This window comes from Streptococcus sp. CSL10205-OR2, assembly GCF_025660655.1.
In the GTDB taxonomy this organism is placed as follows: Bacteria; Bacillota; Bacilli; order Lactobacillales; family Streptococcaceae; genus Streptococcus.
The window spans coordinates 1-57,671 of the sequence record NZ_JAOTIN010000009.1 but is presented as its reverse complement, the minus strand read 5'-3'; the positions used below and the strand labels follow the sequence as shown (position 1 = coordinate 57,671).

The window sequence follows — 57,671 nt, the reverse complement described above, 5'->3', positions numbered from 1 at the left end:
AGGAGTTTTAGGAATTTATCGGGATGATAATGTGGTTGTACCTGAAAAATATATTTATGATACGGTTGTCTATGATAGTCCGAAGGAGAGACAGACTCTAATGGATAGCGACATTGATGAGGTATTAGTTTTTGGGAAAATCCCTCGTAGGTCAATTCAGATTCCTCTATTTACTGGAGGAACAACAAGTCCTGACTTTATGTATGTCATCAATTCATCAGATGGTAAAGCTGAAATAAATTTCATTGTTGAAACCAAGGATATGAAAGATGAAAAATCCTTGAGAAAAGCTGAAGACTTACGTATTATTTCTGCTCAAAAATTCTTTGAGGCTATGAAAGAAGAAGGGGTCAATGTTGTATTTAAAAAACAACTCAAAAATGATGAAATTGTAGCGATGATTAAGGGGATTTCCAAAAGTTAAGTAAATATACCAATTTGGCAAATAGAGCTAGAAAGGAGAAGGTATGTGGAAAGATAGCGAATCGCACATCGATTATATAGATTTTGAATATATAGCAAAATTAGTAAACGACATAATTTTAGATGACAGCTTACTACCCGCAAGTATTGGAGTATATGGAGATTGGGGTAGCGGAAAATCCAGCATTATGTCAATAAGCCAAAAAAAGTTGAAAGATAAAGATGATAAAATTTTAATTGTAAATTTCAATGCATGGTTGTTTGAGGGATATGACGAAATTAAAACAACAATTATTAACTATTTACTAGATTCAATTGAAGAAAAAAGAACAATAGAAGGGAAGGCCAAAGAAACTTTTAACGGGTTAAGAAAAAGTTTGTTAAACATGAACTTAATACCAATTATCTCTAAAGGATTTTTTAGTGCATTAACCGCCCACAGCACTAATCCCTCTTCAACTACACCCGAATTAATTTTTGGGCAGTCAGAAAATATTAAGGAATTTATAGATACTGTTAAAGACAATTATCTTGAAGCAACATCAGATGAAAAGATCAGAAATGAAATCTCAAACTTTAGAGAAAAGTTTGGGGAATTGATTAAAGAAACAAATATTTCAAGAGTAGTAATCTATATAGATGAAATTGATAGATGTTCTACAGAGACGATTTTAGAAATATTTGAAGCTATGAGACTATTTATGTTTTCTGGAAAAGTAGCCTTTATTTATGGAGCAGATGAAAGGCAAATCGCTTATGCCATAAAACAAAAATACTCAGAAGATATATTGGATGGTGGTTCAAAGATAGATATTGGTAAAGAATATTTAGAAAAAATTGTTCAATATCCAGTACGTATACCTAGAATGAATGTTGCTGAAACAGAGCTTTATATAACACTTTTATTAAGTGAAGATGGGGTAGATGATGACAAATTTTTATCATTAAAAAGTGAATTAATCAATCAATATAGAGAAAATTTATCTAGTGTATCTTTACCAGACAAAATTAAAGACAATGGAATTATAGTAAGAAATTTTACTTTAGCGAAAAGGATAGCAGAGCTTTTAAATTTTGGATTAAATGGTAATCCAAGGCAATTTAAGAGATTCTTAAATGAATTTGAGCTAAGAAAAAGAACAGCTGAGTTAAAAGAAATTGAGATCAACGATCAAGTTTTAGTGAAGGTTATGGTTCTTCAATATGTTAAACCATCAATATTTACAGACTTTATGAAATTACAACAAGAAAATAAACTAAATGATGTTTTGAGTTACTATCAAGAGAATGAGGATGAAAGAGAAACTGATGATCAAAAAGCTGAACCTAAAGAAAGTAATCAAATAAAAAAACAAAAGAGTGATAAAAAATGGAAAGATGAATGGTTTGAGCAGTGGGTTAAAACAGAGCCTGATATTATAAATCACGATCTTAAACCCTACTTTTACTTATCACGTAACAAAGGGTTGGAGTCAGTTTCATTTGGTAAAGTATTCTCTAACGAAGCAGTGCAAATTATAAAGGCTTATTTATCAGGAAGCAGTATTGCTATATTCAATACTGAGGGAAATATTAAAAATATTTCTTCTGTTGAGCTTAATCTTATAGTTGAAAGGTTTTTTGAAGAATTTATTAAACAGCCTGCGGATAAGAGATTCAGTGTATTTAAGGGGTTGATTGATTTAAGTACTAAAAGAAATGAGTGTGCTGATTTTGCAGTACAAAAAATATCGGGTCTACCATCAAACTATATAACTCCTCCGATGAAAAAATACGCTGAGAACTTAACCGGATTAACAATACCAGCTAGTGAGAATATGCGTAAAGTTATACAAAAATGGGACGAAAAAAATAATGGAGGGATATAATGGGTACATCAGGTTCTTTTAAAGGTAAAAAAGGAGATGCATTATTACCCAATGATTTTTTATCAGAAGATAATAATAACGAGGAAAAAGATTTAGATAGGCCAAATTGGACGACAGCTAAAACATCCATGAGTAAATACCTATCTTCTGGTGGAAACATTGGAAGTTCGAAAAAAGTTGTTAGTAATTATATTGGAGCCACTGGTGGAACCAAAGCTTTCTCATCTAGGCAAGGTATAAGTTCCTCAGGAAGTAATTTTTTTCATTTATTGAGTAGTATAACAAAAGATGGATTTACTACTACAATTGCCTCATTGGGAGATCAATTCAAGAACAAGACCACAGTAGAATCCATATCACTTTTGGTAAATTATATAGTAGAAAATTCTATATCAAAAGATGATATAGCGATAAGGAGTGCTACAGCAAATACTCTAGAAGAAATGAGTGTATTGTTAAGTGATAAAAATTCTTTAACTGAAATTGAAGCAAAATACTTACTTCAGTATTTTATCAGGGAATTAATTTGGCAAGTAATGTTAGTTGATTATGGACATTCATTTGAAAAAAAAGGAAGCAACATTGAAGAAGCTATAAAGGTAGAAAAAGAGATTAAAGAATATATCCAAGCCTGTGTTGAGGTAGGATTCAACTCATATCAATACGACTATTTTACAGAAGATTCATTTAATAAGATTTTAAATTCTTGTCTAGAGATTATGGAGGAATAAAATGAAAATATATTGCACGAATGAATCAATTGATAATATTCCTGAAGGCTATGATGAAAAACTAGATATAACAAATAAGAAAGATATTGGTTTTAACTTTTGGGATAATTACATAAAATTAGAAAAAGAGTTTTCAAAGTTAGCAATTGATTTACTATATCTGTCCATTTTTGTATTTGTTTGTGACCGAACAGTAAAAAGAAACATTCAAAATGATGGTTGGACTAGGACTATTAGTTTAAATATTCCAGTATCTGATGTCGATTTTTGGAATTCTCAAAAAAACCTGGTAACTAATATGTTAAATTTTCTAAGTGGAGATAATTGGGATTTTGAATTCAGAACTAAAACGGTATTCCAAGAAGAACTATACTATTCATCTAAAAAATATAAAGAGCTTGATAAAAGGTACTACGACAAAATATGTATGTTCTCAGGTGGCTTGGACTCTTTTATAGGGGCAATAGATTTGCTTGAAGAAATAACTTCTCCAATATTGTTAGTGAGTCATTATGGCGGAGGAAAAGGCACAAAAAGTTATCAAAATAGTATTTTTGGTGCTGTTAAGAATCAATATAAGTTAGATGAAAAAGATCATATTCAGTCTTATGTTGTTGCAAAAAACGGAAAAGAAGATACGACGCGAACAAGGTCTTTTATGTTTTTCTCTCATGCTATTGCATATGCTTCAGCCTCCGAGAAAAAAACACAGTTGTTCATTCCAGAAAATGGTTATATTTCGCTAAATGTACCTTTATCAGGTGCGAGATTTGGTAGTAGTAGCACTAGAACAACACATCCATACTATATGAGCAAACTACAAGATCTTATAAACAATATGAATTTAGACATTGAAATCATCAATCCTTATCAATTTAAAACTAAAGGTGAAATGATGAAGGATTGTAAAAATAGTAATTTCTTAAAAGAGCATTATGTTAATACTATGTCTTGTTCACACCCAGATAATGGTAGATTTAAAAAAGAAAAAACATCAAAACATTGTGGTGATTGTATTCCTTGTATAGTTCGGAAAGCAGCTATATTATCAGCTTACGGAAAAGATGAAACAGAGTATAGACACAATGGCTTAAACGAATCTGAAGCTGGAATTTTAAACAAAAATGCTTTTTTACAAATGCTTGAAAAGCATAATCCCAACAGAGCAATTTTTGATATACAAAAATCTGGTCCATTAATAAACAATTTGTTTGAGTTTGCTGACATTTATAATAGGAGTATAGAAGAATTATATGAAATATTTAAAGAGGTTCACGTGAATGAAATTAATTGATTTTCATTGTCATCCAGATTTATACAATAACAATTTTAAAATTCTAGAAAGTGATAATAAAATAGTATTTATGACAAATTTACCAGTTTTGTTTGAAAAATATTATCCAAAATATAAAGATTCTGAAAATACTTTTTTAGCGTTAGGTTACCATCCAGAATTGATTGAAGAGTACCCTAACTGCTTTGACCATTTTAAACGTAATTTGCGTAAAACAAGATTCGTGGGAGAAGTTGGGTTAGATAATTCTGAAAGCAATAAAATTTCTTTTGAAAAACAACTGAAAATATTCAGGAAAATAATGGATGAATGCAACCAAACTGAGGGTAAAATTATATCAATTCATTCAAGAAAGTCTGAACGTTATATATTTGAAGAATTAGTTAACAATAATAATATATATATTTTACATTGGTATACTGGAGATCTTAAAAGGTTACTAAATGCTATGAAAAAAAATGAAAACATCTATATATCTGTCAATTTAGACATGGTAACAACAAAAAAAGGGGTTAGCTTAATTGATAGCATTCCTTTAGACAAAATCGTTTTAGAAACAGATGCTCCTTTTACAAAAGAGAGTAAAAAAAGATATGATTATGAAATCTTAGAAGACACTAGTATTCAAATAGCAAAAATAAAACAATGTAAGTTAGATGATGTTATTATCCAAATTCAAACTAATTCAAAAAAAATATTGAGATAGGAAGTGATTGTCTCTCTATTTTCTTATCCATAACATAGAACAGCAAAGCCAAGACTTGATGAGCATGCTTGGACAACTAAAAGGCACAACACCAGAAGCACAGACAGAGTTGGAAAACTTTTTAAAAGACTTTAAGCTTTAACAACTAACGGTTAGACTTTTTGTCTAACCGTTTTTTCAGTCTTAAAATCTTGACAAAACATCGTCTGGCGATTATACTAATAATGTAAAGCGAACTATACATTTGGTATTGATAGAAAGAAAAAAAGATGAAAACGAGAATTCAGGAACTGAGAAAGGCGCAAAAGCTCAGTCAAGCAGAACTAGCGGAGTCTTTAGATGTCACGCGCCAGACGATCATCTCTCTTGAAAGGGGGAGGTATACGGCGTCGTTAGAATTGGCCTTTAAGATTGCCAAATTTTTTAATCGTTCCATTGAGGATATTTTTTTATTTGAGGAAGACGAGGATTAGTAATGTTTTTAATCAGTTATTTTCTTTTTCAAAAGAAAACACGGAAAAAAGTGAAACGGGTAATGTTTTGGCAGGCTTTGATAGGAATTTTACTGGGAATTGTCTTACTTTTATTTCCAATCAACCAGCATCTATCAAATTTTTATCATAATTTTTGGTTTGGTTTTTCACTAGCTATTATCGTTGTCAGTCTCTATCAATGGTATTTGATTACCAATAAGAAAAGATTTGATGCTTTTTATGTCAAGTTTGCTGATGAACGTCAATCCTATCTTCAAAATTTGGCAGCTCAAATCACTTATGTCATTGAAACGCTCTTACTTATCGTTTTAGTTTTTTTACAGTCTTTTTTTCATCTTGCCATTTCACTTCAGTTACTACTCTTGGTTATCATTGCTATACATGTCTACGGATTTTTACTCATCAAATTATTATTAGAAAAATTACTTTAAGGGGTTATTATTAGAAAATGAATAAATTAAAATCAATTGCTTTTGGCATTCTTGTTTTGTTGCTTTGGACAGGGGTTCTTATTTTAGGACAGATACCGATTGGCTTTTTTGTCAGTATGAATCAACTAGTGAATAGTGATTTTGATCTTTTTCAAATTATCGTGACTGTTTTGATACAGTTAGCCACTATTTTTGCTTTTCTTTATTTTGCCATTAAAAAGCAGTTTATCTCGCTTAAGGAAAAACTATCACCCATCATAACTCTCCTTGTTGTTGCTATTGGTTATCCAGTGATATTGCTTGGTAGTATACTAGGTAGTCTTTTCATATCTGCTGATGGGCAGGCAACAACTGATAATCAGCAAATCATCCTTGATTTAATCAGTCGTGTCCCTATGGTTATCATGTTTGTCATGATTGTCCTTGCAGCACCTGTCATGGAAGAACTCTTGTTTAGAAAGTTCTTACCGCACTATCTTTTTAAAAATCGACCAACTCTTGGCTTAATCGTTGGTGGTATTTTGTTTGCACTATTTCATATGCCGACAAATCTTGGTAGTTTTATTATTTATGGACTGATGAGTACTGCTCTAACTTTTGTAGTTTATAAGACAAAGAGAATTGAATACAGCATCTTGCTTCATTTTGTCAATAATCTGATTGCTTTTTTCTTAATTATGACGCAAATGGGTTAATCATTCTACGACAACAATAAAAAACATTTGAGATTGTCTCAAATGTTTTTTGTTTTCTTAGTAACCTTTAATCGTATTGACCGTAGAGCGATCAAGGCGTTTGATGATTGCTTGGAGGTAGGCTTGTGCTTCTAGGAAGTCATCCATCGCATAGAGTGTTTGGTGTGAGTGGATATAGCGAGCACAAACGCCAATGGTTGTAGACGGAATCCCACCATTTTTAAGGTGAGCTGCTCCGGCATCTGTCCCTCCTTTTCCTGTGTAATACTGATATTTAATACCAGCAGACTCAGCCGTGTCAAGGAGGAAATCACGCATGTCTTTGAGCATGATGTGTCCTGGATCGTAGAAGCGAATGAGAGTACCGTCACCGACTTTGCCTTGGTCACCATAAACATCACCTGCAGGTGAGCAGTCAACTGCAAAGAACAGTTCTGGGTCAAACTTAGTCGCTGAGACATGGGCACCGCGAAGACCGACTTCTTCTTGAACGTTAGCACCAGCAATCAAGGTATTTGACAGTTTGGTATCTTTTAGGTTTTCAAGGAGTTCAGTCACCATTAAGACACCGTAACGGTTGTCCCAAGCCTTACTGATGATGTTTTTTTGGTTGGCAGTAAGGATTGTTTCAGACGCTGGGACAATAATGTCACCAGGTGTGATGCCAAAGGTTTCTGCTTCTTTTTTATCCGTGAAGCCACCATCAAAGATAATGTCTGATACTTGAGGGAGGCTAGGTGTACTGCCTGTTCCTCTTAGGAGGTGTGGAGGCACTGAGCCAGAAATTAAAGGAATGGCTTGTCCACTTCTTGTGTAGAGGGTGAAGCGTTGTGAGCTAATCACAAGGGGATTCCAACCACCGATTGGAACGACACGTATGGTACCATCTGATTTAATCTCACTTACCATAAAACCAACTTCATCCATGTGAGCAGCCACCATTATGCGTGGCGCATCAGTTGCTTGACTGTTTTTGATACCAAAAATACCACCCAGACCATCTGTTTCTACGCTATCAACAAATGGTGTCATTTTTTGGCGTAAAAAGTCGCGAACAGTGTGTTCGTAGCCTGCAATACCGTCTAATTCTGTGACTTCTTTAATTTTATTAAATAATGCTGTCATATATACCTCATTTCTATAGTTTCTATTATAACAAAAATTAAAAGCATTTTAAGCTTAAAAAATAAGAGAATTATGTTAGAATATAAGGTATGAATAAAAAGAAATTTTGGTTATCCACAGGCTTATTATTGGGGACACCAGCATTTTTAGGTATTGCCGCTTTTTTAGGCCATAAAAAACAAGTTAAGAATCAAAAAACGGAATCTGAGATTTTGGATGAAGTGCGCTCTTTTTTTGCTTCTTTTGGCGTGATTAAGGTGGTTTATATCAGTTCATTTAACCCTGCTAAAAAAGAAGCACAAGGGGGAGTTGTCTTTGATGATGAGATCACTTTTTTCTTTCATTATCTAGATGGCGATATTAATTATAAGGAGAGTGAACAATGATTATTCCAAAATCTTTAGAAGAAATAGCAGAACTAGTAGAAGGTCCAGACAAATTGGTCCTCTTTTTCACAGCCGGTTGGTGTGGTGATTGCCGTTTTATCCATCCTCAAATGCCAGAAATTGAAGCAGAGAATGACTCGTTTGTTTTTGTAGAGGTTGATCGTGACAAATACATGCCATTAGCTCAAAAATGGGATATTTTTGGTATTCCAAGTTTTGTCGTCACTCAAAATGGTAAAGAGTTGGGACGACTTGTTAATAAAGATCGTAAAACCAAAGATGAAATCAATCAATTTTTAGCAAGTTTAGGCTAAGGGGGAACTATGATTTTCACTTATAATAAAGAGCATGTTGGCGATGTCTTGATGGTTATTGTGGCTAATGATGAAGGCAAACGTGTAGCTGTTGAGAGAAAAGGGCGTGTAGCGCGTGTCTTTTTACAAGATACTAAGGAAACAGTAGCATGGAATATTTTTGATGCCTCAGAAGTGACAGCGATTGAAGGTAGTGGCCACATCACACTTTCTGATGATCAAGTTGCTGCGTTTAATCAAGAAATAGCAAAAGCTGGTTTTTCTGAATCTTTAGAAAATCCTCAAGAACCAAGTTTTGTTGTTGGTGAAATTGTAGCTATGGCAGCTCATCCTGATAGTGACCACCTCAATATCTGCCAAGTGAAAGTTGCTGCAGATAAAGAGATTCAAATTGTTGCTGGTGCACCAAATGCTCGCGTTGGTCTTAAAACAATTGTTGCCCTACCAGGTGCAATGATGCCAAATGGCAGTCTTATCTTCTCAGGAAAACTAAGAGGTGAAGATAGCTTTGGGATGATGTGCTCACCACGAGAATTAGCCCTTCCTAATGCGCCACAAAAAAGAGGCATTATCGAGTTAGATGATAGTGCCATCGTTGGTGAAGCTTTTGATGTTAAAAAACACTGGCAGTAAAAAAGTATAAAAAGATAAGTAGAGAAGACAAAAAGTCTTCTCTTTTCTTTTTCAAAGAATGGTAGGAACTAAAATGTCTCTTATTTTTCTCGTTCTATTTCGAATAAAGAGATAGGAGGACGATAAATGTACAATAAAGCAATTATGATTGGTAGGCTAACAGCCACACCTGAACTGGTTACCACACCCAATGAAAAAAGTGTCACAAGAGCGACTTTGGCTGTTGGCAGGCGCTTCAAAGGAAAAGATGGTGAAAGAGAGACTGATTTTATTTCAGTGGTTGTCTGGGGGAAACTAGCAGAAGTTCTTGTTAGCTACGGTACTAAAGGCAGTCTTATCGCTGTTGATGGTGAGTGGCGAACAAGAAAGTATGATAAAGACAAGGTAACACACTATGTTAGTGAACTCTTATGTTCTTCTTTCCAATTATTAGAAAGTAAAACCCAACGTGCCATGCGTGAAAACAATATTTCTAGTGACATTGCTGACCTGGTCTTGGATGAAGAAGAACTCCCTTTTTAAAATCACAAAAAAAGTAATCGTTGCGATTGCTTTTTTCTTGACTATTTTTGACCAAGTGATACAATAAGAGATGGAATTAGCACTCGATAGATAAGAGTGCTAACAAAATATTTGCGGAGGCATTATATGTTAAAACCATTAGGCGATCGTGTGGTCGTAAAAGTAATTGAAGAAAAAGAAAAAACAGTTGGTGGCTTTGTCATCGCAGGCGCTAGTCAAGAAAAAACAAAGACAGCAGAAGTTGTAGCTGTTGGTGATGGCGTGAGAACACTAAACGGTGAACTTGTTGCCCCTAGTGTTCAAGTTGGTCAAACCATCTTAATGGATAGTTTTTCTGGAACAGACGTTAAATATGACGAACAAGACTATATGATTATTCGTGAATCAGATATTTTAGCAATTGTAGAATAAGGAGAAATTCATGGCAAAGGATATTAAATTTTCAGCAGATGCGCGTGCTAGCATGGTTCGTGGGGTTGATATTTTAGCAGATACCGTTAAAGTAACGCTTGGTCCTAAAGGACGCAATGTTGTTCTTGAAAAAGCGTTTGGTTCACCACTCATTACAAATGATGGTGTCACTATCGCTAAAGAAATTGAGTTAGACGATCATTTTGAAAACATGGGAGCAAAACTTGTTTCAGAAGTTGCTTCTAAGACTAATGATATTGCAGGAGATGGGACAACAACAGCGACTGTTTTAACCCAAGCGATTGTCCGTGAAGGGTTAAAAAACGTGACAGCAGGTGCTAACCCAATCGGCATTCGTCGTGGGATTGAATCAGCTGTTGCCGTTGCAGTAGAAGAACTACAAGCCATCTCTCAAGAAGTGAAAAATAAAGAAGCTATCGCTCAAGTCGCTGCAGTGTCATCTCGTAGCGAAAAAGTTGGTGAATACATCAGTGAAGCGATGGAACGTGTTGGTAAAGATGGTGTCATCACTATTGAAGAATCAAAAGGAATGGCCACAGAACTTGAAGTGGTTGAAGGAATGCAGTTTGACCGCGGTTATCTCTCACAATACATGGTGACTGACAACGAAAAAATGGTAGCAGACCTTGACAACCCATTCATTTTAATCACCGATAAGAAAATTTCAAACATTCAAGATATCTTACCTCTTCTTGAAGAAATCCTAAAAACAAGTCGTCCACTTCTTATCATTGCTGATGATGTTGACGGTGAAGCTCTTCCAACCCTTGTTTTAAACAAGATTCGTGGAACCTTTAACGTGGTAGCTGTTAAGGCACCTGGTTTTGGTGATAGAAGAAAAGCCATGCTTGAAGACATCGCGATTTTAACAGGTGGTACTGTCATCACTGAAGATCTTGGTCTTGAATTAAAAGATGCGACGATGGAAGCTCTTGGTCAAGCAAGTAAAGTCTCTATTGATAAAGACAGCACCGTCATTGTTGAAGGGGCTGGTGACTCAAGCGCTATCAGTAACCGTGTTAACATGATTAAATCTCAATTAGAAACAACAACGTCAGAGTTTGATCGTGAAAAATTACAAGAACGTCTAGCCAAGTTAGCTGGTGGTGTCGCTGTTGTTAAAGTCGGTGCCGCTACAGAAACTGAACTTAAAGAAATGAAGTTACGTATCGAAGATGCTCTCAATGCGACACGCGCCGCTGTTGAAGAAGGTATTGTCGCTGGTGGTGGTACCGCTCTTGTTAACATTATCGAAAAAGTCGCTGCTATCGAACTCACTGGTGATGAAAACACTGGACGCAACATTGTTCTTCGCGCGCTTGAAGAACCAGTTCGTCAAATTGCCTACAATGCTGGCTATGAAGGCTCAGTGGTGATTGATAAATTGAAAAACAGTCCTGTAGGTGTAGGCTTTAATGCTGCTAATGGTGAATGGGTTAACATGATTGAAGCAGGGATTATTGACCCTGTGAAAGTAACACGTTCAGCCCTTCAAAACGCTGCTAGTGTGGCAAGTCTTATCCTAACAACAGAAGCAGTTGTCGCTAACCAACCAGAACCAGCAAGCCCAGCCCCAGCAATGGATCCCTCAATGATGGGTGGCATGATGTAAAAATAAAAAAGAAACCCTTGTCTATCAAGGGTTTTTGCTTGTTTTAAAATCTTTTTTCAGAGAAAAGGGGCAAAAAGGGGGTTGTTTTTTCGAATAAACTAATGAAAGACACTAGATTTAAGTTGCCAAACTCAATTTTTGGGTAAAAAAGAAGAGTTTTCTTACTAATATCATCACTTGGATTTTTCTTATAGCTTAAATTTGTTATAATGGGGATAAGTATGATAACATTAACAGTGTTATACTAAACAAAGGAGACGCAAATGGAAACTCTTAAAACGTTTCTCAAAAAGAAAAAGGTTAAAATTAGTTTACTCATCGTAGGTATCCTCATCTTTATACTAGGAGTAGCTGGATTTTCTTATTATTCCAAAGATGCCAGTATTGATAGATACATTGCTGCTAGGGGTAAAGATGGTGATGTGTTTGAAAACATCAAACCTTATATCGTTTGGGCAGATGATAATACCATCATCTCAATGAATGATGCCAAATACACAACATTTACCAAGTTAGAAAACCAAGAAGAAAAAGAAGCTTTAAAAAAAGAATTACAAGAAGCAGACGCATCGGCCAATCTCTATGTCAAAAGTGTTGGTAGTAAGTTTGGTATTTTTCCCGATTATAAGATAGCTGTCAAGCCTATGTCTCTGACCATTAAAACTAACGTTAATAAGATGGATATTTTACTAAATGATAAAAAAGTTGTTCAAAGTAACAGTGACGACTATAGTGTGACGCTAGATAAATTGCCGGTGGCAGATTACAAAGCGTCTATCAGCGGGTTTTATAAAGGGAAAAAAGTTGATATTAGTAAGAGCTATGATGGTGTTGAAAACACGATTGATTTGAGTGTGCGCTTTAAAACCTTCAAGGTAAAAAGCAACATTACAGCAGGTGAACTCTACTTCAGTGATAGACGAATTGGCAGTCTCAAAGAAGGTGAGTTCGATGTTTCAGAATACCCTACATCTGATTCTGTAGACGTTTATGTCAAAAAGCAATTTCCAGATGGGGACTTGATATCAAATAAAGTTGCTATGAGTGATATTGCTGATAATGCTGTTGTCGAATTAAATAGCGACAAGGCTCTTGATGTTGAAAAAGCCGGTCAGGTTTTAGTGGAATCCTTTAATAAATTGCTCGTTTACTACAGTAGTGGTCAAGATGCCGCTGATATTGCCACCGTTTTTGAAAATGGTGCTAATAATGATTACTATAAATTGTTGAAAGACAGCATCAAAGCTAAAACGCAAACAGACCCAAGAAGAGCTTCAAGTTTGTCAATCCCAGAAATTGTGATAAATAGTGTCACTCAAGTTGGCGTTGATAGTTATGCTCTTAACTATTCAACCACCTATGATTATTATTATGATGTCTCTACAGACCCACAAAATGGCACAACAGGACATCTCTATCAAAGCTTAACAGGTGAAGCCATTATCAAGGTAACCAAAGATGGCATGCTTTTTGCCAAAGGCGGTCATATTCCTCTAGCCTTAGTAAGTGAGAATAACCAAGTGAAAAGACCAGGTGTTTTTCCTAAACAACTCATCGGAACATGGCAAGTCAAGGATAAAGATTATACTGCAACGCTAACCTTTGCAGAAGACGGAACTGTTTCAAAGAAAACCGTCTTTAATGATAAAGATAAAAAAGATGAAGTTGGAACAGCCAAGGTAGAAGAATTGATTGAGACGGGTGAAAACACCTACCGCTTTAAGTATGCTTCTGGTACTGATGTTAACACCTTCACGATTTTACCAGGTTTAGGAGGCGTTAATATCGTCTATGATTATGGTATTATCATCAAGGAAAATGAAATTAATCTCGTTATTTGGTCAGGTTCAAAAGACCAAGCCATTGATTATTCGCAAGGTTATATTAGTCCTAAGATGAGTAAGATTAACTAAGTTATTAGACGAAACCAAAAGGACTTGCCTAGGCAAGTCCTTTTTGAAAGGTTTCTGAGTCACTTTTGATACTAATTGTCTTAAGGGTTAAAGGATGTCTAAAATCCAGTTGATAAGCATGAAGCATTAAGCGAGAATATGGCTGATTTGGACGATACAAGGGATCACCAACGATTGGATAGTGATGATGGGCGAGGTGAACTCTAATTTGATGGGTTCTTCCCGTTTCCAATTGACATCTAACAAGTGTTGTTTTGGGAAAATATTGAAGAGGTTCAACCGTTGTTAGAGCTGTTCGTCCATTTCGTTCATCAACCACTCGTTTTCGTCTATCGTGTCTGTGGCGCCCTATCTTATCCTTAAATGTCATTGTCGTTTGTGGAAAATGATTGCAAACAAGTGCCAGATAGTCTCGTTTTATCTTTTTTTGTTCTAATAAACGATTTAAAATTGGTAGGATAAAAGGATTTTTAGCAAACATGACAAGCCCACTCGTTTCCATATCAAGACGATGAACAACATAACACGTTTGTCCAACAAAGGCAGAAACATGATTGAGAAGGGCTATTTCAGTAGGTTCATTACCATGAGTTTTCATTCCTTCAGGTTTATTAACGATAATAAGATGCTCGTCTTCATAAAGACAATCAACAAGCTCTTTTTGCCCGAAGGGAATCGTTTTTTCAGGATAATCCTCTTCATCAAACCATAAAAGAACGTGATCTTCTTTTTCAACCCATTCTTGCCAATGAACAGATTTACCATTGACGAAAACATGTTTTTTCATTCGTAAAAAATGACGAATTTTCCTAGGAATTAAGCATTTTTCTTCTAACAGTTCTTTGACCGTCACTTTACCATAGTGGTTTTTAAATGATATTTTCATAGTCATAGTTTTATTATACCATCTTCTAAATATTTTTCATAAGTAAGCTTAGTTGAAAAATGATTCTTATCATCAAAAAAGAGTAGAAACAATTTTATTATGACGATTTTCCTAGAAATTGCTATAATGTGGGTATGACTATTTTAGATGTATTAAAGAAAAAGTTTTTTCCAGACGATGAACAAGTATTAACGGATGAAGAAACAACAGAAGAAAAAATAATTGACGAAGACGAGGAGCTCCCAACAAACGAGTCTTTTGAAAGGAGAAGCTCTTATCAACGTAGCAATCCCGTCTCACATAAAGAGTCGAAGCCAAAAGGATTTTTCCACCGCTTTCAGTTGTCGCCTAATAATCCGATTAGAAAGTTTTGGCGTCGCTATAACCTGACAAAAATAATGATTATCATTTTTTCAACTCTGATTTTACTGATTAGTGGCTACTTGTTTTACCTTGCTAAAACAGCCAATGTTTCTGACCTTCAAAGTGCTCTTAGAGCAACAACCGTTATCTATGACCGTGAAGGAGAATATGCAGGGACTCTATCGGGGCAAAAAGGGAGTTATGTTGAACTTGATGCCATTAGTGATGATTTAGAGATGGCTGTCATTGCTACTGAGGATAGAAGTTTTTATGAAAATAATGGTATTAATTTCCAAAGAACACTTCTTGCTGTTTTAACACTAGGTCGTTCAGGAGGTGGTTCAACCATCACTCAGCAACTGGCAAAAAATGCTTATCTCACACAAGACCAAACCATTAAACGTAAGGCGCGTGAATTTTTCTTAGCACTTGAATTGACAAAAAAATACAGTAAAGATGATATTTTAACCATGTATCTTAACAATTCTTATTTTGGAAATGGTGTTTGGGGTGTTGAGGATGCCAGCCAGAAATATTTTGGTGTCTCAGCCAGTCAGTTGAGTCTTGATGAAGCAGCAACTCTTGCTGGTATGTTAAAAGGACCAGAAATCTACAATCCTTATTATTCGATTGAAAATGCGACTAATCGTCGTAACACAGTCCTTCAAGCGATGGTTGATGCAGGAAAAATAGAACAAAGTGTTGCTGATGAGTATATGGCTGTTAACATAGAAGAGCGTCTCAGCGATACCTATGCTGGTAAAGTTGATGATTATAAATATCCGTCTTACTTTGATGCAGTTATTAATGAAGCCATTGAAGAATACGGTTTAAGTGAGAAAGATATCGTTAATAATGGCTATAAAATTTATACCGCCTTGGATCAAAATTATCAAATTGGGATGCAAGAAACTTTTAACAATGATGATTTGTTTCCGATTTCTTACGTCGATGGCACAAGTGTTCAAGGAGCTAGTGTTGCTCTTGATCCTAAAGATGGTGGTGTGCGTGGACTTGTTGGTCGTGTTAATAGCTCAGAAGAAACAATTTTTAGAAGTTTTAATTATGCCACACAAGCACAAAGAAGCCCAGCTTCAACTATTAAACCTTTAGTGGTTTATTCACCTGCTATTGCTTCTGGTTGGCAACCTGAAAGGGAATTACCTAATATGGTGCAAGATTTTGATGGCTATACCCCTCATAATTATGGAGGTTTTGAATCAGAGTCTGTGCCAATGTATCAAGCTTTAGCTAATTCCTATAATATTCCTGCTGTTTATACAGTTAAAGAATTAGGTATTAATAAGGCCTTCTCTTACGGTGAAAAATTTGGCTTGAATTTATCAAAAACCAAGAAAGAATTAGGGGTTGCACTTGGGTCAGGTGTATCAACAAACCCATTAGAAATGGCTCAAGCTTATGCTGCTTTTGCCAATAACGGTGTCATGCCAAAAGCTCATCTCATCACGAGAATCGAAACAGCTAGTGGTACCGTTTTAAAAGAGTTTAAACCAACTTCAACCAAGGTATTAAGTCAATCAGAAGCCAAAAAAATGACCAGTATGATGCTTGGAACCTTTTCAAATGGTACGGGTGTTAATGCTAATGTCTATGGCTATACGTTAGCCGGAAAAACAGGAACAACAGAAGCAGATTTTAATCCTGATTTAGCAACAGATCAATGGGTTATTGGGTATACACCAGACGTTGTCATCAGTCAATGGATTGGTTTTGATAAACCTGATGAAAATCATTATCTGACTGATTCAAGTGCAGGAACCGCCTCGACTATTTTTAGTGTGCAGGCCAGCTATATCTTGCCTTATACTGAAGGAACAGCCTTTAGTGAAAATAGTACCTATGAGGAAAATGGTATTTCTGCTGTAACCAATACAGAAATTGAAGAACAGTCTCAAGGTATCATTGATAGCTTGCAAGAATCAGTTCAAGAAGCTGCTAAAAATATCAGAAGTGCTGTTGATGAGTCAGGTATTATTGAGCGTGTTCAAGACACATGGCAAGATATCGTAGATTACTTCAGATAACTTGCGCGAATGATGAAATAATGATAAAATGAAATCTACGGAGGCGTTATGACTCAAAAAAAAGCAAGTCTAGCTTGTGTTGACTGTGGTTCAAGGAATTATTCGATAACAATAAGTTCTACACCAAAAACAACAAGACTAGAGGTTAATAAATTTTGTAAACATTGTGGCCGTTACACACTACATAAAGAAACCAGATAAGGAGACTCTCGTGACGTTTATTAAAGGTATTTTCACATTACTAAAAGAAACAACATGGCCAAATAGAAAAAAACGTTGGCATGATTTTATTTCTATTTTAGAATACACAGCCTTTTTTGCACTAATCATATTTATTTTTGACCATCTACTTTCTTTAGGGATATTAGATTTATTAAGTCGATTTTAGATTTGCAACCCTCTAGGCTTTTGTGATATAATAAAAAACAACAAACAAAAAGCCGATTTCGGCTTTTTTATTATGAAAGGAAACACTATGTTAGATAGTTTTGACAAAGGATGGTTTGTATTACAAACTTATTCAGGATATGAAAATAAAGTAAAAGAGAATTTATTACAACGAGCACAAACATACAACATGCTTGAAAATATTTTACGTGTTGAAATTCCAACACAGACTGTTAATGTTGAAAAAAATGGTCAAACCAAAGAAATTGAAGAAAACCGTTTTCCAGGTTATGTTTTAGTGGAAATGGTTATGACGGATGAGGCTTGGTTTGTTGTTCGTAACACACCAAATGTTACAGGGTTTGTTGGTTCACATGGTAACCGTTCAAAACCAACACCACTTCTTGAAGAAGAAATTAGAGCCATCTTGATTTCGATGGGACAATCTGTTGATGTCATTGATACCAATATCAAAGAAGGCGATATGGTTCAAATTATTGACGGTGCCTTTATGGGTCAAGAAGGTCGTGTGGTTGAAATTGAAAATAACAAAGTTAAAATCATGCTCAATATGTTTGGGACTGAGACAGCAGCAGAATTAGAATTGTATCAAATTGCTGAACTCTAATGACGGATAAGGTATTGAATTGAAATAACATAACATAAAAAAGGATGACCTAGGTCATCCTTTTAGACTTCTATTTTAATCACTCTTAGGAGATTATTAGCGTTGAGGTGTCATCGCATTTAAGACATTGTATTTCTTTTGGAGATAATAACGGGCACCAAAAGCAATAGCTGCAACGATTAAAAGTCCCATAAAAGGTAGAGGAATGTTAATACTTGTTGGTAAAAAGCTTGATGAAGCTGAAACTAAGAGCCAAAGTGCCATAGCTAGTGTTAAAATACCAATTGTTTTTAAAAAGCTAGGTCGTTGTGATTTGGGTTTTCCTGTATGACGATAAATATTATGGTAGACGGCATACATGGCACCACCACCACCAAATCCAAGGAGGATGAGTGATAAAATACCAGTTGTTGCAGCTGCAGGGTTAACAAGATTCATAACAGCATTAACAAAGGCAACGATAGCAATAAATAAAAGGGAGGTATCTAGCCACATTAACCAAGGATTGGTATTTTTTGCGGCGGTTTCTTTTTCTTTTTGTAATGCCTCATCACTAAACTGGCTAGCCCAAGTTGTTGGGGCTCCTAGAAATGTTCTGGCAGGAACCCCTTTTTTTTGTTGTTCTAATATTTGAGGAATGATGTCTTCTAGAATTGTTTTGATTTCCTCATCATTTTTACCATCTTTAATCAATTGATTGGTTGCGATATGGATAAATTCTTGATTTTTTTTAGTAAGGTCATTAAGCATTTGCATGTGTTTTTCTCCTGTATCTGTCTATTAGAACCATTTTTTCCTGAAAAAGTAAATAACAACGGAAGCACTACCAATCGCTGCTAATAAAACAATTAACCAAAAAGCTTGTGGCATGTCATTTAAAGGTAGGTTATTATCTTTAAAGTTCATCCCGTAGGCCGAAAAGACCACTGTTGGAATATCCAGTGCCATTGTCATCAAGGCAAGAGTTTTCATAATTGTATTTTGGTTGTTGGAAATAATTGAAGCTGTGGTTTCTGTCATGGCATTAAGGACATTTTCATAAATCCCTGCCATCTCAATCGCCTGTTGTGTTTCAATTAAGGTATCTTCTAACAGATCTTCGTCTTCAACATATTTTTTCAAACTACTATTATGACTAGCTAATTTTTTGACAATTCGTTCATTAAATTTTAAAGACGCTTTCAGATAGACAATGGATTTTTCAAGTTCCATCATGTCAATCAATTGTTCATTTCTTGTGGCACGTTCTAATCTAGCTTCGATACGGTCTGTTTGACGGTCAATTGTTCTTAAGGCTGATAGATAAAGTTCAGCATTGCGATATAAAATCTGGAAAACAAAACGTGTTTTCATAAAGGTATTGAAGTTTTTGACACGTTTATTAAAAAAATTATCAAAGAGTGTTAATTCTTCTAAACAAGTTGTGATAACAGCCGTTTTAGTAATAATAATACCCAAAGGAATAGTGACATAGTAGGTTTTGTTATTACGTTCTTCATAGGTTGGGACGTCGACCAAAATAAGGGTGTAGTCGTCTTCAACTGACACACGAGAAGTTTCTTCCGCATCAAGAGGTGCGCGTAAATCGGCAATATCGATGTTGAAGGTTTCGGCTAAACTGATAGATTCTTCCTGGGAGGGGTTTACCAAATTAATCCAAGCACCTGGCTCAAATGTTTGAATTTCTTCAAAATGTGTTGCTCGTGAAAGAAACATTTGTTTCATCAGTAGCCCTCCTTAATGTTTTCGTGTATTGTACTATTATACTACAAATTATCAATTTTGTGGGTAACTGATTAATAGAAATTTTGTTATAATAAAGACAATGCGATTTAAACGCATTGTGAGATGAAAGAGAGTCAAATCATGCAAAATAAATTAATTATTCGAGGGGCACGAGCCCATAACTTAAAGAATATCGATGTTGAAATCCCAAGAGACAAATTTGTCGTGGTGACTGGTCTTTCGGGTTCTGGTAAATCTAGTCTAGCTTTTGATACCATCTATGCTGAAGGGCAAAGACGTTACGTGGAGAGTTTGTCTGCCTATGCTAGACAATTCCTTGGTAATATGGATAAACCTGATGTTGACTCTATTGATGGCCTTAGTCCAGCTATTTCGATTGACCAAAAAACAACCAGTAAAAATCCAAGATCGACAGTTGGAACAGTCACAGAAATCAATGATTATTTAAGGCTTCTCTATGCAAGAGTTGGAACACCTTATTGTAAAAATGGGCATGGGCCTATTAAGGCATCTTCTGTTGAAGAAATTGTTGATAAGGTCTTATCCTTACCTGAAAAGACGCGCATGCAAATTCTTGCTCCCGTGATTAGAGGAAAAAAAGGACAACACAAGACAGTCTTTAACCAGATTCAAAGAAACGGTTATGTGAGAGTAAGGGTTAATGGCGAAATTCATGATATTGATGATGTCCCCGAGTTATCTAAAAATAAAAAACATACTATTGAAGTGGTTGTCGATCGCTTAGTTAACAAAGAAGGGATCAGAAGTCGTTTATTTGATTCGGTTGAATCAACGCTTCATTTTTCTGATGGTTATGTGGTTATTGATACGATGGATGGAAATGAGTTGCTCTTTTCAGAGCACTATGCCTGTGCCATTTGTGGTTTTACAGTACCAGAATTAGAGCCACGTCTCTTTTCATTTAATGCCCCATTTGGGTCTTGTTCAACATGTGATGGTTTGGGACACAAACTAATCGTTGATATGGATTTGGTAGTTCCAGATCCCCAAAAAAGTTTGAGAGAAGGGGCGATTGCTCCTTGGAACCCGATTTCATCAAACTATTATCCGCAAATGCTTGAACAAGCAATGACTCAGTTTGGTATCGATATGGATACACCATTTGAAGCTTTGTCAGAAGAGGACAAAGATATCATTTTAAATGGGTCAAATGGTCGTGAGTTTCATTTTCACTATGAAAATGAATTTGGTGGCGTCCGTGATATTACTATTGCTTTTGAAGGTATTTTAACCAATATTAACCGACGCTATCATGAAACCAATAGTGATTACACGAGAAATCAGATGCGTTCTTATATGAATGAACTGCCTTGTTCTGTTTGTCATGGCTATCGCTTAAATGACCAAGCCTTGTCAGTGAGAGTTGGGGGAGAAAGTGGTTATCATATTGGTGAGTTATCCGACTTATCAATTGAAAATCATTTGGCCGTTCTACCAACCCTACAGTTAGAAACTAATGAGGCGATGATTGCAAAGCCCATTCTCAAAGAAATCACTGATAGACTGACCTTTTTAAATAATGTTGGACTTAATTACTTGACCTTGTCGCGTTCTGCCGGCACCTTATCGGGTGGTGAAAGTCAAAGGATTCGACTGGCCACTCAAATTGGCTCTAACCTAAGTGGTGTCTTGTATGTGCTTGATGAGCCTTCTATTGGTCTTCACCAAAGAGATAACGATCGTTTGATTGATAGCCTCAAAAAAATGCGGGATTTGGGTAACACTTTAATCGTGGTTGAACATGATGAAGACACGATGAAACAAGCCGATTGGCTGATTGATGTCGGACCAGGTGCTGGCGCATTTGGTGGTGAAATTGTTGCCTCAGGAACACCCAAACAAGTCGCCAAAAAGAGAAAATCAATTACAGGGCAATACCTTTCAGGTAAAAAGAAGATTCCAGTTCCTCAAACGAGACGTTCAGGGAACGGTCAATTCATCGAAGTGACTGGTGCCAGTGAAAACAATTTAAAAAATATCTCTGTCAGATTTCCGTTAGGAAAATTCATTGCCGTAACTGGTGTTTCTGGTTCTGGGAAGTCCACCCTAGTCAATAGTATTCTCAAAAAAGCTATCGCTCAAAAATTAAATCGTCATTCTGATAAACCAGGAAAACACAAGACCATTTCGGGAATTTCACAAATCGAGCGCTTGATTGACATCAATCAAAGCCCGATAGGAAGAACACCAAGGTCCAACCCAGCCACTTATACTGGTGTATTTGACGATATTAGAGAATTATTTGCAAAAACCAATGAGGCAAAAATCAGAGGTTATAAAAAAGGACGTTTCAGCTTTAACGTTAAAGGTGGTCGTTGTGAGGCCTGCTCAGGTGATGGGATTATTAAGATTGAAATGCACTTTCTCCCAGATGTTTATGTGCCGTGTGAGGTCTGTCATGGCAAACGTTACAACAGTGAAACACTCGATATTCGCTACAAGGATAAAAATATTGCTGATGTCCTAGACATGACGGTTGATGATGCGGTTGATTTTTTTGCCAATATTCCTAAAATTGCTAGAAAGGTGAAAACTATTCAAGATGTAGGTCTAGGCTATATTACCCTAGGACAGCCAGCAACCACTCTATCAGGTGGTGAAGCACAACGGATGAAACTAGCTAGTGAATTACATAAGCGTTCAACTGGAAAGAGTTTTTATATTCTTGATGAACCAACGACTGGCCTTCATACCGACGATATCGCACGACTCTTAAAAGTTCTTGAACATTTTGTTGAAGAAGGAAACACTGTGTTAGTCATCGAACATAATCTTGATGTTATTAAAACAGCTGATCACATTATTGATTTAGGCCCAGAAGGTGGTGATGGTGGAGGTACCGTTATTGCAACAGGTACTCCAGAGGAAATTGCAACAGTTGCCTCTTCTTATACAGGCCATTATTTGAAGGAGAAATTATATGGAAGAGAGAGTTAAAAAACTGGAAGCCAAATTAGCACAAGCTAATGTCGATGCTATTCTTGTGACTGGTCAAAAAAACATTTACTATTTAACTGGTTTTTGGGGATCTGCTGGGACAGTTTTTATCAGTCAAAATCATCGTCTCTTTTTGACGGATGCTAGATATGCTTTGATTGCTAAGCAAACGATTAAAGGCTTTGAGATTATTGAAACACGCTCGGCACTAACAGAAATCGTAAAAATGATTGAAGGTAGCAACATCAAGCAAATTGGGTTTGATAAGCAAGTTTCTTTCGCCTTTTATCAAACGATTAAAGAGCTTTTTTCAGCTTACGAGTTATTGCCTCTAACTAATTTCATTGAGAAATTACGTATTATCAAGGATGCGAGCGAGATTGCTTTGATTAGAAAAGCTTGTCAGATTTCTGATCAAGCCTTTGTTGATGCCCTTGATTTTATTAAACCAGGTAAAACAGAACTTGAAGTTGCTAACTTTCTTGATTTTCGGATGCGCGAATTGGGGGCTTCTGGGATATCTTTTGAAACTATTGTTGCCTCCGGCTATCGCTCCTCTATGCCACACGGTGTTGCTAGTCAAAAGGTGATTGAAAACGGCGAAACCTTAACCCTTGACTTTGGTTGTATTTATCAGCACTATGTTAGTGATATGACAAGAACCATTCATATTGGTCAGGTGAGTGATGAAGAACGTGCCATTTATGACGTGGTTTACCAAAGCAATCAACAATTGATTAAAAAAGCAAAGGCAGGTCTTAGCTATCAAGATTATGATGGCATTGCAAGAGATGTGATTACAAAAGCAGGCTATGGACCATACTTTACCCATGGTATTGGTCATGGCATGGGCTTAGATGTGCATGAACTGCCTTTCTTTGGTAAAAGTGACAAGACATTAAAAGCTGGTATGGTCATTACTGATGAGCCAGGCATATACCTTGAAGGGAAATATGGTGTTCGTATTGAAGATGATTTATTGATTACTGAAACAGGGTGCGAAGTGCTAACAAATGCTCCCAAAGAATTAATTGTTTTGTAGGAGGAAAAGTGATGGCAGAAAATCGTTTAACTTGGCAAGATTACTTTATGGCCAATGCTGAACTCATCTCAAAACGCTCTACTTGTGATAGAGCTTATGTTGGAGCTGTTTTGGTAAAAAACAATCGTATTATTGCAACTGGCTACAATGGTGGCGTCTCAGAAACATCAAATTGTAGTGAGGTCGGTCATCAAATGGAAGACGGCCATTGTATCAGGACTGTTCATGCTGAAATGAATGCTTTAATTCAGTGTGCTAAAGAAGGTATTTCAACTGATAATACAGAAATCTACGTCACTCATTTCCCTTGTATCAATTGCACAAAGGCTCTTTTACAAGCAGGTATTAAAAAAATCACCTATAAAACGCCTTACAATCCACATGCTTTTGCTAAAGAATTAATGGCGCAAAAAGGTGTGGAGTATGTAGAACATGGTGTGCCCAAATTAACTTTGGGGGATGATACTAAAGAAAAATAGCAAAATAAAACAAGTCAAAATGATTGCTAATAAAATATTGCCGTAAAAATTTGAGACAAAGGCGATTTTATGATAAAATGAGATGATAAATATAATTAATAAGAGGTAAAAAAATGATTGAAGCAAGTAAGCTTAAAGCAGGAATGACATTTGAAACAGCTGATGGAAAATTGATTAAAGTATTAGAAGCTAGTCACCATAAACCAGGAAAAGGCAATACCATTATGCGTATGAAATTGCGTGACGTTCGTACTGGCTCAACTTTTGATACTAGCTATCGTCCAGAAGAAAAATTCGAACAAGCCATTATTGAAACACACCCAGCACAATATCTCTATCAAATGGATGGCACAGCTTACTTTATGGATACAGACAGCTACGATCAGTATGAAATACCAGTGGCAAATGTTGAAGACGAATTGAAATATATTCTTGAAAATGCTGAAGTGAAAATCCAATTTTATGGAACAGAAGTGATTGGTGTGACAGTTCCAACAACAGTTGAGTTAACAGTTACTGAGACACAACCATCGATTAAAGGTGCAACAGTAACTGGTTCTGGAAAACCAGCAACATTAGAAACAGGTTTAGTGGTTAACGTTCCTGACTTTATTGAAGTGGGTCAAAAATTAATCATCAACACTGCCGAAGGGTCATACGTATCTCGTGCTTAATCCTATTAGGCAAAGAGAAGTGACAGATATTTGAAAGGACAAATCTATGACAAATGAATCAATTGGGGAAATCGTTATTTCTCCGCGCGTGCTTGAAGTGATTACAGGTATTGCTGCTACAAAAGTTGATGGTGTTCACTCCCTTCACAATAAAAAAGTAGCAGACACATTTAACAAAGCGCACAGAGGACGTGGTGTCTACCTTAAAACAGAAGAAAATGGTGATGTGATTGCTGATCTTTTTGTCTACCTGCAGTATGGTGTCAATGCCCCATCAGTGGCTATGGCTATACAAAAAGCAGTTAAAGATGCGATATATGATATGGCAGAAATCACAATCTCTCAAGTTAACGTGCATATTGTTGGTATAGTGACTGAAAAAACACCTAAGCCTGATATGAAGTCCTTGTTTGATGAGGATTTCTTAGATGACTAATAGTATTAAAGATTCTAGAAGAGATTTACGAGAACGTGCCTTCCAAGCTCTTTTTAGCTTAGAATATGGTGATAATATTGATGACGCCATTTCGTTTACTTACACCTATGATAAAGAACAAGAAACAGATGACGGCCAACAAGAAATTCCAAGCTATCTTATTTCTCTTGTTAAGGGAGTGGTTGATAAACAATCACAACTTGATCAGATGATTGAAGAAAAACTAAAAACTGGCTGGACTCTCTCTCGTCTGACAAAAACGGATAAAATTATCCTACGTCTGGGTTTGTATGAAATTCGTTTTTTTGAAGATACTCCTGATAGAGTAGCTATCAATGAAGCTATTGAACTGGCAAAAAAGTATTCTGATGTCACATCAAGTAAATTTATTAATGGTCTTTTAAATCAATTTATGACAGACGACAAATAAGAACTAAAAATGGTTTATACTATGAAGTATTTGCCATTTTCTTCTTGAAAAAGAAGTGACACTACTGTCTCTTCTTTTTATTTTTGCTATTTTGTGTTAAAATCGTAAAAAAAGAGAAAGAAGGAGAGACTATGGCAGAACCGTTATTTTTAGAATCCGTTATGCAAGAAAAAATATGGGGTGGTTCTAAGTTAAGAGATATCTTTGGCTATAATATTCCTAGTGACCAAACAGGAGAGTATTGGGCAATTTCAGCTCATCCTAATGGTGTTTCAATCGTCAAAAATGGTCGCTATGCAGGTCAAAGACTTGACAATTTATATCAAAATGAACCTGATTTATTTGGTCAACCCAAAAGTCCTGTTTTTCCCTTACTAACTAAAATTCTTGATGCTAATGATTGGTTAAGTGTTCAGGTCCATCCAGATAATGAGTATGGTATGGCTCATGAGGGAGAATTAGGTAAAACAGAATGTTGGTATATCATTTCAGCAGATGAAGGAGCAGAAATTATCTATGGTCACAATGCCAAGAGTAAAGAAGAACTAGCTCAAATGATTGCTGATAAAAAATGGAATGATTTGTTGACTAAAATACCTGTTAAAGCAGGAGACTTTTTTCATGTTCCAAGTGGGACTATGCATGCGATTGGTAAAGGTATCATGATTTTAGAAACACAACAATCAAGTGATACGACTTATCGTGTTTATGATTTTGACCGCAAAGATAACAATGGTCAAAAAAGAGAACTGCATTTAAAACAATCAATTGATGTTTTAACCATTGGAGAGCCTAAAAATAGTCATCCTATCACTTTAAAGACTGATCAATTAACATCAATACTTTTGGTGGATGATAAATTCTTTACTGTTTATAAATGGGAAATTGATGGTTCTGTGACTTTTAAGCAAGTAGCACCTTATTATCTGCTTAGTGTACTATCAGGTAAGGGTAACCTTATAATTGATGGAGACACTTACCCTATTCAAAAAGGTGATCATTTTATTTTGCCTTATCCGGTTAAAGAATGGACATTTAGTGGAGAACAATTAGAAATCATTGCTAGCTATAGTAATGAAGAGGATTTGCCTAGTGAAAAAGCTTGATACTATTTTAAACTATTGTAGTGATGAACGCCATTACCATCAGGGTAGCTATTATCGCCTAAAATCACACGGTGATAATATCTATAGTTTAACGATTTCAGTGCCAGGATTTTGTGGTGAAAACACACCTCATCCCATGCTGAAATTTAGTTACGATGGCACAAAAGTAGATTTTATCTCTTATGTTGACTATGAAACGAATCCTATTAAGACCCTCTTTTTTGATGAGGAGAATGAATTATTTTTTCAGAAGGAATTTAAACGTTTAATTGATGATTTTTATGCTTTTTATTCTGAAAAAACTAATAAAAAAACGGAGCTCTAGTGGCTTCGTTTTTTAAATGCTATTCTCAAAAATCTCTTGAATTAAAATAAGTCTTTTCATTACCTTCAATTCTTGAAATAGAGTGATTAATATGATAAAATAAACCGATAAGTGTATCGAAAGGAAAGATAATGGCAAATATTATACGTAAAATCATTGAAAATGATAACGGTGAATTAAAAAAATTAGATAGAATTGCAAAAAAAGTTGAAAACTATGAAAATGAAATGGCAGCACTTTCTGATGATGCCTTAAAAGCTAAAACAGAAGAATTTAAGGAACGCTATCAAAAGGGAGAAACACTTGATGAATTACTTCCAGAAGCTTTTGCGGTTGTTCGTGAAGCTTCAAAACGTGTTTTAGGTCTATTTCCATATCATGTGCAAATCATGGGTGGGATTGTCCTACATCACGGTGATGTGGCTGAGATGAGAACCGGTGAAGGTAAAACCTTGACAGCGACTATGCCTGTTTATTTAAATGCTCTTTCTGGAGAAGGCGTGCATGTTGTTACAGTCAACGAATACCTTTCTGTGCGTGATGCGACAGAAATGGGTGAATTATATAGCTGGTTAGGACTATCTGTTGGAATCAACTTGGCAGCTAAGTCGCCAGCTGAAAAACGTGAAGCCTATCTTTGTGATATTACCTACTCAACCAACTCAGAGTTTGGTTTTGACTACCTCAGAGATAACATGGTTGTCCGTAAAGAAGCCATGGTTCAACGTCCACTAAATTATGCTTTAGTCGACGAGGTTGACTCAGTTTTAATTGACGAAGCACGAACGCCACTCATCATTTCCGGTGCTGAGAGTGCTGAAACAAACAAATTATATGATTGGACAGATCGTTTTGTCAAAACTTTGACAAAAGATGATTATATCATTGATGTGCCAACAAAAACCATTGGATTATCAGATTCAGGGATTGATAAGGCAGAGGAATATTTCAAGTTAGAAAATCTTTATAACATTGAAAACGTGGCCTTAACCCATTTCTTGGACAATGCTCTTCGTGCCAACTTTATCATGACACTTGATATTGATTATGTGGTTAGTGAAAAAGAAGAGATTCTTATTGTTGACCAATTTACAGGTCGTACCATGGAGGGTCGTCGTTTCTCAGATGGCTTACACCAAGCGATTGAAGCTAAAGAAGGTGTGCCTATCCAAGATGAATCAAAAACAAGTGCTTCAATTACCTACCAAAATTTCTTTCGTATGTATAGAAAATTGGCTGGTATGACTGGTACCGGTAAAACTGAGGAAGATGAATTCCGCGAAATCTACAATATGCGTGTTATTCCTATTCCAACCAACCGTCCGATTGCTCGTATTGACCATTCTGACTTACTCTATCCAACGCTAAGTTCTAAATTTAGAGCAGTAGTAGCTGATGTTAAACAACGCTATGAAAATGAGCAACCCGTTCTTGTTGGTACCGTTGCTGTTGAAACCAGTGATTTGCTTTCAAAAATGCTTGTTGAAGCAGGTGTTCCGCATGAAGTTTTAAATGCTAAAAACCATGCTAAAGAAGCTCAAATAATCATGAATGCTGGACAAAGAGGAGCGGTGACAATTGCTACCAACATGGCTGGTCGTGGTACCGATATTAAGCTTGGTGATGGTGTTAGAGAACGTGGCGGTCTTTGTGTTATTGGTACAGAACGTCATGAAAGTCGTCGTATCGATAATCAGTTACGTGGGCGTTCTGGACGTCAAGGAGATCCAGGGGAATCACAATTTTATCTTTCTCTTGAAGATGATTTAATGCGTCGTTTCGGCTCAGAAAGAATTAAAGCCTTCTTTGAGCGAATGAATCTTGATGAAGAAGACACTGTGATTAAATCTCGTATGTTAACTAATCAAGTGGAATCAGCTCAAAAACGTGTTGAAGGAAACAACTACGATACTCGTAAACAAGTCTTACAATACGATGATGTTATGCGTGAGCAAAGAGAAATTATTTATGCACAACGCTATGATGTCATCACAGCTAATCGTGACCTTGGGCCAGAAATCAAGGCAATGATTAAGCGGACAATTGAGCGTACAGTTGACGGTCATAGCAGAAGTGAGAGAAAACAAGCCTTAGAAGCTATCTTAAACTTTGCTCAAACAAGTCTGTTACCTGAGGATTCGATTGCCTTGTCAGATATTGAAAACCTCAGTGATGCTGATATTAAAAAAGAATTATTTGAGAGAGCTGAGAAAGTTTATGAGCAACAAATTTCGAAATTACGTGACGAAGAAGCTGTTATTGAATTCCAAAAAGTACTGTTACTAATGGTTGTTGATAACAAGTGGACGGATCATATTGATGCCTTAGATCAATTACGAAGTGCTGTTGGCTTGAGGGGTTACGCTCAAAACAATCCAATTGTTGAGTATCAATCAGAAGGATTTAAAATGTTCCAAGAAATGATTGGAGCTATTGAATTTGATGTGACAAGAACAATGATGAAAGCACAAATTCATGAACAAGAGCGTGAAAAAGCACCAATCCAATCACGAACAACAGCAGTCGCTAATATTTCTGCTAAGACTTCAGAAGAAAAAGAAGATCTTTCTCAATATGATTTCTCTAATGTTGGACGAAATGATAAATGTCCGTGTGGCTCAGGTAAGAAATTTAAAAATTGTCACGGACGTCAAAAAGCGTAACCGTTAATTTTCTAACGTTACTTCAAAGATGACAAAGATTCGCAACCCATCTCTACTGATGGGTGCGACTCTTTTTCATTAAAAAGTTGTTGGCTCACATTAAAAAACATTTTGTTCAGAAAAAACATCAATTAATGTGTTGGAGAAAAATATGGGAATCCACCAAAAAAGTGGCAAAATAGATATTAAAGCATTAAAAAAAACGACAACACTGACAGGGCCGTTTTTAAGAAAAAAACAAATAAGAGATAATGAATTAGCAAGTATCATTAAAGGTGAAGACCAACGTCTATTATTACTGATAGGACCTTGTTCATCAGATAATGAAGAGGCTGTGTTAGAATATGCCAAGCGTTTATCAAAACTGCAAGAAGAAGTTAAAGATAAATTATTTATGGTCATGCGAGTCTACACAGCAAAACCAAGAACTAATGGCACTGGCTATAAAGGTTTGGTTCATCAACCCAATTTTCGAGAATTACCAGATTTAATCAATGGTATCAAAATGGTTAGAAGACTCCATTACCGTGTGATTACAGAGACAGGATTAACCACTGCTGATGAAATGGTCTACACTTCTAACTATCAATTAATTGATGATCTTGTTTCCTATCATGCTGTTGGTGCTAGATCTGTTGAAGATCAAGAGCATAGGTTTCTTGCTTCTGGTATTGATACACCAGTAGGAATGAAAAATCCGACTTCTGGCAATCTTAACGTCATGTTCAACGGCATTTATGCTGCTCAAAACAAACAAAATTTTATTTATCATGATGCAGAAGTTGAAACAGATGGCAATCCTTTTGTTCATGCGATTTTAAGAGGAGCAATGAATGAACATGGTGAACACATTCCAAACTATTACTATGATTGCTTGTTAAAAACGATTGCTCACTATAAAGAGATGCATTTAAGTAACCCTTTTGTAATTATTGATACCAATCACGATAATTCAGGAAAAGACTATTTAGAACAAATTAGAATTGTCCGCCAAACACTGATAAATCGTGATTGGAATGAAATGATTAAGCAATTCGTTAGAGGTTTTATGATTGAATCCTATCTAGAAGATGGTCGTCAAGATAGACCAGAAGTATTTGGCAAATCGATAACAGACCCTTGTTTGGGTTGGGAAAAAACTGAGAAATTAGTCAAAGAAATTTACCAGACATTAGCTGATTAAAGGTTCTAATGATGGTTAGAATGTAGAAGGTTACTATGATTATTGGGCACGGTATTGATTTACAAGATGTATCAGCCATTCAAAAAGTGTATGCTAAAAATAATTCTTTTTTAAATCGGATCTTAACCAATCAAGAGGAAGCTGTTTTTCAGCAATTGAAAGGCAAGCGTCAAATAGAATATTTGGCTGGACGTTGGGCAGCAAAAGAAGCTTTTGCTAAAGCGTTGGGAACAGGTATAGGTAAGATAACCTTTCAAGATATTGAAGTATTAAATAATGCTAAAGGAGCTCCCTATGTTTCTAAAGCTCCTTTTGATGGTAAGATATTTATTAGTATTTCTCATAGCGGTCACTTTGTGCAGGCTAGTGTGATTTTGGAGGATTAAGATGGTTTCTAGTATACATCGGCCAACGAGGGCTAAGATTAATTTGCAAGCAATTAGTGATAATATTGAGACTATTAAAAGTCATCTCCCTCAAAAAACACAATTTTTTGCTGTGGTAAAAGCCAATGCTTATGGTCATGGTGCCGTTAATGTTGCCAAATCAATTGAAAATCAAGTAGATACCTTTTGTGTTTCTAATATTGATGAAGGTTTAGAACTGCGTCAATCTGGAGTGAAAAAACCTATTTTAGTGTTAGGTGCAATACTTCCTGATGAAATAAAAGTTGCTATTCAGTATGATCTGGTCGTGACCATTGCAAGTATAGAATGGCTTGAAATGGTAAAAAAAGAAGGACTGTCTTTATCTCAGCTATCCGTTCATATTAAAGTAGACTCAGGGATGGGGAGAATTGGTGTCAGAAGTCTTCAACAAACCAATCAACTGATTAAAGGACTCAAAGAATATGGTGCAAGAATTGAAGGTATTTTTACTCATTTTGCAACAGCAGATGAAACAGATGACAGTCAGTATCAGCAACAACTAACTTTCTTTAAAGAATTAATCAACCAATTAGAAGACAAACCAGCAATTATTCACACCTCTAACTCAGCAGCCAGTCTATGGCATACAGATAGTATCATGACTGCTGTCAGGATAGGAATCGCACTTTATGGTCTTAACCCAAGTGGTGTTGATTTAGACCTTCCTTATCCATTAAAACCAGCCCTTCATCTAGAATCTGCTTTGGTCAATGTGAAAGAGATTAATAGTGGCGACTTGGTTGGTTACGGTGCTACTTATCAGGCTCAAAAAACAGAATGGATAGGAACGGTTCCTATCGGTTATGCGGATGGTTGGACTAGAGATATGCAAGGTTTTTCGGTTCTAGTTGACGGAGAATTTTGTGAGATTGTTGGACGTGTGTCAATGGACCAGATGACGATTCGTTTACCTAACTATTACCCACTGGGAACAAAAGTCACTTTAATTGGTAGAGATGGTGACCAAACCATTACAGCAACTCAAGTAGCTCAACAAAGAAAAACAATTAATTATGAAGTTTTATGTCTACTTAGTGAGCGAATTCCTAGAGAATATGAGTGAAAATAAAGAAAAACTCTTGTATAATAGATTTACAAGAGTTTTGTTTTACTAATAAGAAAGAAGATGGAGGAAAGCCGTGGACTTAAATGATAACATTACCGTGCTTAAAGGGTTGGGACCTAAATCCGCTGAAAAATTTAATGCCCTTGGTATTTTTTCCATGGAAGACCTTTTATTATACTTTCCTTTTAGGTATGAAAATTTTAAAAGTCGCTTGGTAGAAGAATTGGTAGATGGGGAAAAGGCAGTCATTACCGGAACAGTTGTTGCCCCACCAAATGTGCAGTACTATGGTTTCAAAAAAAATAGATTGCATTTTAAACTAAGACAAGGCGAAGCTGTTATTGGCGTTAATTTTTTTAATCAACCTTATTTACAAGACAAAATAACTGTTGGAAAAGCAACCGCTGTTTTTGGTAAGTGGGACCAGTTAAAATCCTCTTTAACTGGTATGAAATTATTGGCTCAAGTTGATGATGACCTTCAACCTGTTTATCATGTGGCAAAAGGGATTTCTCAATATCAGCTTATTAAAATCATAAAAATAGCCTTTGAGTCAGGCTATGGAGACTTGATTAAAGAAAATTTGCCTGATGTTTTACTCAATCGTTATCGCCTTTTAGGACGACAAAGAGCCGTTATGGCTATGCATTTTCCTAAAGACATTGAGGAATATAGACAAGCCTTAAGACGTATTAAATTTGAAGAATTACTTTATTTTCAGATGCAGTTACAGGTATTGAAAAAAGAAAATAAATTAGAAACAAATGGCTTGAGTTTACCCATTAACCAAGAAAAAGTTAATCAAAAAATTAAAGAACTCTCTTTTCAATTAACAAAAGCTCAAGAAAACTCATTAACGGACATTTTAACTGATATGACCTCAGGCGCACACATGAATCGCCTTTTGCAAGGAGATGTGGGGTCTGGTAAAACAGTCGTTGCCGGATTAGCAATGTACGCGGCTTTTACAGCTGGTTTTCAGTCAGCAATGATGGTACCTACAGAAATACTGGCTGAACAACATTTTCAAAGTTTATCACAACTGTTCCCAGAAAACACTATTGCCCTGTTAACATCGGGAATGACTGTCGCTGCTAAAAAAGCATCGCTTAAAGCCATTGCTGATGGAAGTGTTGAGATGATTGTTGGGACGCATGCCTTGATTCAAGAAGCGGTCAATTATCATAAATTAGGACTTGTGATAACAGATGAACAGCACCGTTTTGGTGTTAAACAACGTCGTCTTTTTCGTGAAAAAGGAAATAATCCTGATGTTTTAATGATGACAGCAACGCCTATTCCAAGAACTTTGGCGATTACTGCCTTTGGGGAGATGGATGTTTCTATTATCGATGAACTACCTGCTGGTAGAAAAAAAATTATTACCCGTTGGGTCAAACACGAACAATTACCAACCGTTTTAACTTGGCTGGAAAAAGAAATGGCTAAACAAGCACAAGTCTATGTTATTTCACCCTTGATTGAAGAATCAGAAGCGCTTGATTTAAAAAATGCTGTCAGTTTGTATGAGGAATTGGACCATCATTTTACTGGTAAAGCAAGAGTTGCTCTTTTACACGGTAGGATGAAAACTGCTGAAAAAGATGCCATTATGCAAGGGTTTAAAAAGCATCAAATTGATATTTTGGTATCAACAACAGTTATCGAAGTTGGGGTCAATGTTCCAAATGCCACCATCATGATAATTATGGATGCCGATCGTTTTGGGCTTAGTCAACTCCATCAGCTAAGAGGTCGTGTTGGTCGTGGGGAAAAGCAATCCTATGCCATTTTGGTTGCAAATCCTAAAACTCAATATGGTAAACAACGCATGACAATAATGACAGAGACAACAGATGGTTTCGTTCTTGCTGAGGAAGATTTAAAAATGAGAGGAGCAGGTGAAATTTTTGGTACAAGACAATCTGGACTTCCAGAATTTAAAACAGCAGATATTGTAGAAGATTATCATATCTTAGAAGAAGCCAGACAAGTCGCACAAACAATTGTGTCAAAAGACAACTGGGAAGAAAATCCAGACTGGTCTCTTTTAGCTATTAATCTCAAACCACAAGAAACATTTGATTAAAACGATTAACAACACAAAAGCAGTAAGTCATTCACTTACTGCTTTAATATTACTTTATTATTTTATATTAACCTTCAATGTATTCTTTCAAGGCTTCTCCCGTTAAGCCGGCATTAAGAGCAATTAATAATTTTAGTCTGGCTTTTTGAGCATTTAATTCTTTGACAAACATAACACCTGCTTGGGATAATTGAATACCGCCACCTTCATAATCATAGATAGCTTCAGCAATCCCATTAAAACAACGAGAAACAAGGACAACAGGCGTTCCACCTTTTATCAAATTCTCTAAAGCAATTGCAGCTTTGGGTGGCATATTTCCAGCACCAAATGCTTCTACGACAACACCATCAATACCATCAGGTTGTAAGAGATTAATCAAATCATCTTCCATTCCTGCATAGGCTTTAATGATTGGAACAACACCAGAGATATGATGTAAATCAAAACGGACACGCGGGTCAGCTGTTTTAAAGAAAAGAATATCGTCTTTCATCATAATACCAAGTGGACCATGTGTTGGTGTTTGAAAGGTTGAAACATTAGTAGTATGCGTTTTAGTGACATATTTGGCGGCATGAATTTCTTCATTCATCACCACTAAAACACCTTTGTCATAAGCTTTAGGATGGGCAGCAACTCTTAACGCACAAAGGTAATTATAAATACCGTCACTACCAAGCGCATTAGAACTTCTCATGGCGCCAGTTAAGACAATGGGGATGTTTGGAATTGCCATGGTATCAAGGAAATAAGCCGTTTCTTCAAGAGTATCTGTTCCGTGAGTAATAACAACACCATCAAACTTTTTATCAGCTTCTTTAATGTGACGAAATAAAAGAAGCATGTGATCAACAGTGATATGAGGACTAGGAACATTTAAAATATTTTTAACCGTCAGTTCAATATTATCAAGATTGACCTCAACACTCGCCATAGGATTATTATCATTTGTGACAATGTGACCTGAACGATCACTATGCATAGCAATAGTTCCGCCTGTGTGGAGCACAAGAATTTTTTTCATAAGAATCTCAGCTTTCTAAAAAATATGCTATACTTATTTTAGCATAAAAACTGAACAGAGGGATTTTAATTGGCAATAAAAGCAGTTTGTTTTGATATTGATGGGACACTTTTAAACGATATTAAATCAGTCCAAAAATCAACCCATCAAGCAATAAAAGAAATGAAAAAACAAGGAATTGTTGTAGGACTAGCTACTGGGCGTGGTCCTGGTTTTGTTGACCCTTTTATGGATAATCTAGGGCTTGATTTTGCCATTACTTATAATGGGCAATATATTTTTACGAGAGATCGCATTTTATACCAAAATACCCTGCCAAAATCAGTGGTTTACAAGGTGATTAAGTACGCTTCTGATCAAAAAAAAGAGATTTCTCTAGGAACGGTCTCAGGGTTAGTTGGTTCACAAATTATCAATATGGGAACGAGTCGTTTTGGTCAAATTGTCAGTCGTCTCATTCCTAAAAAGATGGCTAAAACGGTTGAAAAAAGTTTTAAACATTTGATTCGACGGTTTAAACCTCAAAATAGAGCTACTTTACTAACCATGATGCGTCAACCTATTTTTCAAGTGGTGCTAGTAGCTAGTCAGCAAGAAACCAGAAAAATAGAAGACCGTTTCCCTCAATTAACAGTGACAAGAAGTAGCCCTTATTCTGCTGACCTCATCTCCAAAAATCAGTCTAAGTTAAAGGGTATTTCACTTGTTGGTGATTTTTTTGGATTTGATATTTCAGAAGTGATGGCTTTTGGAGACTCTGATAATGACATCGAAATGCTATCAGGAGTTGGTGTTGGCGTTGCTATGGGTAATGCTAAGGAATCAGTTAAAAAAATAGCTCACTATATTACGGATACTAATAATAACGATGGTATTTCTAAAGCTCTTGATCACTATGGTCTTGTTCATTTATATCCTAGTCAGACCTTTAAGAGTAAGGATGAAAATTTCAATAAAGTCAAGGATTTCCACCAGCTGATGGACGGGGAAACGCGTCAAGTCCCCAAAGCCTATAGTTTAGAACAGGCGAGCTATCGATCAGGCTTTAAAGTGGAAGAAATTGTCGAATTTCTTTATGCAACAAGCCAAGGTAATAATCAGGACTTTAAAAAAGCAGTGGTAGATTTACACACTGCGATAGATGATGCCACAAAAAAAGTCGCCCGAAAACCTTATGAGGGAGAAAGTATTGTTGGCCAAGTTGACGCCTTGACAGATCTACTTTATTTCACCTATGGTAGTTTCGTTCTCATGGGTGTTGATCCTAAACCATTTTTTGATACAGTTCATGGCGCTAACATGGGAAAAATTTTCCCAGATGGGAAGGCTCATTTTGATCCTGTCACTCATAAGATTTTAAAACCTGATAATTGGGAAGAACGATTTGCACCAGAACCAGCTATCAAACGAGAACTTGATCGCCAAATTCAAAAGGCATTAAGAACTAAAATAGAGATTTCTGAATAGAAATCTCTATTTTTATTATTTTCTAACAATGAGAATATCAACAGCAGCGTGGCGCATAATATACTCAGAAGATGAACCAATCAGCAATCTTTCAAAGGTGCTAAGACCTGTTGCACCAAGCATAATTAAATCAATATTTTCTTTTTCAGGGATGTCTGTTGCTAAAAGAGTCTTTGGATTTCCAAACTCAATCAGAGTTTTTATTTTTTGCAGTCCTCTTTTTTTAGCCATGTCCTTATATTTTTCCAGGGTACGACTAGCTTCATTTTCTAATTGTTCAAAGACAAAACCATCTAAGGTAGCAACGCTTTGTGTCGCGCGTGTGTCAATGACGTGTGCTAGAATTAGTTCTGCGTTATCGTTGATTGCAATTTGAATGCCTTTTTTTAAAGCAATCTCAGCTTGTGGTGAGCCATCAATACCAACTAAAATACGTTTATATTGGTAAGTCATAGTAAACACCTCCCTTATTTCTATCTTTATTATACAACTTTTAGTAAAAAAATAATAATAGTTTGAGAAGAGTTCTCTAAAAAGGTAAAAATTTATCACTATTGCTATTTTACTTTTTTTAAAATTAGTTCTATAATACTTAACACGAGGTAAAAACTATGAAACGATATGAAAAATCATCTAAATTAGAACATGTTGCCTATGATATCAGAGGACCTGTTCTTGATGAAGCTAATCGCATGATAGCTGATGGTAAGAAAATTTTGAGGCTAAATACTGGTAATCCAGCAGAATTTGGTTTTACAGCGCCAGATGAGGTGATTAGAGACCTTATCATGAATGCAAGAGATAGTGAAGGCTATTCAAATAGTAAGGGTATTTTTAGTGCCAGAAAAGCGATTATGCAATACTGTCAAACCAAGAATTTCCCTAATATTGATATTGATGATATTTTTATTGGAAATGGTGTTAGTGAATTGATTACCATGTCTATGCAAGGTCTACTTGATGATGGTGATGAAGTTTTAGTGCCCATGCCTGATTATCCGTTATGGACAGCAGCTGTTAGCTTGTCTGGTGGTCGTGCTGTTCATTATATCTGTGATGAGCAATCAGAATGGTATCCAGATATAGAAGATATGAAGTCGAAAATCACGTCAAACACCAAAGCTATTGTTCTTATCAATCCCAATAATCCAACAGGAGCCCTTTATCCAAAAGATATTTTAGAGGCAATTGTTGAATTGGCTCGTCAGCATGAACTCATCATTTTTTCTGATGAAATCTATGATCGAATGGTGATGGATGGACTTAAACATATTCCGATTGCTAGTCTTGCGCCAGATGTGTTTGTTGTGACTATGAATGGCTTATCAAAGTCACATCGTATTGCTGGTTTTCGAGTAGGATGGATGGTTCTATCAGGAAGAAAAGATCATGTTAAAGGGTATATAGAAGGTTTGAATATGTTGTCTAACATGAGACTTTGTTCAAATGTTTTAGCACAGCAAGTTGTTCAAACATCTCTAGGTGGTTATCAATCCGTTGATGAACTTTTACTACCAGGTGGTCGCATTTTTGAACAGCGTAATTTTATCACAAAAGCGATTAATGACATTCCTGGTCTATCGGCAGTAAAACCTAAAGCTGGTCTTTATATTTTCCCTAAAATAGACCAAAACATGTATGACATTAAAGATGATGAAAATTTTGTTTTAGAATTTTTGAAACAAGAAAAAGTACTCTTGGTGCATGGTCGAGGCTTCAACTGGAAAGATGCTGATCATTTTAGAATTGTTTATCTACCAAGAGTAGAAGAATTAGCAGAATTACAAGAAAAAATGACACGTTTTCTTCATCAATATCGTCGTTAAAATGACATTGACAACTTTAAATATTGAAATAATAAAAAATTTTCTGACAATTGTTTGCAAATAAAATACCACTTTGATATAATAGTCATGATTACTATAGAAAGAGTGGATTATGGCTAACTTACTTACAAAAACAAGAAGAATGACCTCAATCTTGCAAAAAGCTATTGATCAACTGCAAGAAGAATTACCGTATAACACCACTGCAGCTCAGTTGGCTGATATTATTGACTGCAATGCTTGTATTATGAATGCAACTGGTCATATGCTTGGTTATGCGATGAAATATAGTACTAACAATGACCGAGTAGAAGAAATTTTTGAAGCACATCAATTTCCAGATTCATATGTTGAAGCAGTTAATCGCATTTTTGACACGGAGGCTAATTTACCAATCAGTAGTCCGTTAACTGTTTATCCAGTGGAATCAAAAGATATTTATCCTGATGGCTTAACCACACTAACCCCAATATATGGTGGTGGGATGAGACTTGGAACTCTCATTATCTGGAGAAACGACAAACCTTTTGAAGATGATGCTCTCGTTTTAAGTGAAATCGCATCAACTGTGGTAGGTGTTCAATTATTGAATTTACAAAATGAAAACTTAGAAGAAACCGTTAGAAAACAGACTGCTATTAATATGGCAATCAACACCTTATCTTATTCCGAAATGAAAGCGATAAAAGCTATTCTAAGTGAATTAGACGGTCTTGAAGGACGCTTAACAGCTTCTGTTATTGCAGATCGTATCGGTATCACTAGAAGTGTGATTGTTAATGCCCTTCGTAAGTTAGAGAGTGCCGGCATTATCGAGAGTCGCTCTCTTGGGATGAAGGGGACCTATCTTAAAGTGATTAATGACGGTATTTTTCAAAAGATAAAGGATTATGAATAAAATGACAAAAGCACTTGTATCAATTGATTATACCTATGATTTTGTTGCTGATGATGGAAAATTAACAGCAGGAAAACCAGCGCAAGCTATTGAAGCGAGTATTGTTCAAAAGACAAAAGAAGCGTATGATAATGGTGATTATATTTTCTTTACTATTGATTGTCATACAACCGATGATGATTTTCATCCAGAAATGAAGCTATTTCCACCGCATAATATTAAAGGAACATCAGGTCGATTTTTATACGGCAAACTAAATGATGTTTACGAAGATATTAAAGGGTCACCTAAAGTTTTTTGGATGGATAAGCGTCATTACTCTGCTTTTTCTGGCACAGATCTTGACATTCGACTTCGTGAAAGAAAAGTTGATACTGTTGTATTGACAGGTGTCTTAACTGATATTTGTGTTCTACATACCGCTATCGATGCTTATAACCTAGGTTATAAGATTGAAATTCCAAAATCTTGTGTGGCTAGTATTGATGTGAACAGTCATGGATGGGCTTTAAATCATTTCGAGAATGTTTTAGGTGCTAAAATGGTTGATTAAAATATTTTGAAAAAAGAACACCTTAATCCTGTGTGATGAGGTGTTCTTTTATTACTTAATTAACAGGTGAACGTCTGATAAGTATGAAGTTATTTTCAAAAAGAATTTAATGAGGAAACAAAAGACGAAGCGTTAGAAAATATGGTATAATTTTAACGATAGACTAAATGGAGGATAAGTAACGAATGAAAATTTCTGAAGAAGAAGTGCGTCACGTGGCTAAACTATCAAAATTAGCCTTTAGTGATGAAGACACAAAAGAATTTGCAACCACACTTTCAAAAATTGTTGATATGGTAGAACTGTTAAATGAAGTCGATACAACAGGTGTTGCTATTACAACGACTATGGCTGATACAGTCAATGTTATGCGTGAAGATGTTGCTATCAAGGGTTGGAATCGAGAGGAACTCTTTAAAAATGTACCAGAAACTGAAAATGGTTTGATAAAAGTACCTGCCATTATTGATGAAGGAGGAAATGCTTAATGTCTTTAAATCATAAAACAATCGATGAATTACATGACCTTCTTGTGTCAAAAGACATCTCAGCTCTTGAGTTAACAAAAGAAACCCTTAAAGATATCTCAGAACGTGAAGAAAAGATCGGTAGCTTTATCACCATTTCTGAAGAAGATGCTCTAAAACAAGCTAAAGCTATTGATGAAAAGGGGATTGATCCCCATAATGTCATGAGTGGTATTCCTTTAGCGGTTAAAGATAATATTTCAACAAAAGGTATTCTAACAACAGCAGCATCAAAAATGCTTTATAATTATACCCCTATCTTTGATGCCACAAGTGTTGAAAAACTTTATCACAATGATATGGTGATTATTGGTAAAACCAATATGGATGAATTTGCCATGGGAGGTTCTACTGAAAATTCTTACTTCAAGACTACTAAAAATGCTTGGGACACAACGAAAGTGCCTGGTGGTTCATCAGGTGGCTCTGCAACTGCAGTTGCCTCAGGACAAGTGCGCCTATCCTTAGGATCTGATACTGGTGGTTCTATCCGTCAACCTGCTTCATTTAATGGTATTGTTGGTATGAAACCAACGTATGGCCGTGTGTCTCGTTTTGGATTGATTGCCTTTGGTAGTTCACTTGATCAAATTGGTCCTTTTTCACAAACTGTTAAGGAAAATGCACAGTTATTAAATGTCATTTCAGGTTTTGATGAAAAAGATTCAACCTCAGCTAAAAAAGAAGTGACAGATTTTACCAGTAAAATGGGTCAAAGTATTAAAGGAATGAAGATTGCTCTTCCTAAAGAATATATGGGAGAAGGCATTAACCCTGCTGTTAAAGACAATATTTTAAAAGCAGCAAAACACTTAGAGAGCCTAGGAGCTATCATTGAAGAAGTGAGTTTGCCACATAGTAAGTATGGTGTGGCTGTTTATTATATCATTGCTTCTTCAGAAGCTTCTTCAAATCTGCAACGTTTTGATGGCATTCGTTATGGTTTTAGAACAGAAAACTATAATAACCTTGAAGATGTTTATATCAATACCAGAAGTGAAGGCTTTGGTGACGAGGTGAAACGCCGTATTATGCTAGGAACCTTTAGCTTATCATCAGGTTATTATGATGCCTACTTTAAAAAAGCTGGTCAAGTAAGGACCTTAATTATCAATGATTTTAATCAAGTCTTTGCTGATTATGATTTAATTCTTGGTCCAACTGCTCCAGATGTGGCTTATGGTCTTGGGACACAAAGTCATAACCCTGTTGCTATGTATTTGGCTGATTTGTTGACCATTCCAGTTAACCTTGCTGGCCTTCCTGCTATTTCTATTCCATCAGGTTTTGTTGAAGGCTTGCCTGTTGGTTTACAACTAATAGGACCAAAATACAGTGAAGAAGTAATCTATCAAGTGGCTCAAGCCTTTGAAGCAACAACCGATTACCATAAACAACAACCGATTATTTTTGGAGGTGACAAATAATGAATTTTGAAACAGTTATTGGACTTGAAGTCCATGTGGAATTAAAAACAAATTCAAAAATTTTCTCACCTGCTCCAGCTCATTTTGGTGAAGATCCAAATACCAATACTAATATTGTCGATTGGGCATTTCCTGGTGTTCTTCCAGTCATGAATAAGGGTGTGATTGATTATGGGATTAAAGCGGCTCTTGCGCTGAATATGGACATCCATCAAAGGATGCATTTTGACCGTAAAAATTATTTTTACCCAGATAATCCAAAAGCCTACCAAATTTCTCAATTTGATGAACCCATAGGCTACAATGGCTCTATTGAGATTGTACTTGAAGATGGTACGAAAAAAACGATTCGCATTGAACGTGCTCACCTAGAAGAAGATGCAGGTAAAAATACCCATGGCAGTGGTGGCTATTCATATGTGGACATCAATCGCCAAGGTGTGCCTTTGATTGAGATTGTTTCAGAAGCAGATATGAGAAGTCCTGAAGAAGCTTACGCTTATTTGACTGCATTGAAAGAAATTATTCAATACACTGGTATTTCTGACGTCAAAATGGAAGAAGGATCAATGCGTGTGGATGCTAATATTTCTTTGCGTCCTTATGGTCAAGAAGCCTTTGGAACGAAGACTGAGCTCAAGAATTTAAACTCCTTTAACTTTGTACGTCGTGGTCTTCAATACGAAGTGGAACGCCAAGCAAAAATTCTTCGCTCAGGTGGTCAAATTCAACAAGAAACTCGTCGTTATGATGAATCAACTGGTGAAACCATTTTAATGCGCGTGAAAGAAGGTTCAAGTGACTATCGTTATTTTCCAGAACCAGATCTTCCCATTTTTGAAATTGAAGACAGCTGGATTGAAGCGGTTCGTTCTAGCTTACCAGAATTTCCAAAACAGCGTCGCGAAAAATACACAACACAGTTTGGTTTATCAGCCTATGATGCCATGCAATTAACGGCAACAAAAGCCGTTTCAGACTTTTTTGAAAAAGCTGTTTCTATCGGAGGCGATGCCAAGCTTGTTTCCAACTGGCTCCAAGGTGAAGTGGCGCAATATCTAAATACTGCTAGTCAGACGATTAACGATATTTCTTTAACACCAGAAAATCTTGTGGAGATGCTTAGCTTAATCGCTGATGGTACCATTTCTTCTAAAATTGCAAAGAAAGTCTTTGTCCATCTTGCTAAAAATGGTGGTAGTGCTAGAGAGTATGTTGAATCAGCTGGACTTGTCCAAATTTCAAGTCCTGAGCAACTTATTCCAATCATTAAAGACGTTTTCGCTAATAATGAAAAAGCCATTAATGACTATAAAGCAGGTAATAAAAATGCTGCCAAGTCATTAATTGGACAATTAATGAAAGCAACGAAAGGACAGGCCAATCCTCAAGTGGCACAACAATTGCTAAATGAAGAATTAGCTAACCTTTAACGATAAAAAAAGATTGAAAGTCAATATTGGCTTTCAATCTTTTTAAAAACTCAAATTTTTACTTGTGAAACCGTTTTATAATCGATATAATAGTAATAAGATACAGAAAGGATAAAGGAAATGAAAAAATTAAAATTTTTGTTATTGTTACCACTACTCATTATTATTGTGGCTTGTTCGAAAAATCCTCAAGATGAATTTATCACACGTTATAATAATAATCTAAAACAAGAAGAAACAAGTTTTGTCTTTAGTGTTAAAATTAAGGATATTAAATTGGCAAATAATAGTACAGAGATGTCTGAGTTGAAAGACTTAAAAAACAAAGCATTCATCTTTGATGTTTCTCAATCAACAAAAGATAAAATCTTTTCAATTTCTTCTGACTTATCTGAATTCAAGTCTTCTTTTCCGATGTTAGATATCGTTGGTACTAATGATGATTTTTATGTTAATGCTGAACTTTGGGGAATGTTTTCTGGTATAGAAAGTGATAAAATTAAAGGTCGTTATATCAATGTCGCTGACTTTAGTGAGGACTATGATTCTGTTTTTGATGAAGCAGAAGATTCAACAGGTTGGGCCGATAGTTTTAAAGAGATTGATGCTGAAAAATTTAAAGAAGATGGAGATGCAGTTGTCTTAACTATTGAAATGTCAGAATTATTAGATATGGTCAAAGATGTGTCAGAGGATGCAACAGCTAGTACCTATCTTAATATGATGAATGCTTACCTTGATGAGAGTAGTTTGGTCACATATCGTTTAGAAAAAGACGGTAGTGCTAATGTGACTATTGATCTTAAAATGGCTCCTGGATTGGATGATGGTATAGAGTCTATCACTATTGAAATGATTTCTAAAAAAGTTAACTATATTGCTCCTAAAGTGCCTAGTAAATCAAAAATCATTAGTCCCGATGAATTACAAATGATATCATCAGAAGTCTATCAAGCAGAGTTAACAGATGAAGAATTTCAAGAACTATATAATCAAGTCAAAGATAATCTCTCTTTTTATTCTAAAGAAGATCTAATGGAAGAATTAGAGTTTTATCGCCAATTTTTAACAGAGGAACAGTATAAAAAACTAGAAGCATTAATTGCAACAGCAGCTTAATAAATAAACATCACCACGCCATCAGTCCGTGGTGGTGTTTTTACTTTCCTCTAACAGATGCTCATTTCGAAAAAATAGATTTTTAAAACAATTTAGTGTAAACTTTTTATATAGTAATTTTATGATAATTAAAAAGGATTTTTAAAATGAAAAAGACATTTATTGCAGCAAAACAAGAATCAAAATTTAATTTAGGTTGGCTTCTTGGACCTTTGGTTGGTTTTATTTTATTAACATTAGCTGAAACCATTAGTTTTATGGTAATTGTGCCCTTTTTTATGTACCAAATACCACCTTTAGAAATACAGTTGTTTGGCTTTATTTTTATTTCATTAACGGTTGTTTTCTGGGCTAGAGTCATTGAAAAAAGTCCCTGGCAAGGTATTGGATTTACAAAAACAAAAGCCTTTCAATCTTTTCTTTCTGGGTGGGGAATCGGAACCTTAATGATGTTTATTTGTGTCTTTTTAATGTTTCTTTTTGGTGGTCTCACCTTCACTGGGTATCAATTATCTCCAACTCTTATCGTTCAGTTTTTGATTTTGATGATTGCCTGGACGGTACAAGGTAGTGCAGAAGAAATTTTGGCTAGAGGATGGTTGTTTAGTTCAATATCCACTAGATATCCTGTCTTTATGGGATTAATTGTCTCATCGTTATTTTTCACTATTTTGCATCTAGGAAATGATCATTTATCAGTCATTCCCATTCTTGACTTATTTTTATTTGGTGTGCTTGCTGCTTTATACATGTTAAAAACAAATGATATTTGGGGCGTTAGTGGGATTCATGCTGCGTGGAATTGTTTTCAAGGTAGTTTTTTTAATTTTAATGTCAGTGGTAGTCAGACGTCACAAGCTTTTGTCAAGGTAAGTGTTCATGGACCTGATTGGTTAACAGGTGGTGATTTTGGTGTAGAGGGCAGTGTCTTTAGTCTCCTTGTTCAACTAGCTGTCATCATCTGGTTAGTTTATGATTTGAAGAAAACAAATGAGTTTACTTTGCTTGGGAAATAAAAGTGTCATTTAGGCTGATACTCATACTAAGAGGGTGTTTTTTTAACTAAATTATGTTAGAATAAGAGTACTATATATTTGTGGAGAGAGATGTGAGTATAGAAGATTATATACCGACCTTTGCGGTCGAAGCTGTCTATGATTTAAGACCTGATAATCTGAGAGATCAGGGGATTCGTGCTGTTTTAGTTGACTTGGATAATACCTTGATTGCTTGGAATAATCCTGATGGTACTGCAGAATTACGTGCTTGGTTAGATGAAATGACTATTGCTGATATTCCGGTAGTGGTTGTTTCTAACAATAAATATGACCGAGTTGAGCGTGCTGTTGATAAATTTGGTGTTGACTTTGTTAGTCGCGCCATGAAACCTTTTGCCAGAGGAATTAATATTGCTATTGAAAGGTATGGTTTTGATCGCGATGAAGTTGTTATGGTAGGTGATCAGTTAATGACTGACATTAGAGCTGCTCACAGAGCTGGTATCAGATCGATTTTGGTGAAACCACTTGTTACCTCAGATGCCTGGAACACAAAAATTAATCGTATGAGAGAACGTCGTGTACTTGCAAAAATTGAAAAGAAATATGGCAAAATTGACTATAAAAAAGGAATTTAAGTGAAAGATTTGTACTGTATTGGTTGTGGTGCCAAAATCCAAACCACTGATAAAGACAAAATAGGGTATACCCCATTGTCAACACTAGAAAAAAATCAAGAAACGGGTGATATTTATTGCCAGAGGTGTTTTCGACTCAGGCACTATAATGATATTCAAGATGTTCAATTGTCTGATGATGATTTTTTGAAACTACTTCATGAAGTGGGTGACAGTAACGCCTTAATTGTCAATGTGGTTGATATTTTTGATTTTAATGGCTCTGTTATCCCTGGTTTATCAAGATTTGTCGCTAATAACGATATTTTACTAGTTGGCAATAAAAAAGATATCTTACCAAAATCTGTCAAAGATGCTAAAGTGACTCAGTGGTTGATGGAAAGAGCTCATGAAGAAGGTCTACGACCAAAAGATGTTGTTTTAACCAGCGCCCAAAATCGTCAAGCTATCAAAGAATTAATTCAGAAAATTGATCAATTAAGAAAAGGTAGAGATGTTTATGTTGTTGGTGTCACTAATGTTGGAAAATCAACCTTAATCAATGCCATTATTCAAGAACTTACCGGTAGCCAAAATGTGATTACCACTTCGCGTTTTCCTGGAACGACTTTAGATAAAATTGAAATTCCTTTAGAAGATGGGCATTACCTTTTTGACACTCCTGGAATTATCCATCGTCATCAAATGGCTCATTATTTATCCAAAAAAGATTTGAAATACGTGAGTCCTAAAAAGGAAATTAAACCTAAAACTTACCAACTTAATCAAGAGCAAACTATTTTCATGGCTGGCTTAGCCAGATTTGATTTTTTAGAAGGGGATAAACAAGGCTTTACCATTTTTGTTGATAACAATCTGCCTCTTCATCGAACAAAGTTAGAAGGTGCTGATGGTTTTTATCAAAAACATCTTGGACAACTATTAAGTCCTCCAAAACATGACCAAATAAAGACATTCCCAAAGTTAGTCAAACATGAGTTTGTCATTACAGAGAAAATGGATTTAGTCTTTTCAGGTCTTGGTTGGATTCGTATTAAAGAAAAAGCTAGAGTGGCAGCATGGGCACCAGAAGGTGTCTCAGTTGTTTTACGTCGAGCAATAGTATAAGAGGAAAATATGACATTAACAAGTAAACAACGTGCATTTTTAAAAAGCCAAGCACATTCTTTAAAACCCATTATTCAAATTGGGAAAAATGGCTTAAATAACCCAATTAAAACAAGTGTTCGAAATGCACTAGACGCGCGTGAATTAATCAAAGTAACTCTGCTACAAAATACCGATGAGGACATTCATGAGGTAGCAGAAATATTAGAAGATGAAATCGGTGTAGAGACTGTTTTAAAAATCGGCCGTATCTTGATTTTATATAAAGAGTCAACTCGAAAAGAGAATCGCAAAATTTCTGAAAAAGTCAAAACACTTTAATATTGTTCGGAGGCATAAATGGCTATTGAACTATTAACACCATTTACAAAAGTAGAATTAGACGTAGAAACAAAGACCAACAATCGGCCACAAATTGGTATTTTAGGAGGTAATTTTAATCCCGTCCACAATGCCCACTTGATTGTTGCTGATCAAGTTCGCCAGCAACTTGGTCTTGACCAAGTTTTACTAATGCCTGAATATAAACCCCCACATGTTGATACAAAAACTACTATTGACGAGAAGCACCGTCTTAAAATGCTTGAGTTAGCGATTGAAGGTGTTAAGGGGTTAGCGATTGAAACCATTGAACTTGAAAGAAAAGGTATCAGCTACACTTATGACACAATGGTAGAATTGATAAAAAAAAATCCAGAGGTAGACTATTATTTTATTATTGGTGCTGATATGGTGGATTATCTGCCAAAGTGGCATAAAATTGATGACTTGATTCAGATGGTTCAATTTGTTGGTGTTCAACGTCCTAAGTATAAATCAGGAACTAGTTATCCAGTCATCTGGGTTGATGTCCCATTAATGGATATTTCATCTAGCATGATTCGTGACTTTATCAAAAAAGAGAGAGATCCTAATTTTCTATTACCTAAAGCAGTGTTAGATTATATTAAAAAAGAAGGATTATATCATGACTTATCGTAACTATCTTAATATGAGTCGTGACCAACTCATAAAAAAACTTGAGCAAGTAGTAACAAAAGAGCGTTTAAAACATATGATAGGTGTAGAAGAAACCAGCATCCGTTTAGCACGTCTAAATCATTATGACGCTGAAAAAGCAGGTTTAGCTGGTCTTCTTCATGATTATGCAAAGAACTTGCCTGATTCTGAATTTATCCATCTCATTGATAAGTATCAATTAGATGAGAGCTTGAAACAATGGAACAATAATATTTGGCATGGCTTGGTTGGCACCTACAAAATTCAAGAAGACTTGGGTTTGACCGATAAAGAGATTCTTCAAGCGATTAAATACCATACAACAGGTTCTAGTCAGATGTCTCTTCTTGATAAAATCGTTTATGTTGCCGATTATATCGAACCCAATCGTGATTTCCCAGGTGTTGATGAAGCAAGAAAATTAGCAGAGAGCTCCTTGGATAAAGCAGTTGCTTATGAAACGGCTCAAACGATTAGTTACCTTGTTAAAAAAAGAATTCCTATTCATCCCCGAACGATTCAAACCTACAATGCCTATATTCATCATTTAAACGAAGACTGATGACTTTGTTGTGTGATGATGACAATCTAGAAAAAGAGGAACAAACGTGTTAGAAAAAGAATTACTACAAACAATCCTATCAGCAGCTGATGAAAAAAGAGCTGAAGATATCATGGTTTTAAACCTACAAGAATTAACAAGTATGACTGATTACTTTGTTATTATGAGTGCCACTAATAGTAGACAATTAGAAGCTATTTCAGACAATATTCGTGAAAAAGTGAAACTTTCTGGACAAGACAGTAGTCATATTGAAGGCGATGCTAAAGCTGGTTGGGTGTTACTTGATTTAAACAGTGTCATCGTCCATATCTTTTCAGAAGAAGAACGTGCTCACTATAATTTAGAAAAATTATGGCATGAAGCACCACTAATAGCCTTAGAAGACATTATAAACTAATTAACCTTGTTCTTAGGAACAGGTTTTTTCTGATGGTAGTGATAGACCGAATTAAAAGAAAGATGAAAAAAATGATTAATTATGAAATGTTTGCGAGGATTTATGATAGTGTCATGGATGACTCTCTCTATCAAAAATGGACTGATTTTAGCCTTCGCCACTTACCCAGTGCTAAAGATCAAAAAAAGTTATTAGAACTGGCTTGTGGAACAGGTCTTCAATCGATTTACTTTGTTGAAGCTGGTTTTGATGTGACTGGGCTAGATTTAAGTGCTGAAATGCTAGATATTGCCAAAAAGAGACGCGATTCAAAAAATCTTGATATTACTTTTATTAAAGGGGATATGAGAGACTTATCTCAGCTGCCAAAATTTAATATGGTCACTTGTTACTCAGACTCGATTTGTTATTTACAAGATGAGGTAGACGTTGGCGATGTTTTTAAAGAGGTTTATAACATATTAGAACATGACGGTGTTTTTATTTTCGATGTTCACTCCACTTTTCAAACAGACCAAGTTTTTCCAGGTTACAGTTATCATGAAAATGCTGAAGACTTTGCTTTTCTTTGGGATACCTACGCTGATGAGGCACCTCATTCTGTTGTTCATGAACTCACTTTTTTTGTTAAGGATAAAACAGGTGACTTCAAACGTTTTGATGAAATTCATGAAGAAAGAACCTATGAGATACTAACCTATGATATTTTACTAGAGCAGGCTGGGTTTAAAAATGTCGAGGTTTATGCTGATTTTGAGGATAAAAAACCAGAAGAAACTTCAAAACGCTGGTTTTTTGTGGCAAGAAAATGACGATTACAGGTATTGTTGCCGAATTTAATCCTTTTCATTACGGTCATCGCTACTTATTAGAACAAATCTCTGGTTTGAAAATTGTTGCCATGTCTGGTAATTTTATGCAAAGAGGAGAGCCTGCTATTGTTGATAAGTGGTCAAGAGCACAAATGGCTATTGAAAACGGAGCAGATATCGTTGTTGAATTGCCCTTTTTAGTGAGTGTTCAATCCGCCGATTATTTTGCAAAAGGCGCTCTTTCTATTTTAAACGCGTTAGGGATTGAGGAACTTGCCTTTGGAACGGAAGAAAATGGTCATTATCAACAGTTACTAGAAGATTATCGTAATAAACAAGAGGAGATGGAAGACTTTTTAAAGAGTCAATCACACTTAACATCTTATCCTGAAAAAGCTCAAAAAATGTGGCAACATTTTTCAGGCATAACATTTTCTGGACAAACCCCTAATCATATTTTGGCGCTGTCTTATGTTAAGGCAATTGCGCCTTATGACATTAAGATAAGACCTGTTAAAAGAGTGGGTGCAGATTTTCACTCTCTTGATAAAACTGCCTCGATAGTGTCAGCAACAGCCATCAGACATCATATAAAAGATAAAGAGTTTTTAAAACAATCAACACCGGCTTGGCAAAACATACTAAAAGAGCCACATGTGTCATGGGATGATTATTTTCATCTACTCAAATATCATATTTTATCTCATCAGGATTTGACTGAGATTTATCAAGTCAATGAAGAAATGGCTAGTCGGATTAAAACTGTAATAACAAAAGTTGATAATATAGAGGAATTGGTTAACCAAGTGGTAACTAAACGCTATACTAAAGCGCGTGTCAGAAGGTTATTAACCTATATTTTAGTCAATGCAAAAGATAGTCCGCTACCTGAGAAAATCCATGTTCTTAGTTTTAGTCAAAAGGGTCAGTGTTATTTATCTCAACTTAAAAACAAAGAAATACTTATGACGAGAATTGGCAAAGAACCTTGGGATTTCATGACTCAAAAAGCAGATACTATTTATCAAATGGGCAATAAAAAAATCACTCAACAAACCTATGGTCGAATTCCTTTCATGGGAAAATAATGGACTAAACATTTATATAATGAAAAGTACAATAAATCATGAAGTCTTTTTATCATGAGAAGTTTTGTGATATAATAATAAAGCAAAAAAATAAAAGGAGATTACTAATGGGACGTAAATGGGCTAATATTGTTGCAAAAAAAACAGCAAAAGATGGCGCTAATTCAAAAATATATGCTAAATTTGGTGTAGAAATCTATGTAGCAGCCAAACAAGGAGAGCCAGACCCAGAATCAAATTCAGCACTAAAATTTGTTTTAGAACGTGCCAAACAAGCGCAAGTACCAAAACATGTTATTGACAAAGCTATTGATAAGGCAAAAGGAAATACAGATGAAACCTTTGTTGAAGGTCGTTATGAAGGTTTTGGACCAAATGGTTCAATGATTATTGTTGATACTTTAACATCAAATGTTAATCGTACAGCTGCCAACATTAGAACTGCCTTTGGTAAAAATGGTGGGAATATGGGAGCTAGTGGTGCTGTTTCTTACATGTTTGACAAAAAAGGTGTTATTGTTTTTGAAGGAACAGACGCTGAACATATTTTTGAAGTGTTATTAGAAGCTGATGTTGATGTTGAAGATGTTGAAGCAGAAGACGGTAGTATTACTGTTTATACAGCTCCTACAGATTTACATAAAGGAATGGAAGCTCTTCAAAAAGAAGGCATCACAGAATTCCAAGTAACAGAGCTTGAGATGATTCCGCAATCAGAAGTGAGTCTATCTGAAGAAGATTTAGAAATTGTTGAAAAACTAATTGATGTTTTAGAATCAGATGATGATGTCCAAAAAGTTTATCACAATGTAGAAGGCTTGTAATTCAAATAAAAATAATGTTTACCTTTGAAATTAATGGTATTGCCTTGCCTATTTGTTCTTATTCTGATATAGTAAGAATGAATTTAATAGTATGGAGGAAATTATGAATTTTAATCTTACAATGCTTGGTATGTTTGCTATATTTGTTGGTATTACCTTTTTTATGCAACGTCAACAAAAAAAGCAAATGCAAAAACGTTTAGATGAACTCAAAACCATGTCAAAAGGTGATGAAATTGTGACAATCGGTGGTATGTTTGCCCTTGTTGATGAAGTGGATAAAGATCACAATAAAGTTGTTCTTGATGCTGAAGGTGTCTACCTTACTTATGAATTAACATCAATTAAGCGAATTGTTTCTAGAGCAAATGAGCCGGTGGTTTCTGTTGAAGACGCTAAGGAAAGTGTTGTGGAATCAGCTATTGAAGAATAAAAGAGTAAAAATTTCCTCCTCAAAAGGAAATTTTTATTTTTTACCAACTAGAAATTATTAGAAACTGCTATAAAACTGAAAAATATGGTAAAATAGCAATAGTATTTCAATGATTAGGATAAAATAATGTTTGATTTTTTAAAAAATAGTAAACCAACAGCACTAGAAACAATTCCAAAGCACATTGGCATTATCATGGATGGTAATGGTAGATGGGCTAAAAAAAGAATGCAACCTCGTGTGTTTGGGCACAAAGCAGGTATGGATGCCCTTCAAGACATTACATTAATGTCATCTGAAATAGGTGTTAAAGTATTGACTGTTTATGCATTCTCAACAGAAAACTGGTCACGACCTGAAGACGAAGTCTCCTTTATCATGAAGTTGCCCGTGGATTTTTTTGACAAATATGTTCCAAAATTACATGAGAATAATGTCAAAATTCAAATGATGGGAGAAAGAAATCGTCTCCCAGAAGACACATTAAAAGCTTTAGATGATGCCTGTCAATTGACTAAAAACAACACAGGATTAATTCTTAATTTTGCTCTTAATTATGGTGGCCGTGCCGAGTTAACCTTAGCAATAAGAGAAATTTCAAAAAAAGTTAGTCAAGGTGAAATAAAGCCTGAAGAAATCACTGAAGAAGTGATTGCCAATCATCTAATGACGTCAGACTTACCTGATTTATATCAAAATCCTGATCTTATTATTAGAACAAGTGGTGAAATAAGACTTAGTAACTTTTTACCATGGCAATCAGCTTATAGTGAATTTTATTTCACACCCGTTTTTTGGCCCGATTTTAATCAGGAAGAATTTACTAAGGCACTAGAAGAATATAGTCACCGCCAAAGACGATTTGGAAAAGTGTAAGAAAGGAAAAGTATGCAAAAAAGAATTATTTTTGGTTTAATAGCCTTAGCTATTTTTATGCCATTACTATTTTTAGGAGGAATAACTTTCCAATTATTTGTTGGCTTTTTATCAATGCTTGCTGTTTCAGAACTTCTTAGAATGAAACGATTGGAAGTTTTTTCATTTGAAGGTGTTTTAGCCATGTTAGGAGCTTTTGTTTTGACAGTTCCTATTGGTAATTATCTCAACTTTCTACCCTTAGATGCTAATTTTTCAGCATTTAGCATTGTTGTTTTTCTACTACTAGCAGGAATTGTTTTTAATTATCCAGACTATACTTTTGATGATGTTGTCTTTCCAATAGCTTCTAGTTTATACGTTGGTATTGGTTTTCAAAATCTTGTTATTGCTCAACAATCTGGCTTTAATAAGGTCATGTTAGCTCTACTAATAATCTGGGCAACAGATTCAGGAGCTTATTTAATCGGTGTTCGCTATGGTCGTAGAAAACTGCCTACTCCAGTCTCACCTTCTAAAACTATTGAAGGGAGCTTAGGAGGTGTCTTTTTTGCACTAGTTATAGCAAGTTTATTTATGTTTTTTGATACTTCTGTCTATGCGCCTTATTCTTTTCCTGTGATGATGCTTTTGGTTGCTTTATTTAGTATAGCTGGCCAGTTTGGAGATTTAATTGAAAGTGCCATCAAACGTTATTTTGGTGTTAAAGATTCTGGTAAATTCATTCCAGGTCACGGTGGTGTTTTAGATCGATTTGATAGCATGTTGATTGTACTGCCGTTGATGCACTTTGTAGGTTTATTTTAAAATGGAGAAAATAAAATGACTGGTATTTTAACATTTATTTTTATTTTTGGTGTCATTGTTGTGATCCATGAATATGGTCACCTTTACTTTGCCAAAAAATCAGGCATCCTTGTAAGAGAATTTTCTATTGGTATGGGTCCAAAAATTTTTGCTCATCGAGGTAAAGATGGGACAACTTATACTATTCGCCTTTTACCCCTTGGAGGCTACGTTCGTATGGCAGGTTGGGGAGATGATAAAACTGATATCAAAACAGGTACTTTAGCCAGTTTAGAATTTAATGATTTATCCGAGGTAACACAAATTAATCTTTCTAAGCGTGCCGTCTCTTCGACCAGTCTTCCTATGAATATAGTATCCTATGATTTAGAAGATAAACTGGAAGTCACTGGATTAGTTCTTGAAGAGACAAAAACATTTAAGGTTAATCACAACGCAACAATCATTGAAGAAGATGGCACAGAAGTTTTAATAGCACCTAAAGATGTTCAATATCAAAATGCTAGTATACTTGGTCGGATGATGACGAATTTTGCCGGTCCAATGAATAATTTTATTCTTGGAATTGTTGTTTTCATCATCTTAGCCTTTGTTCAAGGTGGGGTGCCAGATGAGACCACCAATCGTGTACAAGTGATGCCTAATGGACCACTAGCTCAAGCAGGAGTTGTTGAAAATAGTCAAATTTTATCTATTGAAGGAAAAACAATTTCCAATTGGCAAGAATTGACACAAGGTGTTGCTGACGCTACCAAAGACTTAAAAGAAGGCGAAGCTATTAGTTTGGTTGTCCAAAATGATGGTGAAGAAAAAACAGTTTCTGTGGTCCCAGAAAAACAAAACAACACCTATCTTATTGGTGTAACGAGAAGTTTAAAAACTAGTTTTACAGATAAATTATTTGGTGGTTTTGAAATGGCTTATACATCCGCCTTTGCCATTTTAAATGGTCTTAAAAACCTCATCTTCCATCCAGATATTAATAAACTAGGTGGGCCGGTTGCTATTTATCAATTAAGTAACCAAGCAGCAGCCTCAGGATTTTCGGATGTCCTTTATTTAATGGCTATGCTATCAATGAATCTAGGTATCTTAAATCTTGTGCCAATTCCTGCACTAGATGGTGGTAAAATAGTGATGAATATCATTGAAGCCATCAGAAGAAAACCACTCAAACAAGAAACAGAAATGTATATTACCTTAGCAGGTGTTGTTGTCATGGTAATTTTGATGATTTCAGTGACATGGAATGATATCTTGCGAACATTCTTTTAAAATGAAACGATAGATGGAGATAAATAATGAAACAAAGTAAAATGTTGATCCCAACACTTAGGGAAATGCCAAGTGATGCTCAAGTCATTAGTCACGCCTTGATGCTCAGAGCTGGCTATGTTCGACAAATATCATCTGGAATATATTCTTATTTACCGCTTGCTAACCGTTTAATTGAAAAATTAAAAAATATCATGCGTGAAGAATTTGAAAAAATTGGTGCGGTTGAAATGCTAGCACCAGCTTTACTTACTGCTGATTTATGGAAAGAATCAGGACGTTTTGAAACTTATGGTCCGGATTTATACCAATTAAAAAATAGAGAGCAATCAGAGTTTATTTTAGGACCAACACACGAAGAAACCTTTACTGCCTTAATGAGAGATTCTATTAAGTCCTATAAACAATTACCTTTAACTGTTTATCAAATTCAATCTAAATATCGTGATGAAAAACGACCAAGAAATGGTTTATTAAGAACACGCGAGTTTATTATGAAAGATGCTTATAGTTTTCATGCTGACTATGATAGTTTAGATGTGACATATGATGATTATAAAAAAGCTTATGAAAGAATTTTTAAACGTATTGAATTAGACTTTAAGGCAATCATTGGTGATGGTGGTGCTATGGGAGGTAAAGATAGCCAAGAATTTATGGCTATTACTCCAGATAGAACAGATCTTAAAAGATGGTTAATTCTCGATAAGACGATAGCTAAAATTGACGATATTCCTGAAGATGTTTTAGAAGCCATTAAACAAGAACTCACTTCTTGGTTAATCTCTGGTGAAGATACCATTGCTTATTCAACAGAATCAGGTTATGCAGCAAATCTTGAAATGGCAAGTAGTCAATTTAAACCAAGTTCAAAAGTAATAGCTATGCAAAATCTCGAAAAAGTTGAGACACCTGATAGTAAAACAATTGAAGAAGTGGCTTCATTTTTTAATGTCGATACCAAAGAAACCATTAAAACACTTCTTTATTTAGCTGACAAAGAACCAATTGCTGTTCTTTTGGTCGGCGATGATCAAGTTAATGAAGTCAAATTAAAAAATTATCTAGGTGCTGATTTCTTAGAGCCTGCTTCAGAAAATGACAGTAAAGCCTTGTTAAATGTTTCGTTTGGTTCTCTTGGTCCAGTTGATTTGCCAAATAATATTAAAATTATTGCCGATCTCAACATTAAAAACAGTACAAATGCTATTTCTGGTGCTAATGAAGATGGTTATCACTTTAAAAATGTTAATCCCACTAGAGATTTTGACGCAGAATACGCTGACATAAGAGAAGTAAAAGAAGGTGAAGCATCACCTGATGGTCTTGGGACCTTAAAATTTGCCAAGGGGATTGAAATTGGACATATCTTCAAACTAGGAACAAGGTATTCTGAAAGCATGGGAGCTACCATTCTAAATGAAAAAGGAAGTAGCCAACCTATTATCATGGGTTCTTACGGCATAGGTGTGAGCCGAATTTTGTCAGCTGTCATGGAACAACATGCTCGGATTTTTGTAACAAAAACACCAAAAGGAGATTATCGCTATTCTTGGGGAGTTAATTTTCCTAAAGAATTAGCACCTTATGATATTCACCTTATTACTGTCAATGTTAAAGATGATAATGCGGTTGCACTAACCAATAAAATTGAAATGCTATTAATGGATGCTAACTATAGTGTTTTAACAGATGATCGTAACGAAAGAGCAGGATCAAAATTTTCAGACAGTGATTTAATTGGTTTACCCATTAGAATTACAGTAGGAAAAAAAGCTTCAGAAGGTATTATAGAAGTCAAAATGAAATCAAGTGGTGATACTATAGAAGTGAGCGAATCAAACTTATTAGAAACCCTAGAAATATTGACTAATATGAACAAAGCATAATTTCAAAAATCTTCTCACCAAGGATACTTGGTGAGAATTTTTTATAAAAAAAGCGACAAAATGTATTGACAAAGCTTAGCTGAGGTGCTAGAATATAATAGTTGTCTCGAAAGAGCATGACCTTTGAAAACTGAACAAGACAAGAAACCAAACGTGCAGGGTTATGAAAGTAA

Annotated in this window: 62 protein-coding genes (1 of these 62 running past the window's edge); 56 read left to right on the top strand and 6 right to left on the bottom strand. The window is 35.5% G+C overall.

Annotation, left to right across the window (positions count from 1 at the left end; genetic code table 11):
• From N7659_RS05600 to N7659_RS05560, 9 genes are all read left to right on the top strand, one after another.
• Positions 1 to 424 carry the end of a type III restriction-modification system endonuclease gene (locus tag N7659_RS05600; protein ID WP_263276222.1) on the top strand. Its footprint begins 2,543 nt before the window's first position, so 424 of the gene's 2,967 nt are visible here — the last part of the coding sequence; its start codon lies beyond the left edge, outside the window; its stop codon occupies positions 422 to 424.
• Between the two features lie 43 nt (positions 425 to 467).
• Positions 468 to 2,291 carry a KAP family NTPase gene (locus tag N7659_RS05595; protein WP_263276221.1) on the top strand — a complete coding sequence of 608 codons (1,824 nt, stop codon included), beginning with the start codon at positions 468 to 470 and terminating at the stop codon, positions 2,289 to 2,291.
• A complete protein-coding gene (locus N7659_RS05590; RefSeq protein WP_263276220.1) occupies positions 2,291 to 3,022 on the top strand; it encodes a hypothetical protein in 732 nt (243 codons plus the stop codon). The genes N7659_RS05595 and N7659_RS05590 overlap by 1 nt, the downstream gene beginning before the upstream one ends.
• Position 3,023: 1 nt before the next feature.
• Complete coding sequence (gene qatC, locus N7659_RS05585) at positions 3,024 to 4,316, top strand: Qat anti-phage system QueC-like protein QatC (protein WP_263276219.1); 1,293 nt, start codon at positions 3,024 to 3,026, stop codon at positions 4,314 to 4,316.
• Positions 4,303 to 5,022, top strand: coding sequence for a TatD family hydrolase (locus N7659_RS05580; RefSeq protein ID WP_263276218.1), 720 nt, complete (start codon positions 4,303 to 4,305; stop codon positions 5,020 to 5,022). Before qatC ends, N7659_RS05580 begins: the two co-directional genes overlap by 14 nt.
• Positions 5,023 to 5,029: 7 nt before the next feature.
• The gene (locus N7659_RS05575) at positions 5,030 to 5,164 is read left to right on the top strand and encodes a hypothetical protein (RefSeq protein ID WP_411575300.1); all 135 of its coding nucleotides are present in this window, start codon (positions 5,030 to 5,032) and stop codon (positions 5,162 to 5,164) included.
• A 127-nt stretch (positions 5,165 to 5,291) separates the two neighbouring features.
• Positions 5,292 to 5,495, top strand: a complete 204-nt coding sequence (locus N7659_RS05570) for a helix-turn-helix transcriptional regulator (RefSeq protein ID WP_263276217.1) — start codon at positions 5,292 to 5,294, stop codon at positions 5,493 to 5,495.
• 50 nt (positions 5,496 to 5,545) lie between these two features.
• On the top strand, positions 5,546 to 5,947 hold the full coding sequence (locus N7659_RS05565) for a hypothetical protein (protein ID WP_263276216.1): 402 nt from the start codon (positions 5,546 to 5,548) through the stop codon (positions 5,945 to 5,947).
• Positions 5,948 to 5,964: 17 nt separating this feature from the next.
• Positions 5,965 to 6,642: a CPBP family intramembrane glutamic endopeptidase gene (locus N7659_RS05560; RefSeq protein ID WP_263276215.1), complete on the top strand. Its 678-nt coding sequence runs from the start codon at positions 5,965 to 5,967 to the stop codon at positions 6,640 to 6,642.
• A gap of 57 nt (positions 6,643 to 6,699) precedes the next feature.
• On the opposite strand, the gene pepA is transcribed toward N7659_RS05560, so the two are convergent.
• Positions 6,700 to 7,767 carry a glutamyl aminopeptidase gene (gene pepA, locus N7659_RS05555; RefSeq protein WP_263276214.1) on the bottom strand — a complete coding sequence of 356 codons (1,068 nt, stop codon included), beginning with the start codon at positions 7,765 to 7,767 and terminating at the stop codon, positions 6,700 to 6,702.
• An 89-nt stretch (positions 7,768 to 7,856) separates the two neighbouring features.
• Here pepA and N7659_RS05550 point away from each other — a divergent pair, with 89 nt between their 5' ends.
• From N7659_RS05550 to N7659_RS05520, 7 genes are all read left to right on the top strand, one after another.
• The gene (locus N7659_RS05550; protein WP_263276213.1) at positions 7,857 to 8,153 is read left to right on the top strand and encodes a DUF4651 domain-containing protein; all 297 of its coding nucleotides are present in this window, start codon (positions 7,857 to 7,859) and stop codon (positions 8,151 to 8,153) included.
• On the top strand, positions 8,150 to 8,467 hold the full coding sequence (locus tag N7659_RS05545) for a thioredoxin family protein (protein ID WP_199568101.1): 318 nt from the start codon (positions 8,150 to 8,152) through the stop codon (positions 8,465 to 8,467). The genes N7659_RS05550 and N7659_RS05545 overlap by 4 nt, the downstream gene beginning before the upstream one ends.
• A 9-nt stretch (positions 8,468 to 8,476) precedes the next feature.
• A complete protein-coding gene (gene ytpR, locus N7659_RS05540) occupies positions 8,477 to 9,100 on the top strand; it encodes a YtpR family tRNA-binding protein (protein WP_263276212.1) in 624 nt (207 codons plus the stop codon).
• 126 nt (positions 9,101 to 9,226) lie between these two features.
• Positions 9,227 to 9,622 carry a single-stranded DNA-binding protein gene (locus N7659_RS05535; protein ID WP_199576030.1) on the top strand — a complete coding sequence of 132 codons (396 nt, stop codon included), beginning with the start codon at positions 9,227 to 9,229 and terminating at the stop codon, positions 9,620 to 9,622.
• A 126-nt stretch (positions 9,623 to 9,748) separates the two neighbouring features.
• Positions 9,749 to 10,033, top strand: a complete 285-nt coding sequence (groES, locus tag N7659_RS05530) for a co-chaperone GroES (RefSeq protein ID WP_199568098.1) — start codon at positions 9,749 to 9,751, stop codon at positions 10,031 to 10,033.
• Positions 10,034 to 10,043: 10 nt separating this feature from the next.
• Positions 10,044 to 11,666: a chaperonin GroEL gene (gene groL, locus N7659_RS05525; protein WP_258512072.1), complete on the top strand. Its 1,623-nt coding sequence runs from the start codon at positions 10,044 to 10,046 to the stop codon at positions 11,664 to 11,666.
• Between the two features lie 263 nt (positions 11,667 to 11,929).
• Positions 11,930 to 13,579 carry a zinc ribbon domain-containing protein gene (locus N7659_RS05520; protein WP_263276211.1) on the top strand — a complete coding sequence of 550 codons (1,650 nt, stop codon included), beginning with the start codon at positions 11,930 to 11,932 and terminating at the stop codon, positions 13,577 to 13,579.
• Positions 13,580 to 13,607: 28 nt separating this feature from the next.
• On the opposite strand, the gene N7659_RS05515 is transcribed toward N7659_RS05520, so the two are convergent.
• Positions 13,608 to 14,471 (bottom strand): RluA family pseudouridine synthase, encoded by an 864-nt coding sequence (locus N7659_RS05515; RefSeq protein ID WP_263276210.1) that lies wholly within the window; start codon positions 14,469 to 14,471, stop codon positions 13,608 to 13,610.
• Between the two features lie 128 nt (positions 14,472 to 14,599).
• On the opposite strand from N7659_RS05515, the gene pbp2a reads away from it, so the two are divergent.
• From pbp2a to nusG, 4 genes are all read left to right on the top strand, one after another.
• Entirely contained in the window at positions 14,600 to 16,873 is a 2,274-nt protein-coding gene (gene pbp2a, locus N7659_RS05510; protein ID WP_263276209.1) for a penicillin-binding protein PBP2A, read from the top strand.
• A gap of 48 nt (positions 16,874 to 16,921) precedes the next feature.
• Positions 16,922 to 17,074, top strand: coding sequence for a 50S ribosomal protein L33 (gene rpmG / locus N7659_RS05505; protein WP_263276208.1), 153 nt, complete (start codon positions 16,922 to 16,924; stop codon positions 17,072 to 17,074).
• Between the two features lie 10 nt (positions 17,075 to 17,084).
• Positions 17,085 to 17,261 carry a preprotein translocase subunit SecE gene (secE, locus tag N7659_RS05500; RefSeq protein ID WP_263276207.1) on the top strand — a complete coding sequence of 59 codons (177 nt, stop codon included), beginning with the start codon at positions 17,085 to 17,087 and terminating at the stop codon, positions 17,259 to 17,261.
• An 87-nt stretch (positions 17,262 to 17,348) separates the two neighbouring features.
• Positions 17,349 to 17,888: a transcription termination/antitermination protein NusG gene (nusG, locus tag N7659_RS05495; RefSeq protein ID WP_263276206.1), complete on the top strand. Its 540-nt coding sequence runs from the start codon at positions 17,349 to 17,351 to the stop codon at positions 17,886 to 17,888.
• 96 nt (positions 17,889 to 17,984) lie between these two features.
• Here nusG and N7659_RS05490 read toward each other — a convergent pair whose 3' ends face one another.
• Both N7659_RS05490 and N7659_RS05485 read right to left on the bottom strand, forming a co-directional pair.
• Entirely contained in the window at positions 17,985 to 18,644 is a 660-nt protein-coding gene (locus tag N7659_RS05490; protein WP_263276205.1) for a DUF1129 domain-containing protein, read from the bottom strand.
• A 24-nt stretch (positions 18,645 to 18,668) separates the two neighbouring features.
• Positions 18,669 to 19,613 (bottom strand): magnesium transporter CorA family protein, encoded by a 945-nt coding sequence (locus N7659_RS05485; protein WP_263276204.1) that lies wholly within the window; start codon positions 19,611 to 19,613, stop codon positions 18,669 to 18,671.
• Positions 19,614 to 19,754: 141 nt separating this feature from the next.
• On the opposite strand from N7659_RS05485, the gene uvrA reads away from it, so the two are divergent.
• The 13 genes from uvrA to recG all read left to right on the top strand — a co-directional run bounded on the left by uvrA (position 19,755) and on the right by recG (position 34,513).
• Positions 19,755 to 22,592, top strand: coding sequence for an excinuclease ABC subunit UvrA (gene uvrA, locus N7659_RS05480; RefSeq protein WP_263276203.1), 2,838 nt, complete (start codon positions 19,755 to 19,757; stop codon positions 22,590 to 22,592).
• A complete protein-coding gene (locus tag N7659_RS05475) occupies positions 22,576 to 23,634 on the top strand; it encodes a M24 family metallopeptidase (protein WP_263276202.1) in 1,059 nt (352 codons plus the stop codon). The genes uvrA and N7659_RS05475 overlap by 17 nt, the downstream gene beginning before the upstream one ends.
• An 11-nt stretch (positions 23,635 to 23,645) precedes the next feature.
• Positions 23,646 to 24,113 (top strand): deoxycytidylate deaminase, encoded by a 468-nt coding sequence (locus N7659_RS05470; protein ID WP_263276201.1) that lies wholly within the window; start codon positions 23,646 to 23,648, stop codon positions 24,111 to 24,113.
• A 113-nt stretch (positions 24,114 to 24,226) separates the two neighbouring features.
• On the top strand, positions 24,227 to 24,787 hold the full coding sequence (gene efp / locus N7659_RS05465; RefSeq protein WP_263276200.1) for an elongation factor P: 561 nt from the start codon (positions 24,227 to 24,229) through the stop codon (positions 24,785 to 24,787).
• Positions 24,788 to 24,833: 46 nt separating this feature from the next.
• Positions 24,834 to 25,223, top strand: a complete 390-nt coding sequence (locus N7659_RS05460) for an Asp23/Gls24 family envelope stress response protein (protein ID WP_263276199.1) — start codon at positions 24,834 to 24,836, stop codon at positions 25,221 to 25,223.
• Positions 25,216 to 25,653 carry a transcription antitermination factor NusB gene (nusB, locus tag N7659_RS05455; protein ID WP_263276198.1) on the top strand — a complete coding sequence of 146 codons (438 nt, stop codon included), beginning with the start codon at positions 25,216 to 25,218 and terminating at the stop codon, positions 25,651 to 25,653. Before N7659_RS05460 ends, nusB begins: the two co-directional genes overlap by 8 nt.
• 131 nt (positions 25,654 to 25,784) lie before the next feature.
• Complete coding sequence (gene manA, locus N7659_RS05450) at positions 25,785 to 26,759, top strand: mannose-6-phosphate isomerase, class I (RefSeq protein WP_263276197.1); 975 nt, start codon at positions 25,785 to 25,787, stop codon at positions 26,757 to 26,759.
• Positions 26,746 to 27,084 (top strand): hypothetical protein, encoded by a 339-nt coding sequence (locus N7659_RS05445; protein ID WP_263276196.1) that lies wholly within the window; start codon positions 26,746 to 26,748, stop codon positions 27,082 to 27,084. Before manA ends, N7659_RS05445 begins: the two co-directional genes overlap by 14 nt.
• 131 nt (positions 27,085 to 27,215) lie before the next feature.
• Complete coding sequence (gene secA, locus N7659_RS05440) at positions 27,216 to 29,747, top strand: preprotein translocase subunit SecA (RefSeq protein ID WP_263276195.1); 2,532 nt, start codon at positions 27,216 to 27,218, stop codon at positions 29,745 to 29,747.
• Between the two features lie 151 nt (positions 29,748 to 29,898).
• Positions 29,899 to 30,930, top strand: a complete 1,032-nt coding sequence (locus tag N7659_RS05435; RefSeq protein WP_263276194.1) for a 3-deoxy-7-phosphoheptulonate synthase — start codon at positions 29,899 to 29,901, stop codon at positions 30,928 to 30,930.
• 35 nt (positions 30,931 to 30,965) lie between these two features.
• Complete coding sequence (acpS, locus tag N7659_RS05430) at positions 30,966 to 31,316, top strand: holo-ACP synthase (protein WP_263276193.1); 351 nt, start codon at positions 30,966 to 30,968, stop codon at positions 31,314 to 31,316.
• A gap of 1 nt (position 31,317) precedes the next feature.
• Positions 31,318 to 32,421: an alanine racemase gene (gene alr, locus N7659_RS05425; RefSeq protein WP_263276192.1), complete on the top strand. Its 1,104-nt coding sequence runs from the start codon at positions 31,318 to 31,320 to the stop codon at positions 32,419 to 32,421.
• Between the two features lie 76 nt (positions 32,422 to 32,497).
• Positions 32,498 to 34,513, top strand: coding sequence for an ATP-dependent DNA helicase RecG (gene recG, locus N7659_RS05420; RefSeq protein WP_263276191.1), 2,016 nt, complete (start codon positions 32,498 to 32,500; stop codon positions 34,511 to 34,513).
• Positions 34,514 to 34,580: 67 nt separating this feature from the next.
• On the opposite strand, the gene N7659_RS05415 is transcribed toward recG, so the two are convergent.
• The gene (locus tag N7659_RS05415) at positions 34,581 to 35,540 is read right to left on the bottom strand and encodes an asparaginase (protein ID WP_263276190.1); all 960 of its coding nucleotides are present in this window, start codon (positions 35,538 to 35,540) and stop codon (positions 34,581 to 34,583) included.
• Between the two features lie 69 nt (positions 35,541 to 35,609).
• Between N7659_RS05415 and N7659_RS05410 the strand changes: the two genes are divergently transcribed.
• A complete protein-coding gene (locus tag N7659_RS05410; RefSeq protein WP_263276189.1) occupies positions 35,610 to 37,007 on the top strand; it encodes a Cof-type HAD-IIB family hydrolase in 1,398 nt (465 codons plus the stop codon).
• A gap of 15 nt (positions 37,008 to 37,022) precedes the next feature.
• On the opposite strand, the gene N7659_RS05405 is transcribed toward N7659_RS05410, so the two are convergent.
• Positions 37,023 to 37,460 carry a universal stress protein gene (locus tag N7659_RS05405; protein WP_263276188.1) on the bottom strand — a complete coding sequence of 146 codons (438 nt, stop codon included), beginning with the start codon at positions 37,458 to 37,460 and terminating at the stop codon, positions 37,023 to 37,025.
• 158 nt (positions 37,461 to 37,618) lie between these two features.
• On the opposite strand from N7659_RS05405, the gene N7659_RS05400 reads away from it, so the two are divergent.
• From N7659_RS05400 to N7659_RS05295, 22 genes are all read left to right on the top strand, one after another.
• Positions 37,619 to 38,833: a pyridoxal phosphate-dependent aminotransferase gene (locus N7659_RS05400; RefSeq protein ID WP_263276187.1), complete on the top strand. Its 1,215-nt coding sequence runs from the start codon at positions 37,619 to 37,621 to the stop codon at positions 38,831 to 38,833.
• A 112-nt stretch (positions 38,834 to 38,945) separates the two neighbouring features.
• Positions 38,946 to 39,731 (top strand): GTP-sensing pleiotropic transcriptional regulator CodY, encoded by a 786-nt coding sequence (gene codY / locus N7659_RS05395; RefSeq protein ID WP_263276186.1) that lies wholly within the window; start codon positions 38,946 to 38,948, stop codon positions 39,729 to 39,731.
• 1 nt (position 39,732) lies between these two features.
• A complete protein-coding gene (locus tag N7659_RS05390) occupies positions 39,733 to 40,284 on the top strand; it encodes a cysteine hydrolase family protein (RefSeq protein WP_263276242.1) in 552 nt (183 codons plus the stop codon).
• A gap of 185 nt (positions 40,285 to 40,469) precedes the next feature.
• Entirely contained in the window at positions 40,470 to 40,772 is a 303-nt protein-coding gene (gene gatC / locus N7659_RS05385; RefSeq protein ID WP_199568069.1) for an Asp-tRNA(Asn)/Glu-tRNA(Gln) amidotransferase subunit GatC, read from the top strand.
• On the top strand, positions 40,772 to 42,238 hold the full coding sequence (gene gatA / locus N7659_RS05380; RefSeq protein ID WP_263276185.1) for an Asp-tRNA(Asn)/Glu-tRNA(Gln) amidotransferase subunit GatA: 1,467 nt from the start codon (positions 40,772 to 40,774) through the stop codon (positions 42,236 to 42,238). Before gatC ends, gatA begins: the two co-directional genes overlap by 1 nt.
• Positions 42,238 to 43,671 carry an Asp-tRNA(Asn)/Glu-tRNA(Gln) amidotransferase subunit GatB gene (gene gatB, locus N7659_RS05375; RefSeq protein WP_263276184.1) on the top strand — a complete coding sequence of 478 codons (1,434 nt, stop codon included), beginning with the start codon at positions 42,238 to 42,240 and terminating at the stop codon, positions 43,669 to 43,671. Before gatA ends, gatB begins: the two co-directional genes overlap by 1 nt.
• Positions 43,672 to 43,791: 120 nt before the next feature.
• On the top strand, positions 43,792 to 44,790 hold the full coding sequence (locus N7659_RS05370) for a hypothetical protein (protein ID WP_263276183.1): 999 nt from the start codon (positions 43,792 to 43,794) through the stop codon (positions 44,788 to 44,790).
• A 146-nt stretch (positions 44,791 to 44,936) separates the two neighbouring features.
• A complete protein-coding gene (locus N7659_RS05365; RefSeq protein ID WP_263276182.1) occupies positions 44,937 to 45,806 on the top strand; it encodes a CPBP family intramembrane glutamic endopeptidase in 870 nt (289 codons plus the stop codon).
• A gap of 92 nt (positions 45,807 to 45,898) precedes the next feature.
• The gene (locus tag N7659_RS05360; RefSeq protein ID WP_317629566.1) at positions 45,899 to 46,426 is read left to right on the top strand and encodes a YqeG family HAD IIIA-type phosphatase; all 528 of its coding nucleotides are present in this window, start codon (positions 45,899 to 45,901) and stop codon (positions 46,424 to 46,426) included.
• Positions 46,427 to 47,533: a ribosome biogenesis GTPase YqeH gene (gene yqeH, locus N7659_RS05355; RefSeq protein WP_263276181.1), complete on the top strand. Its 1,107-nt coding sequence runs from the start codon at positions 46,427 to 46,429 to the stop codon at positions 47,531 to 47,533.
• 9 nt (positions 47,534 to 47,542) lie between these two features.
• Positions 47,543 to 47,854, top strand: a complete 312-nt coding sequence (yhbY, locus tag N7659_RS05350) for a ribosome assembly RNA-binding protein YhbY (protein WP_263276180.1) — start codon at positions 47,543 to 47,545, stop codon at positions 47,852 to 47,854.
• 18 nt (positions 47,855 to 47,872) lie between these two features.
• A complete protein-coding gene (locus tag N7659_RS05345; protein ID WP_199568061.1) occupies positions 47,873 to 48,514 on the top strand; it encodes a nicotinate-nucleotide adenylyltransferase in 642 nt (213 codons plus the stop codon).
• On the top strand, positions 48,501 to 49,094 hold the full coding sequence (gene yqeK, locus N7659_RS05340; protein ID WP_263276179.1) for a bis(5'-nucleosyl)-tetraphosphatase (symmetrical) YqeK: 594 nt from the start codon (positions 48,501 to 48,503) through the stop codon (positions 49,092 to 49,094). Before N7659_RS05345 ends, yqeK begins: the two co-directional genes overlap by 14 nt.
• Positions 49,095 to 49,140: 46 nt before the next feature.
• Positions 49,141 to 49,494 (top strand): ribosome silencing factor, encoded by a 354-nt coding sequence (gene rsfS, locus N7659_RS05335; protein ID WP_263276178.1) that lies wholly within the window; start codon positions 49,141 to 49,143, stop codon positions 49,492 to 49,494.
• 71 nt (positions 49,495 to 49,565) lie between these two features.
• Positions 49,566 to 50,306 (top strand): class I SAM-dependent DNA methyltransferase, encoded by a 741-nt coding sequence (locus tag N7659_RS05330; protein ID WP_258512052.1) that lies wholly within the window; start codon positions 49,566 to 49,568, stop codon positions 50,304 to 50,306.
• Entirely contained in the window at positions 50,303 to 51,394 is a 1,092-nt protein-coding gene (locus N7659_RS05325; protein WP_263276177.1) for a nucleotidyltransferase, read from the top strand. The genes N7659_RS05330 and N7659_RS05325 overlap by 4 nt, the downstream gene beginning before the upstream one ends.
• A gap of 107 nt (positions 51,395 to 51,501) precedes the next feature.
• Positions 51,502 to 52,218 carry a YebC/PmpR family DNA-binding transcriptional regulator gene (locus tag N7659_RS05320; protein WP_263276176.1) on the top strand — a complete coding sequence of 239 codons (717 nt, stop codon included), beginning with the start codon at positions 51,502 to 51,504 and terminating at the stop codon, positions 52,216 to 52,218.
• Between the two features lie 103 nt (positions 52,219 to 52,321).
• Complete coding sequence (gene yajC / locus N7659_RS05315) at positions 52,322 to 52,651, top strand: preprotein translocase subunit YajC (RefSeq protein WP_263276175.1); 330 nt, start codon at positions 52,322 to 52,324, stop codon at positions 52,649 to 52,651.
• A gap of 126 nt (positions 52,652 to 52,777) precedes the next feature.
• Positions 52,778 to 53,527, top strand: coding sequence for an isoprenyl transferase (locus tag N7659_RS05310; RefSeq protein ID WP_263276174.1), 750 nt, complete (start codon positions 52,778 to 52,780; stop codon positions 53,525 to 53,527).
• Between the two features lie 12 nt (positions 53,528 to 53,539).
• A complete protein-coding gene (locus N7659_RS05305) occupies positions 53,540 to 54,334 on the top strand; it encodes a phosphatidate cytidylyltransferase (RefSeq protein ID WP_263276173.1) in 795 nt (264 codons plus the stop codon).
• A gap of 15 nt (positions 54,335 to 54,349) precedes the next feature.
• On the top strand, positions 54,350 to 55,609 hold the full coding sequence (gene rseP / locus N7659_RS05300; RefSeq protein WP_263276172.1) for an RIP metalloprotease RseP: 1,260 nt from the start codon (positions 54,350 to 54,352) through the stop codon (positions 55,607 to 55,609).
• Between the two features lie 26 nt (positions 55,610 to 55,635).
• Entirely contained in the window at positions 55,636 to 57,498 is a 1,863-nt protein-coding gene (locus tag N7659_RS05295; protein ID WP_263276171.1) for a proline--tRNA ligase, read from the top strand.
• Positions 57,499 to 57,671 lie beyond the last annotated feature (173 nt).

Coding starts and splice junctions, on each gene's coding strand:
- gatB (WP_263276184.1), top strand. CDS start 42,238: ATGAATTTTGAAACAGTTATTGGACTTGAAGTCCATGTGGAATTAAAA.
- N7659_RS05400 (WP_263276187.1), top strand. CDS start 37,619: ATGAAACGATATGAAAAATCATCTAAATTAGAACATGTTGCCTATGAT.
- N7659_RS05470 (WP_263276201.1), top strand. CDS start 23,646: ATGGCAGAAAATCGTTTAACTTGGCAAGATTACTTTATGGCCAATGCT.
- pbp2a (WP_263276209.1), top strand. CDS start 14,600: ATGACTATTTTAGATGTATTAAAGAAAAAGTTTTTTCCAGACGATGAA.
- yhbY (WP_263276180.1), top strand. CDS start 47,543: ATGACATTAACAAGTAAACAACGTGCATTTTTAAAAAGCCAAGCACAT.
- uvrA (WP_263276203.1), top strand. CDS start 19,755: ATGCAAAATAAATTAATTATTCGAGGGGCACGAGCCCATAACTTAAAG.
- efp (WP_263276200.1), top strand. CDS start 24,227: ATGATTGAAGCAAGTAAGCTTAAAGCAGGAATGACATTTGAAACAGCT.
- manA (WP_263276197.1), top strand. CDS start 25,785: ATGGCAGAACCGTTATTTTTAGAATCCGTTATGCAAGAAAAAATATGG.
- nusG (WP_263276206.1), top strand. CDS start 17,349: ATGTTAGATAGTTTTGACAAAGGATGGTTTGTATTACAAACTTATTCA.
- N7659_RS05520 (WP_263276211.1), top strand. CDS start 11,930: ATGGAAACTCTTAAAACGTTTCTCAAAAAGAAAAAGGTTAAAATTAGT.
- gatA (WP_263276185.1), top strand. CDS start 40,772: ATGTCTTTAAATCATAAAACAATCGATGAATTACATGACCTTCTTGTG.
- N7659_RS05560 (WP_263276215.1), top strand. CDS start 5,965: ATGAATAAATTAAAATCAATTGCTTTTGGCATTCTTGTTTTGTTGCTT.
- codY (WP_263276186.1), top strand. CDS start 38,946: ATGGCTAACTTACTTACAAAAACAAGAAGAATGACCTCAATCTTGCAA.
- N7659_RS05370 (WP_263276183.1), top strand. CDS start 43,792: ATGAAAAAATTAAAATTTTTGTTATTGTTACCACTACTCATTATTATT.
- groL (WP_258512072.1), top strand. CDS start 10,044: ATGGCAAAGGATATTAAATTTTCAGCAGATGCGCGTGCTAGCATGGTT.
- N7659_RS05545 (WP_199568101.1), top strand. CDS start 8,150: ATGATTATTCCAAAATCTTTAGAAGAAATAGCAGAACTAGTAGAAGGT.
- gatC (WP_199568069.1), top strand. CDS start 40,470: ATGAAAATTTCTGAAGAAGAAGTGCGTCACGTGGCTAAACTATCAAAA.
- N7659_RS05345 (WP_199568061.1), top strand. CDS start 47,873: ATGGCTATTGAACTATTAACACCATTTACAAAAGTAGAATTAGACGTA.
- nusB (WP_263276198.1), top strand. CDS start 25,216: ATGACTAATAGTATTAAAGATTCTAGAAGAGATTTACGAGAACGTGCC.
- N7659_RS05310 (WP_263276174.1), top strand. CDS start 52,778: ATGTTTGATTTTTTAAAAAATAGTAAACCAACAGCACTAGAAACAATT.
- rpmG (WP_263276208.1), top strand. CDS start 16,922: ATGACTCAAAAAAAAGCAAGTCTAGCTTGTGTTGACTGTGGTTCAAGG.
- N7659_RS05415 (WP_263276190.1), bottom strand. CDS start 35,540: ATGAAAAAAATTCTTGTGCTCCACACAGGCGGAACTATTGCTATGCAT.
- N7659_RS05295 (WP_263276171.1), top strand. CDS start 55,636: ATGAAACAAAGTAAAATGTTGATCCCAACACTTAGGGAAATGCCAAGT.
- N7659_RS05580 (WP_263276218.1), top strand. CDS start 4,303: ATGAAATTAATTGATTTTCATTGTCATCCAGATTTATACAATAACAAT.
- pepA (WP_263276214.1), bottom strand. CDS start 7,767: ATGACAGCATTATTTAATAAAATTAAAGAAGTCACAGAATTAGACGGT.
- N7659_RS05320 (WP_263276176.1), top strand. CDS start 51,502: ATGGGACGTAAATGGGCTAATATTGTTGCAAAAAAAACAGCAAAAGAT.
- N7659_RS05515 (WP_263276210.1), bottom strand. CDS start 14,471: ATGACTATGAAAATATCATTTAAAAACCACTATGGTAAAGTGACGGTC.
- ytpR (WP_263276212.1), top strand. CDS start 8,477: ATGATTTTCACTTATAATAAAGAGCATGTTGGCGATGTCTTGATGGTT.
- N7659_RS05490 (WP_263276205.1), bottom strand. CDS start 18,644: ATGCAAATGCTTAATGACCTTACTAAAAAAAATCAAGAATTTATCCAT.
- N7659_RS05485 (WP_263276204.1), bottom strand. CDS start 19,613: ATGAAACAAATGTTTCTTTCACGAGCAACACATTTTGAAGAAATTCAA.
- groES (WP_199568098.1), top strand. CDS start 9,749: ATGTTAAAACCATTAGGCGATCGTGTGGTCGTAAAAGTAATTGAAGAA.
- qatC (WP_263276219.1), top strand. CDS start 3,024: ATGAAAATATATTGCACGAATGAATCAATTGATAATATTCCTGAAGGC.
- N7659_RS05535 (WP_199576030.1), top strand. CDS start 9,227: ATGTACAATAAAGCAATTATGATTGGTAGGCTAACAGCCACACCTGAA.
- N7659_RS05330 (WP_258512052.1), top strand. CDS start 49,566: ATGATTAATTATGAAATGTTTGCGAGGATTTATGATAGTGTCATGGAT.
- yqeK (WP_263276179.1), top strand. CDS start 48,501: ATGACTTATCGTAACTATCTTAATATGAGTCGTGACCAACTCATAAAA.
- N7659_RS05595 (WP_263276221.1), top strand. CDS start 468: ATGTGGAAAGATAGCGAATCGCACATCGATTATATAGATTTTGAATAT.
- N7659_RS05435 (WP_263276194.1), top strand. CDS start 29,899: ATGGGAATCCACCAAAAAAGTGGCAAAATAGATATTAAAGCATTAAAA.
- N7659_RS05305 (WP_263276173.1), top strand. CDS start 53,540: ATGCAAAAAAGAATTATTTTTGGTTTAATAGCCTTAGCTATTTTTATG.
- N7659_RS05325 (WP_263276177.1), top strand. CDS start 50,303: ATGACGATTACAGGTATTGTTGCCGAATTTAATCCTTTTCATTACGGT.
- N7659_RS05460 (WP_263276199.1), top strand. CDS start 24,834: ATGACAAATGAATCAATTGGGGAAATCGTTATTTCTCCGCGCGTGCTT.
- N7659_RS05405 (WP_263276188.1), bottom strand. CDS start 37,460: ATGACTTACCAATATAAACGTATTTTAGTTGGTATTGATGGCTCACCA.
- N7659_RS05550 (WP_263276213.1), top strand. CDS start 7,857: ATGAATAAAAAGAAATTTTGGTTATCCACAGGCTTATTATTGGGGACA.
- N7659_RS05590 (WP_263276220.1), top strand. CDS start 2,291: ATGGGTACATCAGGTTCTTTTAAAGGTAAAAAAGGAGATGCATTATTA.
- acpS (WP_263276193.1), top strand. CDS start 30,966: ATGATTATTGGGCACGGTATTGATTTACAAGATGTATCAGCCATTCAA.
- N7659_RS05390 (WP_263276242.1), top strand. CDS start 39,733: ATGACAAAAGCACTTGTATCAATTGATTATACCTATGATTTTGTTGCT.
- alr (WP_263276192.1), top strand. CDS start 31,318: ATGGTTTCTAGTATACATCGGCCAACGAGGGCTAAGATTAATTTGCAA.
- N7659_RS05475 (WP_263276202.1), top strand. CDS start 22,576: ATGGAAGAGAGAGTTAAAAAACTGGAAGCCAAATTAGCACAAGCTAAT.
- yajC (WP_263276175.1), top strand. CDS start 52,322: ATGAATTTTAATCTTACAATGCTTGGTATGTTTGCTATATTTGTTGGT.
- N7659_RS05365 (WP_263276182.1), top strand. CDS start 44,937: ATGAAAAAGACATTTATTGCAGCAAAACAAGAATCAAAATTTAATTTA.
- secA (WP_263276195.1), top strand. CDS start 27,216: ATGGCAAATATTATACGTAAAATCATTGAAAATGATAACGGTGAATTA.
- N7659_RS05570 (WP_263276217.1), top strand. CDS start 5,292: ATGAAAACGAGAATTCAGGAACTGAGAAAGGCGCAAAAGCTCAGTCAA.
- rseP (WP_263276172.1), top strand. CDS start 54,350: ATGACTGGTATTTTAACATTTATTTTTATTTTTGGTGTCATTGTTGTG.